Annotated in this window: 51 protein-coding genes, 1 tRNA gene and 1 pseudogene (1 of these 53 only partly in view); 26 read left to right on the top strand and 27 right to left on the bottom strand. The window is 66.3% G+C overall.

The features are described 5' to 3' along the window. On the top strand, positions 1-56 hold the 3' portion of the coding sequence (locus DU475_RS01940) for an NAD(P)-dependent oxidoreductase (protein ID WP_164630368.1). The gene continues 859 nt to the left of window position 1, outside the view; the window shows 56 of its 915 coding nt (coding positions 860-915); its start codon lies off the left edge, out of view; it ends in the stop codon at positions 54-56. A gap of 144 nt (positions 57-200) precedes the next feature. Beyond that, on the top strand, positions 201-1,046 hold the full coding sequence (locus DU475_RS01935) for a hypothetical protein (RefSeq protein WP_164630367.1): 846 nt from the start codon (positions 201-203) through the stop codon (positions 1,044-1,046). A 32-nt stretch (positions 1,047-1,078) separates the two neighbouring features. Here DU475_RS01935 and DU475_RS01930 read toward each other — a convergent pair whose 3' ends face one another. Continuing rightward, entirely contained in the window at positions 1,079-2,158 is a 1,080-nt protein-coding gene (locus tag DU475_RS01930) for a tartrate dehydrogenase (protein WP_164630365.1), read from the bottom strand. Positions 2,159-2,351: 193 nt separating this feature from the next. Between DU475_RS01930 and DU475_RS01925 the strand changes: the two genes are divergently transcribed. The 3 genes from DU475_RS01925 (at position 2,352) to DU475_RS01915 (ending at position 6,115) form a co-directional block, all read left to right on the top strand. After that, complete coding sequence (locus DU475_RS01925; RefSeq protein ID WP_013503467.1) at positions 2,352-3,602, top strand: ABC transporter substrate-binding protein; 1,251 nt, start codon at positions 2,352-2,354, stop codon at positions 3,600-3,602. A 162-nt stretch (positions 3,603-3,764) separates the two neighbouring features. Then, positions 3,765-4,544 (top strand): SDR family oxidoreductase, encoded by a 780-nt coding sequence (locus DU475_RS01920; protein ID WP_047307760.1) that lies wholly within the window; start codon positions 3,765-3,767, stop codon positions 4,542-4,544. Between the two features lie 194 nt (positions 4,545-4,738). Then, positions 4,739-6,115 (top strand): GH1 family beta-glucosidase, encoded by a 1,377-nt coding sequence (locus DU475_RS01915; RefSeq protein ID WP_013503469.1) that lies wholly within the window; start codon positions 4,739-4,741, stop codon positions 6,113-6,115. A 15-nt stretch (positions 6,116-6,130) separates the two neighbouring features. On the opposite strand, the gene DU475_RS01910 is transcribed toward DU475_RS01915, so the two are convergent. Continuing rightward, the gene (locus DU475_RS01910) at positions 6,131-7,243 is read right to left on the bottom strand and encodes an SbmA/BacA-like family transporter (RefSeq protein ID WP_013503470.1); all 1,113 of its coding nucleotides are present in this window, start codon (positions 7,241-7,243) and stop codon (positions 6,131-6,133) included. A gap of 138 nt (positions 7,244-7,381) precedes the next feature. Here DU475_RS01910 and DU475_RS01905 point away from each other — a divergent pair, with 138 nt between their 5' ends. The 3 genes from DU475_RS01905 to DU475_RS01895 all read left to right on the top strand — a co-directional run bounded on the left by DU475_RS01905 (position 7,382) and on the right by DU475_RS01895 (position 11,200). After that, on the top strand, positions 7,382-8,815 hold the full coding sequence (locus DU475_RS01905; protein WP_164630363.1) for an amidase: 1,434 nt from the start codon (positions 7,382-7,384) through the stop codon (positions 8,813-8,815). A gap of 147 nt (positions 8,816-8,962) precedes the next feature. After that, positions 8,963-10,186, top strand: a complete 1,224-nt coding sequence (locus DU475_RS01900; RefSeq protein WP_164630362.1) for a bifunctional alpha/beta hydrolase/OsmC family protein — start codon at positions 8,963-8,965, stop codon at positions 10,184-10,186. 51 nt (positions 10,187-10,237) lie between these two features. Beyond that, on the top strand, positions 10,238-11,200 hold the full coding sequence (locus DU475_RS01895; RefSeq protein ID WP_164630360.1) for a fatty acid desaturase family protein: 963 nt from the start codon (positions 10,238-10,240) through the stop codon (positions 11,198-11,200). A 451-nt stretch (positions 11,201-11,651) separates the two neighbouring features. Here the strand turns inward: DU475_RS01895 and DU475_RS01890 are convergent, their stop codons facing one another. Together DU475_RS01890 and paaZ are read right to left on the bottom strand one after the other, a co-directional pair. After that, the gene (locus DU475_RS01890) at positions 11,652-12,389 is read right to left on the bottom strand and encodes a hypothetical protein (RefSeq protein ID WP_164630358.1); all 738 of its coding nucleotides are present in this window, start codon (positions 12,387-12,389) and stop codon (positions 11,652-11,654) included. Between the two features lie 228 nt (positions 12,390-12,617). Further along, positions 12,618-14,657: a phenylacetic acid degradation bifunctional protein PaaZ gene (gene paaZ, locus DU475_RS01885; RefSeq protein WP_164630356.1), complete on the bottom strand. Its 2,040-nt coding sequence runs from the start codon at positions 14,655-14,657 to the stop codon at positions 12,618-12,620. A gap of 150 nt (positions 14,658-14,807) precedes the next feature. On the opposite strand from paaZ, the gene paaG reads away from it, so the two are divergent. The 3 genes from paaG to paaK are packed head-to-tail and all read left to right on the top strand — an operon-like array spanning position 14,808 to position 17,394. Beyond that, a complete protein-coding gene (gene paaG, locus DU475_RS01880) occupies positions 14,808-15,593 on the top strand; it encodes a 2-(1,2-epoxy-1,2-dihydrophenyl)acetyl-CoA isomerase PaaG (RefSeq protein WP_164630354.1) in 786 nt (261 codons plus the stop codon). 53 nt (positions 15,594-15,646) lie between these two features. Continuing rightward, entirely contained in the window at positions 15,647-16,048 is a 402-nt protein-coding gene (paaI, locus tag DU475_RS01875; RefSeq protein ID WP_205524178.1) for a hydroxyphenylacetyl-CoA thioesterase PaaI, read from the top strand. 14 nt (positions 16,049-16,062) lie between these two features. Next, positions 16,063-17,394: a phenylacetate--CoA ligase PaaK gene (gene paaK, locus DU475_RS01870; RefSeq protein WP_047307738.1), complete on the top strand. Its 1,332-nt coding sequence runs from the start codon at positions 16,063-16,065 to the stop codon at positions 17,392-17,394. 6 nt (positions 17,395-17,400) lie between these two features. On the opposite strand, the gene alkB is transcribed toward paaK, so the two are convergent. Next, entirely contained in the window at positions 17,401-18,051 is a 651-nt protein-coding gene (alkB, locus tag DU475_RS01865; RefSeq protein ID WP_205524173.1) for a DNA oxidative demethylase AlkB, read from the bottom strand. After that, positions 18,051-18,968: a LysR family transcriptional regulator gene (locus DU475_RS01860; protein WP_164630348.1), complete on the bottom strand. Its 918-nt coding sequence runs from the start codon at positions 18,966-18,968 to the stop codon at positions 18,051-18,053. Before DU475_RS01860 ends, alkB begins: the two co-directional genes overlap by 1 nt. Before the next feature lie 102 nt (positions 18,969-19,070). Here DU475_RS01860 and DU475_RS01855 point away from each other — a divergent pair, with 102 nt between their 5' ends. After that, positions 19,071-19,691, top strand: coding sequence for a pyridoxamine 5'-phosphate oxidase family protein (locus tag DU475_RS01855; RefSeq protein ID WP_047307736.1), 621 nt, complete (start codon positions 19,071-19,073; stop codon positions 19,689-19,691). Positions 19,692-19,760: 69 nt separating this feature from the next. Continuing rightward, positions 19,761-20,093, top strand: coding sequence for a YkgJ family cysteine cluster protein (locus DU475_RS01850; RefSeq protein WP_041807443.1), 333 nt, complete (start codon positions 19,761-19,763; stop codon positions 20,091-20,093). A gap of 4 nt (positions 20,094-20,097) precedes the next feature. On the opposite strand, the gene DU475_RS01845 is transcribed toward DU475_RS01850, so the two are convergent. Then, positions 20,098-20,505, bottom strand: a complete 408-nt coding sequence (locus DU475_RS01845) for a hypothetical protein (protein WP_013503482.1) — start codon at positions 20,503-20,505, stop codon at positions 20,098-20,100. Positions 20,506-20,745: 240 nt separating this feature from the next. Between DU475_RS01845 and DU475_RS01840 the strand changes: the two genes are divergently transcribed. Next, complete coding sequence (locus tag DU475_RS01840) at positions 20,746-21,132, top strand: hypothetical protein (protein WP_047307735.1); 387 nt, start codon at positions 20,746-20,748, stop codon at positions 21,130-21,132. Between the two features lie 202 nt (positions 21,133-21,334). Here the strand turns inward: DU475_RS01840 and DU475_RS01835 are convergent, their stop codons facing one another. The 4 genes from DU475_RS01835 to DU475_RS01820 all read right to left on the bottom strand — a co-directional run bounded on the left by DU475_RS01835 (position 21,335) and on the right by DU475_RS01820 (position 26,079). Next, a complete protein-coding gene (locus tag DU475_RS01835; RefSeq protein WP_164630346.1) occupies positions 21,335-23,560 on the bottom strand; it encodes a sensor domain-containing diguanylate cyclase in 2,226 nt (741 codons plus the stop codon). Between the two features lie 292 nt (positions 23,561-23,852). Beyond that, on the bottom strand, positions 23,853-24,257 hold the full coding sequence (locus DU475_RS01830; RefSeq protein WP_047307733.1) for a DUF3307 domain-containing protein: 405 nt from the start codon (positions 24,255-24,257) through the stop codon (positions 23,853-23,855). Positions 24,258-24,510: 253 nt separating this feature from the next. Further along, a complete protein-coding gene (locus DU475_RS01825) occupies positions 24,511-25,395 on the bottom strand; it encodes a DUF6537 domain-containing protein (protein WP_164630344.1) in 885 nt (294 codons plus the stop codon). A 9-nt stretch (positions 25,396-25,404) separates the two neighbouring features. Next, positions 25,405-26,079, bottom strand: coding sequence for a Crp/Fnr family transcriptional regulator (locus tag DU475_RS01820; RefSeq protein WP_013503487.1), 675 nt, complete (start codon positions 26,077-26,079; stop codon positions 25,405-25,407). 303 nt (positions 26,080-26,382) lie between these two features. On the opposite strand from DU475_RS01820, the gene DU475_RS01815 reads away from it, so the two are divergent. Both DU475_RS01815 and DU475_RS01810 read left to right on the top strand, forming a co-directional pair. Continuing rightward, complete coding sequence (locus DU475_RS01815; RefSeq protein WP_013503488.1) at positions 26,383-27,165, top strand: enoyl-CoA hydratase/isomerase family protein; 783 nt, start codon at positions 26,383-26,385, stop codon at positions 27,163-27,165. Positions 27,166-27,465: 300 nt separating this feature from the next. After that, positions 27,466-28,424, top strand: a pseudogene (locus tag DU475_RS01810) (IS110 family RNA-guided transposase). Positions 28,425-28,484: 60 nt separating this feature from the next. On the opposite strand, the gene DU475_RS01805 reads toward DU475_RS01810, so the two are convergent. The 8 genes from DU475_RS01805 to DU475_RS01770 form a co-directional block, all read right to left on the bottom strand. Continuing rightward, complete coding sequence (locus DU475_RS01805; protein WP_047307731.1) at positions 28,485-29,183, bottom strand: nitroreductase; 699 nt, start codon at positions 29,181-29,183, stop codon at positions 28,485-28,487. Positions 29,184-29,344: 161 nt separating this feature from the next. Further along, positions 29,345-30,589, bottom strand: coding sequence for an acyl-CoA dehydrogenase (locus tag DU475_RS01800; RefSeq protein ID WP_164630342.1), 1,245 nt, complete (start codon positions 30,587-30,589; stop codon positions 29,345-29,347). A gap of 147 nt (positions 30,590-30,736) precedes the next feature. Further along, the gene (locus DU475_RS01795) at positions 30,737-31,984 is read right to left on the bottom strand and encodes an acyl-CoA dehydrogenase (protein WP_164630340.1); all 1,248 of its coding nucleotides are present in this window, start codon (positions 31,982-31,984) and stop codon (positions 30,737-30,739) included. Positions 31,985-32,121: 137 nt separating this feature from the next. After that, entirely contained in the window at positions 32,122-33,249 is a 1,128-nt protein-coding gene (locus tag DU475_RS01790; protein WP_164630338.1) for an acyl-CoA dehydrogenase family protein, read from the bottom strand. 146 nt (positions 33,250-33,395) lie between these two features. After that, positions 33,396-35,270 carry an AMP-binding protein gene (locus DU475_RS01785; protein WP_164630336.1) on the bottom strand — a complete coding sequence of 625 codons (1,875 nt, stop codon included), beginning with the start codon at positions 35,268-35,270 and terminating at the stop codon, positions 33,396-33,398. Positions 35,271-35,320: 50 nt separating this feature from the next. Next, entirely contained in the window at positions 35,321-36,127 is an 807-nt protein-coding gene (locus DU475_RS01780; protein WP_047307148.1) for an enoyl-CoA hydratase/isomerase family protein, read from the bottom strand. Between the two features lie 223 nt (positions 36,128-36,350). After that, a complete protein-coding gene (locus DU475_RS01775) occupies positions 36,351-37,109 on the bottom strand; it encodes an SDR family NAD(P)-dependent oxidoreductase (RefSeq protein WP_164630334.1) in 759 nt (252 codons plus the stop codon). Between the two features lie 461 nt (positions 37,110-37,570). Continuing rightward, positions 37,571-38,248, bottom strand: a complete 678-nt coding sequence (locus DU475_RS01770) for a TetR family transcriptional regulator (RefSeq protein ID WP_047307160.1) — start codon at positions 38,246-38,248, stop codon at positions 37,571-37,573. A gap of 130 nt (positions 38,249-38,378) precedes the next feature. On the opposite strand from DU475_RS01770, the gene DU475_RS01765 reads away from it, so the two are divergent. The 4 genes from DU475_RS01765 (at position 38,379) to DU475_RS01750 (ending at position 44,196) form a co-directional block, all read left to right on the top strand. Continuing rightward, the gene (locus DU475_RS01765; protein ID WP_013503498.1) at positions 38,379-39,554 is read left to right on the top strand and encodes an acetyl-CoA C-acetyltransferase; all 1,176 of its coding nucleotides are present in this window, start codon (positions 38,379-38,381) and stop codon (positions 39,552-39,554) included. Positions 39,555-39,741: 187 nt separating this feature from the next. Next, positions 39,742-41,298 carry an acyl-CoA synthetase gene (locus DU475_RS01760; protein ID WP_164630332.1) on the top strand — a complete coding sequence of 519 codons (1,557 nt, stop codon included), beginning with the start codon at positions 39,742-39,744 and terminating at the stop codon, positions 41,296-41,298. Positions 41,299-41,408: 110 nt separating this feature from the next. Then, positions 41,409-42,269 (top strand): cell envelope integrity protein TolA, encoded by an 861-nt coding sequence (gene tolA / locus DU475_RS01755; protein WP_164630330.1) that lies wholly within the window; start codon positions 41,409-41,411, stop codon positions 42,267-42,269. Between the two features lie 454 nt (positions 42,270-42,723). Further along, positions 42,724-44,196, top strand: a complete 1,473-nt coding sequence (locus DU475_RS01750) for an amidase (RefSeq protein WP_164630328.1) — start codon at positions 42,724-42,726, stop codon at positions 44,194-44,196. A gap of 132 nt (positions 44,197-44,328) precedes the next feature. Here DU475_RS01750 and DU475_RS01745 read toward each other — a convergent pair whose 3' ends face one another. Then, complete coding sequence (locus DU475_RS01745) at positions 44,329-46,116, bottom strand: acyl-CoA dehydrogenase family protein (RefSeq protein ID WP_164630327.1); 1,788 nt, start codon at positions 46,114-46,116, stop codon at positions 44,329-44,331. 143 nt (positions 46,117-46,259) lie between these two features. Here DU475_RS01745 and DU475_RS01740 point away from each other — a divergent pair, with 143 nt between their 5' ends. Further along, the gene (locus DU475_RS01740) at positions 46,260-47,003 is read left to right on the top strand and encodes a sulfite exporter TauE/SafE family protein (protein ID WP_164630325.1); all 744 of its coding nucleotides are present in this window, start codon (positions 46,260-46,262) and stop codon (positions 47,001-47,003) included. Positions 47,004-47,056: 53 nt separating this feature from the next. Here the strand turns inward: DU475_RS01740 and DU475_RS24175 are convergent, their stop codons facing one another. After that, positions 47,057-47,212 (bottom strand): DUF1127 domain-containing protein, encoded by a 156-nt coding sequence (locus DU475_RS24175; RefSeq protein ID WP_234713221.1) that lies wholly within the window; start codon positions 47,210-47,212, stop codon positions 47,057-47,059. 301 nt (positions 47,213-47,513) lie between these two features. Between DU475_RS24175 and DU475_RS01730 the strand changes: the two genes are divergently transcribed. Then, the gene (locus tag DU475_RS01730; RefSeq protein ID WP_164630322.1) at positions 47,514-48,002 is read left to right on the top strand and encodes a CinA family protein; all 489 of its coding nucleotides are present in this window, start codon (positions 47,514-47,516) and stop codon (positions 48,000-48,002) included. Positions 48,003-48,097: 95 nt separating this feature from the next. Here the strand turns inward: DU475_RS01730 and DU475_RS01725 are convergent, their stop codons facing one another. Together DU475_RS01725 and DU475_RS01720 are read right to left on the bottom strand one after the other, a co-directional pair. Further along, the gene (locus tag DU475_RS01725; RefSeq protein WP_013503506.1) at positions 48,098-48,694 is read right to left on the bottom strand and encodes a superoxide dismutase; all 597 of its coding nucleotides are present in this window, start codon (positions 48,692-48,694) and stop codon (positions 48,098-48,100) included. Positions 48,695-48,894: 200 nt separating this feature from the next. Continuing rightward, on the bottom strand, positions 48,895-50,130 hold the full coding sequence (locus tag DU475_RS01720) for an MFS transporter (protein WP_047307155.1): 1,236 nt from the start codon (positions 50,128-50,130) through the stop codon (positions 48,895-48,897). 272 nt (positions 50,131-50,402) lie between these two features. On the opposite strand from DU475_RS01720, the gene DU475_RS01715 reads away from it, so the two are divergent. Together DU475_RS01715 and DU475_RS01710 are read left to right on the top strand one after the other, a co-directional pair. Further along, complete coding sequence (locus DU475_RS01715; protein WP_164630320.1) at positions 50,403-51,776, top strand: MATE family efflux transporter; 1,374 nt, start codon at positions 50,403-50,405, stop codon at positions 51,774-51,776. A 131-nt stretch (positions 51,777-51,907) separates the two neighbouring features. Further along, complete coding sequence (locus DU475_RS01710) at positions 51,908-52,351, top strand: DUF2147 domain-containing protein (protein WP_013503509.1); 444 nt, start codon at positions 51,908-51,910, stop codon at positions 52,349-52,351. Here DU475_RS01710 and DU475_RS01705 read toward each other — a convergent pair. From DU475_RS01705 to DU475_RS01695, 4 genes are all read right to left on the bottom strand, one after another. After that, on the bottom strand, positions 52,348-53,511 hold the full coding sequence (locus DU475_RS01705) for a DUF3095 domain-containing protein (RefSeq protein WP_142882233.1): 1,164 nt from the start codon (positions 53,509-53,511) through the stop codon (positions 52,348-52,350). The two genes, DU475_RS01710 and DU475_RS01705, sit on opposite strands and share 4 nt — an antisense overlap. A 71-nt stretch (positions 53,512-53,582) precedes the next feature. Beyond that, positions 53,583-53,717, bottom strand: a complete 135-nt coding sequence (locus DU475_RS24435; protein ID WP_013503510.1) for a hypothetical protein — start codon at positions 53,715-53,717, stop codon at positions 53,583-53,585. 110 nt (positions 53,718-53,827) lie between these two features. Further along, positions 53,828-54,097 (bottom strand): GNAT family N-acetyltransferase, encoded by a 270-nt coding sequence (locus DU475_RS01700; protein ID WP_234713222.1) that lies wholly within the window; start codon positions 54,095-54,097, stop codon positions 53,828-53,830. A 269-nt stretch (positions 54,098-54,366) separates the two neighbouring features. Beyond that, positions 54,367-54,443: transfer RNA gene (locus tag DU475_RS01695), tRNA-Met, on the bottom strand. Positions 54,444-54,731: 288 nt separating this feature from the next. On the opposite strand from DU475_RS01695, the gene DU475_RS01690 reads away from it, so the two are divergent. Both DU475_RS01690 and DU475_RS01685 read left to right on the top strand, forming a co-directional pair. After that, complete coding sequence (locus DU475_RS01690; RefSeq protein ID WP_013503511.1) at positions 54,732-56,165, top strand: coniferyl aldehyde dehydrogenase; 1,434 nt, start codon at positions 54,732-54,734, stop codon at positions 56,163-56,165. A gap of 127 nt (positions 56,166-56,292) precedes the next feature. Next, positions 56,293-57,120 (top strand): GMC family oxidoreductase (locus tag DU475_RS01685; RefSeq protein ID WP_164630319.1); only part of this gene is annotated, 828 nt, incomplete at its 3' end.

Raw genomic sequence — 57,120 nt, 5'->3', positions numbered from 1 at the left:
AGAACCTGATCGCGGCCGCCCGAGCACATTGCCGGCGGATCGCGGCCAACGGCTGATCCGCTCGCGGGCGGCAATTAATTACCATCGTTACCGGGCATCCGCCGCAATCATCGGACGCCCGACGACGCCGGCCTGATCCGAATCAACAGCGCGTGAACCAAGCCTGTGCGATACTTCGCGAATCGCACGGAGACATTCCCATGAAGGATTGGTATGCGGTCTTCGCCCTGGCGCTGGTGATCATTATCGGCTCTGCCGCCGGCCTCGCCGGCACGATCGCCTTCCTGCTGGCGTTCTTCGTCACGTGGTATCTGCTGTCGGCGCGTGAGGTCGGGTTCGCCCGTGCCGGCGCCGCCTTCGCGTTCCGGATCGATCCGCCGCTGTGGACGCGCAGCAACTGGCGCTGGCTGGAGCGGCTGTTCGACGACAGCGACAAGCTGCTGAAGGCGGCAGCGACCGCGATGATCGTGATGGCCGGCACGCTGATGATCGGCGCCCCGACCACCTTGCTCGTGGCCGTGCTGATCGCCGCCTACTACGCCTTCAGCATCCACCGGGATCGCACCGATCCGCCGCCGCGCGCCGTCCGGATCCACGATGCCGGTGCCGACGTCGCAGCGCACGCGGCCTCGAGCACCCCGGCTCCGCCGCCGAACAAGACGCCGCAGAGTTCGGCGGTGCTGGCGCCCACGCTGGCGCCCGTCCCGCCCGCAACCGAGGCTGCGCCTCTCCTGCTGCGGCCGGTCACCCGCATCGTGCCGCCCAAGCCGCGCGAGATCGCCAAGCCGCGGCGGTCGCAGAACCAGCGGCCGCTCGCCCGTGGCGCCGCCCGCAAGGTCGCCGGCAAGCGCGCGCCGCGCAAACCGGGCCGCATCCCGGCGCGGCCGCTTGCGCAGCTGCCGAGTCGGAAGCCCGGCTACGCGATCGCGCTCAAGCCGCGACGACCGCTGCGCCAGCCGCCGCCGCTGCGGCAACGGCGGCGGGTGCGCAAGCCGATGCCCCTGGTGATCCGCGCCAGCGCAGCGGACCTGTCACCGGTCCGCTGACATCTGGCGCGGCGCGATCCGCGGTCCGCCGCTTACTCGACCATCTCGGCCACGCCTTTGCCGCAGGCCGAGGTGTCGGCCTGACCACCGAGATCGCGGGTGCGGAGCGTGCGCTCCTCCAAGGTGCGTTCGATCGCCTTCACGATCGACTCCGCCGCCTGCTTCTCGCCGAGGTGCTCCAGCATCATCGCGCCCGACCAGATCATCCCGATCGGATTGGCGATGCCCTGGCCGGCGATGTCCGGCGCCGAGCCGTGCACCGGCTCGAACACGCTCGGGAAATCGCCTTCCGGATTGATGTTGCCCGATGGCGCGATGCCGATCGTGCCGGTGCAGGCCGGGCCGAGGTCCGACAGGATGTCGCCGAACAGATTGGAGCCGACCACGACGTCGAACCAGTCGGGATGCAGCACGAAATGCGCGGTCAGGATGTCGATGTGGTACTTGTCCCACTTCACGTCCGGATAGCTCTTCGCCATCGCTTCGACGCGCTCGTCCCAATACGGCATGGTGATCGAGATGCCGTTCGACTTGGTCGCCGAGGTGAGGTGCCGCTTCGGCCGCGACTGGGCGAGCTCGAACGCGAACTTCAGGATCCGATCGACCCCGGTCCGCGTCATCACCGTCTGCTGGGTGACGAATTCGCGCTCGGTGTCCGGGAACATACGGCCGCCGACCGACGAGTATTCGCCCTCGGTGTTCTCGCGCACCACCCAGAAATCGATGTCGCCGGGCTTGCGGCCGGCGAGCGGCGACGGCACGCCGGGCATCAGCCGCACGGGGCGCAGGTTGACGTACTGATCGAACTCGCGGCGAAACTTGATCAGCGAACCCCACAGCGAAATGTGATCCGGGATCTTGGCCGGCCAACCGACCGCGCCGAAGAAAATCGCGTCATGCCCGCCGATTTTCTCCTTCCAATCGTCCGGCATCATCTGACCGTGCTTCTCGTAATAGTCGTAGCTGGCAAAGTCGAAATGGTCGAACACCAGCTCGACCCGATGCTTCTTGGCCGCCGCTTCGAGAACGCGAAGCCCTTCCGGCATCACCTCTTTGCCAATGCCGTCTCCCGGAATCACTGCAATTCGATATTCGTCGTTCTTCTGGTTCAATTCGTCTCTCCGGTGTCCCGCATACGTCGTCGCGGCCTCATCTGAACCAAAACAGCGCCGTTGTTCAACGCTGCGCCGCACATAGCGGAGCCGCACCGACGCTTGCCTGCGGAAAATCCCGCGCTACACTTTCAACGGCCGATCAAACAGGCCGCCTGCCGACCATCGGACAACGGCAAAAAGAGGAAACGCCATGTCGCCAACCTCCTGGAGCGTTCGTTCGTGGCCGGTGCGTGCTGTGGTCGCGATTGCCGCGCTCGGCCTAGGTGCTCCGTCCGCACTCGCAGCGGGCCAGATCAAGATCGGCGTGATCGCCGAGGCACAGGCGATCGTCGGCGCTTCGATTCCGCAGGCCGCCCGGCTCGCCGCGGAGGAGATCAACGCCAACGGCGGAATCGACGGCCGCAAGATCGAGATCGTCGGCTACGACAACCACTCCTCTGCGGCCGACTCGGTGCGCGCCTTCCAGCGTGCGGTCAAAGACGACAAGGTCAAGGTGGTGATCGCCAGCTACAATTCGGAAGTGGTTCTGGCCTTGATGCCGTGGGCGTCTCGCTTGAAGACGCCGTTCGTCACCCCGGGCGCGTCGTCCAACGAGATCAGCAAGGCGGTACACAACGATTACGAAACCCACAAATACACTTTCCAAGGCTATCTCACCTCCGGCAAGCTCGCCCAGTCGGTATGCGATGCCGCCAAGGATCTGTTGGTCGACGCCCGAAAGATGAAGAGCGCGGTGATCATGAGCGAGGACGCCGCCTGGACCCAACCTCTCGACGTCGGTTACCAGGAGTGCCTGCCGAAAGTCGGCCTGCAGGTGCTGGATCACATTCGGTTCTCCCTCGACACCACCGATTTCGCCCCGATCTTCAGCAAGATCGAGGGATCGAAGCCTGACGTGATCATCACCGGGATTTCCCATGTCGGCGTGCAGCCGACGGTGCAGTGGAAAAACCAGCAGGTGCCGATTCCGATGTTCGGGATCGCGTCCCAGGCCACCAACGAGACGTTCGGCGGTGACACCGACAACGCGTCCGAAGGAGTGCTGTATCAAGGCGTGTCGGGCCCGGGCGTCGCCGTAACGCCGAAATCGGTACCGTTCGCCGAAAATTTCAAGAGGAAGTACGGCAACTATCCGTCCTTTGCCGGCTATACGGCCTACGACCAAGTCTACTACATCGCCGAAGCGGTCAAACGCGCGGGCTCCACCGATGCCGACAAGCTGATCGAAGCGCTGGAGGAAACCGATTACGAGGGCACGATCGGTCGCGTCCAGTTCTACGGCAAGGACGAGCCGTTCACCCATGGCCTCCGGTACGGCAAGGGCCTGCTCACCGGCCTGATGCTGCAGTGGCAGGGCGGCAAGCAGATCGCGGTGTGGCCGCCCGATGTGGCCAAGGCCGAGATCAAGTTCCCCGCCTTCATCAAGGCCGCGGCGAACTGAGCGCGTGCCGCGATTGCGAAACGCGACGCAGCGACCAACGCGCGGCGTTCACTTTCCGGCATCGTTCGGATAGACGCCCATCCCGCTTTGCCGCGGAGGCGAGCCAACGCTATCTCTAACCACGGTGTCCGGCCGAACCGGACCATGCCGAAGAGGCTCTCGATGGACCTGCATCTGCGCGGCAAGCGCGTCCTCATCACCGGCGCGTCGAAAGGCATCGGCGCCGCAGCAGCCGAAGCCTTCGCCGAGGAAGGCTGCCATCTGCGGCTCGCCGCCCGCAACCAGGATGCGCTGGAAGCCCTCGCCGCACGGCTGCGCGACCAGTACGGCGTCGGCGTCGCGGTGCATGCAACCGATCTCCGCGACAGAGCCGATCTGGCGCAGCTTGCCGCGCAGGCGGCCGACATCGACATTCTGATCAACAATGCCGGCGACATTCCGCGCGGCACGATCGACGCAATCGACGAAGCGGCCTGGCGCCACGCCTGGGATCTGAAAGTGTTCGGTTTCATCGATCTGACCCGGCTGGTGTATGCGCAGATGAAGACGCGCGGCGGCGGGGTCATCATCAACGACATCGGCGCGGCAGGCGAACGGCTCGACGCCGGATACATCTGCGGTTCCGCCGGCAACGCCGCGCTGATGGCCTTCACCCGCACGCTCGGCGGCCGCAGTCTGGCCGACAACATCCGCGTGGTCGGCATCAATCCCGGCCCGGTCGGCACCGACCGCTATCTCGGCCGCATGCGCGGCCGCGCCAAGGCCGAACTCGGCGACGAGAATCGCTACATCGAACTGCAGAAAAATCTCCCGCTCGGCCGCCCGGCCTCGCCGCGCGAGATCGCCGACATGATGGCCTATCTCGCATCCGACCGCTCCGGCTACACCACCGGCGCGATCTTCACGGTCGACGGCGGCCTCAGCGCCGGTTGGCCGGGCTGACATCCCGTTGCGCCGACACCGCGCCGGCCGCAACGCTGCCATGACGACGCCGTGCCGGTCCGCCACTTTCCGCCGGCCGGCACGGCAACACGCCGTCAACCGAACCGGCGCACAACGTCGCGGTTTGATTCAACGCAAGCGCCCCCCAAGGCAGCGCGGCGTATCAAACGACACCTGCAATCGGAGAATTCGCCATGGCCTCGTCGTCCATCCCTTCCGCCACCGAGCCGATGCCAGGCCTGCCGGCGCTGTCGAACGTCGGCCGGGACTTCGTCTGGGGCGTGTCGACGGCGAGCTTCCAGATCGAGGGCGCGGTCAACGAGGACGGCCGCGGCCAGAGCATCTGGGACGTGTACTGCCGCGCCGGTTATGTCGCCAACAACGACACCGGCGACGTGGCCTGCGATCACTATCATCGCTACCAGGAAGACGTCGCGCTGATGAAGACGCTCGGACTTCAGGCGTACCGTTTCTCGATCGCCTGGCCGCGGGTGTTTCCGCAAGGCACGGGCCCCGTCAACGAGCCCGGCCTCGCATTCTACGACCGATTGATCGACGCACTCGAGGCAGCGGGCATCGAGCCGTGGATCTGCCTTTATCACTGGGATCTGCCGCAGGCGCTGGAAGAGCGCGGCGGTTGGCTCAACCGCGACTGCGTCGAATGGTTCGCCGACTACGCCCGCGTGATCGGCAACCGCTACGGCAGCCGCGTGAAGCGCTTCGCCACCTTCAACGAACCCGGCATATTCAGCCTGTTCAGCCGCTCGTTCGGCGCGCGCGACCGCAGCGCCGACGACAAGCTGCATCGCTGGATTCATCACGTCAATCTCGCGCACGGCGCCGCCGTCGATGCGCTGCGCGAGACGGTGCCGGACGCACAGATCGGATTGGTCACCAACTATCAGCCGGTGTATCCGTCGAGCGACCGCCCCGAAGACGTCGCCGAAGCCAAGCTGATCGGCGACTACTGGAACCGCGCTTTCGCCGATCCGCAATATCGCGGCGAATATCCCGATCTGATCCGCGACGCCATCAAGCCGTACATCCTGCCCGGCGACATGGCACGCATCCACCGGCCGCTCGACTGGTTCGGGCTGAATCACTACAGCCCCGTCTATATCAACTCCGATCCGAAGGCGATCGTCGGGCTCGGCTGGGGTCCGAAGCCCGAGGGCATTGCGCGCTCACCGATCGACTGGACGATCGAACCCGATGCGTTCCGGGATACGTTGATCGAGGTCAGCCGCCGCTACGGCAAGCCGGTTTACGTGACCGAGAACGGCTACGGCAGCAACGTCGAGAAGCCGGACGACAACGGCGACGTGATCGATCCCGGCCGCATCGGCTTCCTGCGCGACTACATCACCGCGCTCGACCAGGCGATCGCCGCCGGTGCCGACGTGCGCGGCTACATGGTCTGGTCGCTGCTCGACAATTTCGAGTGGGAGCAAGGCTACAGGGTGCGCTTCGGCCTCGTCTATGTGGACTATCCGACGCTGCGCCGGATTCCGAAGGCGTCGTTCAAATGGTTCGCCGACGTGATCAGGCACGCCCGCGGCGTCACCGCCTGAAGCAACGAGTGGCGCTCAGGTCGGCGCCAATTCTCGGGACGAATCGGCCGGCTCCGCAGCATTGCGGTCCGGCATCTGGTCGATCGCCGCCAGCAGCGCGGCGACTCGGTTGGCGGACGAACGCCAATCCGCCAGCCGCTGATAATTGTCGACCAGCCAATTCACCGCACCCTGCACGGTGACGAACGCCGCGGCGCTCTGCGTCACCTCGCCGAGCGTCATCGCCCCGGACAGATACTTCGGAAAGCAGAGAAAATACGCCGCGACAGGCGCGAACAGGAAGTTGCTGTGCGACACCAGCGTCATGTCGACGAGCTGCCAGCACAGGTCGCGCCACGACCGCAGCACCGCCTGGAGCCGTAGCGCCAGCTTCATCATCCATGCCTGCTCGTCGGCTTCGCTGGCGGGACGTCCGCCGCGCATCACCTCGGCCGCGGCCCGGAATTCCGCCTCGTTCTGATTGCGCCGCTCGCTGATGCTGGTCATGCGCCGGCCGAACCACAGCATCAGCGCCGTCATGATGCTGGAATAGCCGATCACGCCGACCACCAGGTAACCGGGAATCTCGGCGTGGATACCGAGCACGTCCACATTGATGCTGCCGCCGACGCTCCACAGCACGCTGAAGAAGGTCAACGCCGTCAGCACCGAGGACAGGAACGCCAGGATCAGGTCGACCGGGGAGTCGGTGGCGATCCGGACGTCTTCGGCGAGGCGATATTCCGGATTCTCCGCGCCGTGATCTGTACCATCGATTGGGACATTGTGGTCCTTCCGCGACCAGCGCTCGAGGATTTCAAAGGTCATCGACTCGCGCCATTTGCGCTGACCGGTCATGCGCCCCCACACCGAGGTCGCAGCGACCACCACGCTGGTGGCGGCGAGCATCACGAACACGCCGGTCTGCGTCCACAGCGCGCCGGCATCACGGCGCTCGAGGGCATCGAAGAAATGTCGATTCCACAAATTGAGATAAAACTGAACCAGCAGTTGCGCCAGCACCACACCGATCAGCACCGCGATCAGGCCGGTGACCCGCGGCTTGCCGCTCAGCCAGAATCTGCGCGACAACAGCCAGAACCCGGACAGGTTGTGGCCGTTGGAGTCGTTATGTGAGAAGAGTCCCATGACGCGATATAAGGCCCGGACCGACTGGTTGTGAAGCGGTCCGGGGTACCCATTGCGTCTAGTCTTGGTATCCGGTCCAAAAGCGCAGACGGTGATGTACTGATACCGCCGGCGCGATCAACTCAGGGGAGTTACAGGGTGGCGGCAGATCAGGCGCTGGTAAAGGAAACCGCTTGTGCAGTGGTGGGCAAGCTCAAGTCCGGCGAGGTGACGCCGATCGAGGTGCTCGACGTGCTGGAAGCGCGGATCGCCGAAGTCGACGGCGCCGTCAACGCCCTGCCCACGCTGTGTTTCGACCGCGCCCGCGGCCACGCCGCCGAGTTGATGAAGAAGCCGCCGGCCGAGCGCGGCGTGCTGGCCGGGCTGCCGGTGCCGATCAAGGATCTCACCGCGGTCGCCGGCGTGCTCACCACCCAGGGCTCGCCGATCTTCAAGGACGTCGTCCCGGCCCGCTCCGACCTGATGGTCGAACATCTCGAAGCCAATGGCGGCGTGGTCTACGCCAAGTCGAACACGCCGGAGTTCGGCGCCGGCGCCAACACCTTCAACGAGGTGTTCGGAGCGACGCGCAACCCGTGGGACTTGTCGCGATCCGCGGCCGGCTCGTCCGGCGGCGCCGCGGCGGCGCTCGCGTCGGGCACCGCATGGCTGGCCCACGGCTCGGACATGGGAGGTTCGCTGCGCAATCCGGCGAGCTTCTGCGGCATCGTCGGCCTGCGGCCGAGCTTCGGCCGGGTCGCGCATACGCCGGTGGCGAAGATCGATCGTAATCTCGGGGTTCAGGGCCCGATGGCCCGCAACGTCGAGGACGTCGCGCTGCTGCTCGATGCGATGAGCGGCGAATACGCCGCCGACCCGCTGTCGATCCCCTCGCCCGCGACCTCGTTCCTCAGCGCGGCGCGGTCGCGGCGGAAGCCGCTGCGCGTCGCCTACTCGCCCGATCTCGGCATTACCCCGGTCGATCCGGAGGTCGCCGCGATCACCGCCAAGGCCGCCGAGCGCTTCGCCGAAGCCGGCGTGATCGTCGAACAGGCGCAGCCGGACCTGTCGGAGGCGCACGAGTGCTTCCAGGCGCTGCGCGCGTTCGATTTCGCGATCAGCAAGGCCGACCTGCTGCGCACCAAGCGCGACCTGCTCAAGCCGGAAGTGATCTGGAACATCGAGCAGGGCCTGAAGCTCAGCGTCGACGATCTCGCCAGGGCCGAAGCGCAGCGGGTGGCGATGACGGCGCGCACCCTCGCGTTCTTCCAGACCTACGACCTGTTGCTGTGCCCGGCGACGATCACCGCGGCGTTCCCAGTCGAGCAGCGCTACCTCGCCGAATGCAACGGCCACACTTTCGGCAACTACGTCGAATGGCTCGGCATCGCCTATGCGATCACGCTGGTGTGCTGCCCGGCGCTGTCGCTGCCGTGCGGCTTCACCTCCGCGGGGCTGCCGATCGGTCTGCAGATGGTGGCGAAGCCGCGCAACGAGGCCGGCCTGCTCGCCGGCGCCGCGCTGCTCGAGGACATTCTCGGCCTGAAGGGCACCACCCCGATCGACCCGCGTCCGGCGCCGGCGAGCCTGTAAAGACCGCCCGATCCCTGGGCATCGCCGCAGATCGGCCGCGAGCATCGGCTATTCGGCATTCGGAGCGACCGCGGGTCGTTGCGCGGGTCCGTCGGGCGCCGCGCAGCGAGTCCTGAACAATAACGTCCGAGCGAGGGGAGTCTGCCGATGCGCACCGAACGTTTCCAGTTTCCAGGCAGCGGCGGGCATCAGCTCGCGGCGGCGCTCGATCTGCCGGATGCGCAGCCGCTCGCCTATGCGCTGTTCGCGCATTGCTTCACCTGCAGCAAAGACAATCTCGCGGCGCGGCGGATTTCGGCGGCGCTGGCGGCGCGCGGCATCGCGGTGTTGCGGTTCGACTTCACCGGGCTCGGCGCCAGCGAGGGCGAATTCGCCAACGCGACGTTCTCGTCCAACGTCGCCGATCTGGTTCTGGCAGCCGATCATCTGCGCGCGGCGCATCGGGCGCCGTCGCTGCTGATCGGCCACAGCCTCGGCGGCGCCGCCGTGCTGGCGGCCGCGGCACAAATCCCTGAAGCGAGGGCGATCGCCACCATCGCGGCGCCGTCCGATCCGTCGCACGTCACCGGGTTGTTCGCCGATCGTGTCGCGGCGATCCGCAGCGAAGGCAGCGTCGAAGTTTCGCTCGCCGGACGCCCCTTCACCATCAAGCGCGCGTTTCGCGACGACATCGCGGAGCACAATCTGATGGCCGAGATCGGCAAGCTGCACAGAGCGCTGCTGATCCTGCACGCGCCGACCGACGACACCGTCGGCGTCGACAACGCCACCAAGATCTTCCTGGCGGCGAAGCATCCGAAGAGCTTCGTCTCGCTCGATCACGCCGACCATCTGTTGAGCGATCGCCGTGACGCGACCTATGCGGCGAGCGTGATCGCCGCCTGGGCGCAGCGCTACATCGATGCCGATCCGCCGGCCCCGACCGCGGGCGCGCCGGAAGTGCCGCGCCTCATCACCGTGCAGGAGACCGGCGACGGCAAGTTCCAGCAGCAGCTCAGCGTCGGACCGCATCGGCTGCTGGCCGATGAACCCGCCAGCGTCGGCGGTCGCGACAGCGGTCCGGGGCCCTATGACCTGCTGCTGTCCGCGCTTGGCGCCTGCACCTCGATGACGATGCGGCTCTATGCCGAACGCAAGGCGCTGCCGCTCGATCGCGTCACGGTGACGCTCAGCCACGCCAAGATCCACGCCGAGGATTGCGCCGAATGCGAGTCCAAGATCGGCCTGCTCGACCGCATCGAGCGGGTGATCGGCATCGAAGGTGACCTCTCCGCCGAGCAGCGCGCCAAGCTGATCGAGATCGCCGACAAATGCCCGGTGCATCGCACCCTCACCTCCGAAGTCAGCATCGTCACGCGCAGCGCCGATTGACGCTGCCGGCCGCTTCCCCGACACTGCCGAAAACAAATCAGGGAGGCGGCGATGCCGGCAGTGGCGCGGATCGATCCGAAGACCATCTTCACGGCCGACGAATGGGCGCGGCTGACGCATCGTAGCTCGGCGCGCGGCCTGTGGCTGGTGGCGCATGCATGGGGAACGATCGCTCTCGCCGTCGCGCTGGTGACGATCTGGCCGAACCCGCTGACCTGGCTGATAGCGGTGATGATCGTCGGCACGCGGCAGCTCGGCCTCGCCATCCTGATGCACGAGGCGGCGCATGGCGGGCTGCATCGCAATCCGAAGCTCAACGAGGCGATCGGGCAATGGCTGTGCGCGGTGCCGGTCGGCGCCGATCTGCCGGCGTATCGGCGCTATCATCTGCAGCATCACAAATACACCCAGCAGCCCGAAGATCCCGACCTGGTGCTGTCGGCGCCGTTCCCGATCAGCAAGGACAGCTTCGCCCGCAAGGCGATCCGCGATCTTACCGGACAGACCTTCGTCAAACAGCGGCTGCCGGCGCTGAAGGCGCTGTTCGCGCCGGCGGACAGCGGCGCGCCGAAGCACGACAGTTTCGTTGCCAGCGGCAAGGCGCGCACCCAGCGCTTCCTCGCCGCCAATGCTGTGCTGCTGGCGCTGTTCTGGCTGGCAGGCGCAGGCATCTGGTTCGTCGGCGTCTGGCTGGTGGCGATGGCGACTTGGCTGCCACTGGTGACGCGGGTGCGCAACATCGCCGAACACGCCTGCACCTCGACAGGCACTGATCCGTTCAGCCAGGCCCGCACCACGCTGGCCAATCCCCTGGAGCGGGCGCTGATCGCGCCATATTGGGTCAACTACCACGCCGAACATCATCTGTTCATGTACCTGCCCTGCTACAATCTTCCCGAAGCGCACCGGCTGCTGCGCGACAAGGGCCTGATCGACCGCGTCACCGTGGCGCCGTCTTATCCCGACGTGCTGAAGCTGGCGACAACGCGGCCGCGCGCGGTGGCGGCGGAGTAGCTGGCGCGGCGGTGCGGCTCACGGCATCGGCAGGCGCCGCAGATAAGCCTGCGTGTAGCACCGCTCAACCGTCATCCTGATGTACGCGCCGCAGGCGCGCCTCGAAGGATGCGGACACACTCGCGGCCCATGCTTCGAGGCTCGCGGCGGTCGCTCCTCAGCATGAGGCTGGGCGTATCGATCGCGATGTCAAACAGCTATGCTATCGCGGTCTCGCGGCGCCGACGGCGTCCGAGTTGTACGCCCGTCGCTATCCCAGCGAGAGGCTGGGGCGCGCTGCGCGGCGCAAACTTGGTGGTTGAGCGCCGAAGCAACTAGGGGCTCCGGGTTCGCGAGCTGGCGCTCGCGCCCCGGAGCGACAACTACGTCGTGACTTGCGACGTGGCAACGCTGCTGGTTGGGACCGATCATCTCTCGGTCGCGCGACGAGGCGGCGCCGGTGGCCGGCGCGTCAGCGCAGGCGGAGGCCGATGGTGTAGGACGGCCGCTGCGCGGCTTCGCGCTGGCTTCGGATCAGGCGCAGATCGTCGTCGAGGTAGATATTCTCCATCATCGGCTTGGCCTGGAACGACTTCGCCAGCCGCTTCGCCGACGCTGCGTCGAGGCCGCTGAGGTCGGGAGTGCCGAGGGGGGCGTTCGCGGTGTCGGAGCGATCGATTTTCTGTGCCAGCACCGCATCGAACCAGGCCTCGGCGTCGTCGATGCTGAGGCCCTTGTCGCGCCGGCCGCGCGCCACCTCGATGCCGATATTCTCGATCAGCCACCGCCCGCCTGTGACCTCGAACCGCTGCACCAGCATCAAATTGCAGGCGAGGCCGAGCGGCGTCAGCCGGTGCAGCAGCGCGTTCTGATGCCCCGGCGCATGGTGCGCGACGTTGGCGTAGAAACCCCGGTCACGGAATATCTGATAGGATTGCGAGGGAATCCGGCCCGGCAGCGCATGATGAAACGGGATGGTCGACCACACCGGCGTCCACACCCCGATCACCGCCGCGACCTGATCCTCGGCGCGCGGATAGGGATTGCGCCGCGTCAGCTCGTCGATACAGGGCGCGAGCGTGCCGTCCAGCAGGGCCAGCTTTTCGCTCAGCCGCTTGTCGTCCTGGCCTTCGACCAGTTGCAGCAGCCGGGTCTTGAGCGCCTGCGTACTCAGCATCGAGAGATCGGCGCCGCTCACCTTGTCCAGCATCGGCAGGTTCTCCGGTGGTGATCGAACCTCGCGCCTCCCCTTCGGATTGAGCTATCTATCCGAGGCCTGCCGCCGCGGCGGCCGAGAACACCAAGGCCGCCGTGCTACCAATCGTCGTTCGATCATGGCGACTGGCGCCACCTCAACCGCCGCCGCCGCCGCAAGGTTCCTGTTTTGAAACCGGTATAATAAGCGGGCCTGTGCCGGACACGATACAGTACGGCGATGCTACGCCGCCGGCCGCGCGCTCATCGTCAAGAGATCGTAGCGCGCCACCGGCTCGTTGTTCTGGTTGACGACCTCGACGTCCCAGCGCACCTCGCCGTATTCCGGCCGCCGCGCCGGCGATTTCTGCTTCACCGTCAGCTTCACCTTGATGATATCGTCGGGCGAGACGGGTTTCAGGAAGCGCAGATTGTCGAGGCCGTAATTCGCCAGCAGCGGGCCCGGCGCCGGATCGACGAACAGGCCGGCGGCGAACGCCAGGATCAGATAGCCGTGGGCGACGCGGCCGGGGAAGAACGGGTTCGCCTTCGCCGCCGCTTCGTCCATGTGGGCGTAGAAGGTGTCGCCGGTGAAGTGCGCGAAGTGCTCGATGTCGTCCAGCGTGATCGGCCGGCTCGCGGTCTCGATGCTCTGGCCGATTTCGAGCTCGTTGAAATTCAGCTTGAACGGATGCACCTCGGCGGCCGGCGCCGGCGCGCCGCGGCTCCAGGTGCCGGTGAGTGCCGCCAGCCGCCGCGGCGACGCCTGGATCGCGGTGCGCTGCATGTAGTGATACACGCTACGCAGGCCGCCGAGTTCTTCGCCGCCACCGGCGCGGCCCGGACCGCCGTGCAGCAGCGCCGGCAGCGGCGTGCCGTGGCCGGTGGATTCCGCGGCATCGTCGCGATCGACGATCAAGAGCCGGCCGTGGAACGGCGCCAGACCGAGGATCATCTGCTCGGCGACCGCGTCGTCATAAGTAAACAGCGACGCCACCAGGCTGCCCTCGGCGCGGCGGACCAACTCGATCGCCTGGTCGACATCGTCATAGGCCAGCACGGTGGCGACCGGGCCGAACGCCTCGGTGGCGTGAACGTGCTTGGCTTGCATCGGATCGCGCGCGCGGAGCAGCACCGGCGCGATGTACGCGCCGGCCTCGACATCGATGCCGTCGCCGGCGCAGGCGTTGGGATCGCCGAACATGATCTCGGCTTCGCCCTGCAGCGTCGCGATCGCAGCGCGCACCGCCTCGCGCTGGCCGCGACTGACCAAGGGGCCCATGGCCTTGTCGTCGCTGCGCGGATCGCCGAGCCTGACCTCGGCGAGCTTGGCTTTCAGCGCCTCGATCACCGCAGCCTCCAGCGCGCGTGGCACCAGCACGCGGCGGATCGCGGTGCATTTCTGCCCGGCCTTGGCGGTCATCTCGCGCACGATCTCACGGACGAACAAATCGAACTCCGGCGCGTCCGGCGTGACGTCCGGTCCGAGGATCGCGGCGTTGAGCGAGTCGCGTTCGGCGATGAAGCGGATGGCGTGGCGGGCGACGTTGGGATGCGCCTGCAGCTTCTCGGAGGTTTCCAGCGAGCCGGTGAAAGCGATCACGTCCTGACCGCTCAGGTGATCGAACAGATCGCCGGTGCCGCCGCAGATCAGTTGCAGCGCGCCTTGCGGCAGCAGCTTGGACTCGTCGATCAGCTTCACCAGCGCTTCGGCGACGTAGGCGGTCGCGGTCGCCGGCTTGGCGATCACCGGCACCCCGGCCAGCAGTGCCGGCGCCAGCTTTTCCAGGAGGCCCCAACACGGGAAGTTGAAGGCGTTGATGTGCACCGCGACGCCGCGGCGCGGCGTGAGGATGTGCTGGCCGACGAAACTGCCGCGCTTGCTCAGCCCCTCGACTTCGCCCTCGGTGATGAACGGCGTGTCCGGCAGTTCGCGGCGGCCACGCGAGGCGAACGCCGCCAGCGTCACCAGGCCGCCGTCGATATCGATGGCGTTGTCGCGGCGGTTGGCGCCGGTGTCGGCGGCGAGCGCGTAAAGCTGCTCCTTGCGCTCGGTCAGGTAAGCACCGAGCGCTTTCAACATGTCGGCGCGCTGGTGAAACGACTGCTTGCGCAGGTTCGGCCCGCCGACGTTGCGGGCGTGATCGACCATCGCCTTGACGTCCAGCCCCGCACTGGAGGTGCGCGCCACCGCGCGGCCGTCGATCGCGCTGGCGATCTCGACCAGGCCGCTCTCCGGCGTCACCCAGCGGTCGCAGGCGAGGCTTTGCAGGGTGATGGTCATGGCGTCCTCCCGATGGCGGCCCGCGGTTCGCGGCGCGGTTTGACGTCCACGCCGGCCGTTGACACGATGTTGGCTTGGGCTAATAATTGACTGACCGATCGTTCAATTCAAGAGGCTTTTGAAAAGCCCGATACGGTGAGGGAGAGAGACGTGGACGAGGTCCTGATCGACGATCGGGGAGCGTGGCGCGTGATCACGCTGAACCGGCCGGACCGGCTGAATTCGTTCAACGCGGCGATGCACGGCGCGCTGGCTACAGCGCTCGACGCGGCGTGCGATCCGGCCTGCCGCGCGGTGCTGCTGACCGGCGCCGGGCGCGGCTTCTGCGCCGGGCAGGATCTCGCCGACGTCGCGGTGACGGACGGCGCTGCGCCCGATCTCGGCGTCACCATCGACGAGTTCTACAATCCGCTGGTGCGGCGCATCCGCGCGCTGGACAAGCCGGTGGTGTGCGCGGTCAACGGCATCGCGGCCGGCGCCGGCGCCAATATCGCGCTTAGCTGCGACATCGTGCTGGCGGCGCGCTCGACCAAGTTCATCCAGTCGTTCGCCAAAATCGGGCTGGTGCCGGATTCCGGCGGCACCTGGTTTCTGCCGCGGCTGATCGGCGACGCCCGCGCCCGGGCTCTGGCGATGCTGGCCGAACCGATCGGCGCCGAGACCGCCGCGGACTGGGGCTTGATCTGGCGGGCGGTCGACGACGATCAGCTCCGCACCGAAGCCGAAAAGCTCACCGCGCATCTCGCCACCCAGCCGACGCAGGGGCTGGCGCTGATCAAGCAGGCGCTCGCGGCGGCGGCCACCAACACGCTCGACGCCCAGCTCGATCTCGAACGCGACCTGCAACGGAAGGCCGGCCGCACGCCGGACTATGCCGAAGGCGTCGACGCCTTCATCGCCAAGCGCGCACCGAACTTCACCGGGAGGGCGTCGTGACCGTGCAGGACGAGCTGTCTCCCGACGAACTGGCGCGGGCCTGCGCCGACGCGATGTGGGCCAACGATCACGCCAGCAAGGGGCTCGGCATGGAGATCGTCGAGATCGGCGCCGGCTTCGCCACGCTGGCGATGACGGTGACCACCGAGATGGTCAACGGCCACGGCATCGCCCATGGCGGCTTCATCTTCACGCTGGCGGACAGCGCCTTCGCCTATGCCTGCAATTCCTACAACGACTCGACCGTCGCGGCGCAGGGCGCGATCAGCTTCATCCGCCCCGGCAAGCTCGGCGCCCGGCTGGTGGCGAGCGCGCGCGAAGTCTCACGATCCGGCCGCAGCGGCATCTACGACGTCCGCGTTACTTCGGGATCGATGGTGATCGCCGAATTCCGCGGCCATTCGCGCGCGATCGGCGGCGAGCTGGTGCCGCCGCAACAACCAGAGCAACGTTGAGGGAGGAGACGGCGATGGCCGCGACCGTGCACCAGATCAAGCCCGGCACTTACAATCCCGAACTCGACGACGCCGAGCGCGCCTCGCGCGACGAAATCGTCGCGCTGCAGACCAAGCGGCTGGCGTGGTCGCTGAAGCACGCCTACGACAACGTCGCGCATTACAAGGCCGCGTTCGACGCCAAGGGCGTGCATCCGTCGGACTTCCGCCAGCTCTCCGATCTGTCGAAGTTTCCGTTCACGGTGAAGACCGATCTCCGCGACAACTACCCGTTCGCAATGTTAGCGGTGCCGCGCGAACATCTTGTGCGGGTCCACGCCTCGTCCGGCACCACCGGCAAGCCGATCGTGGTCGGCTACACCGCGAACGACATCGACACCTGGGCGACCGTGATGGCGCGGTCGCTGCGCGCCGCCGGGGCGCGGCGCGGCATGATCATCCATAATTCCTACGGTTACGGCCTGTTCACCGGCGGGCTCGGCGCGCATTACGGCGGCGAGAAGCTCGGCTGCACCGTAGTCCCGGTCTCCGGTGGCATGACCGAGCGGCAGGTGCAGCTGATCAACGACTTCCGGCCCGATATCATCACCGTGACGCCGAGCTACATGCTGGCGATCCTCGACGAGTTCAAGCGCCAGGGCCTCGACCCGCGGGCGTCCTCGCTGAAATACGGCGTGTTCGGCGCCGAGCCCTGGACCAACGCGATGCGCGCCGAGATCGAGCAGGCGTTCGACATGGACGCCACCGACATCTACGGCCTGTCGGAAGTGATCGGCCCCGGCGTCGCTCAGGAATGCGTCGAGACCAAGGACGGCCTGCACATCTGGGAGGATCATTTCTATCCGGAAGTGATCGATCCGGAGACCGGCGAGGTGCTGCCCGACGGCGAGAAGGGCGAACTGGTGTTCACCTCGCTCACCAAGGAAGCCTTCCCGGTCGTCCGCTATCGCACCCGCGACCTGACGCGCCTGCTGCCCGGCACCGCGCGGCCGGGGATGCGGCGGATGGAGAAGATCACCGGCCGCTCCGACGACATGATCATCCTGCGCGGCGTCAACGTGTTTCCGACCCAGATCGAGGAAGTGCTGCTCGCCACCGACTGGTGCGGCGGGCACTTCATCATCGAGCTGACCCGCGAGGGCCGGATGGACGAGATGACGGTGCTGGCCGAGGCGCGGCCCGAGAGCTGGGACGGCGCCGGGTTGGTACCGCACGCCGAACGCGTCGCCGCCTACATCAAGAACACCATAGGGATTTCGACCACGATCAAAGTCGTGCCGCCCGACACGCTGGAGCGCTCGCTCGGCAAGGCCCGGCGGGTGTTCGACAAGCGGCCGAAGGGTTGAGCGCGCTTACAGCGCCTTGCGGAAAGTGAGATTGATCCTCTGCCGGCCGAGCAGCGGATGCTCACCGTCCTTCAGCGTCAGCACGCCATGATACACCAGCCGCGACGGCCCGCCCCACACCAGCACGTCCCCGTGCCGCAATTGGTAGTTCCTCGGCTTGTCGCGGCGGTTCATTGCGCCGAACTGGAAGGTCGCCGGCAGGCCGAGCGACACCGACACGATCGGTGCCGAGAAGTCGGCCTCGTCCTTGTCCTGGTGCAGCGCCATCCTGGCGCCGGGGACATAGCGGTTGATCAGGCAGGCGTCGGGATCGAAGCCGGCAAAGCCGGCCTCGGCGGCGGCGCGCTGCGCCAGATCGCGCAGCACCGCGGGCATCTCCGGCCACGGCGCCGCGCTGTCCGGATCGGTCGGCGAATAGCGATAGCCGCGGCGGTCGGTGACCCAGCCGGCACTGCCGCAGCTCGTCATTGCCACGCTCATGGTGTGGCCGCCCGGCGTCATCATGTGGCGGAACGGCGCGCGGGTGACGACGCCGTCGATCGCCGCGAGCAAGTCATGCTCGGTCTCGCGGGCAAAGCCGCGCAGCAGCGCAGCGCCGAGCGCGATGTCCTCGCGGCGCGGCAGCGGCAGATCGAGACTGTCGAACAGATCCGCCATCACGCGCTGCTCCCCTTCACATTGCCGCCGAACTGCCAGTCCGCCGTCTCCACCGCAAGATCGATGAAGGCGCGCACCTTGGCGGAGAGCAGCCGTGCGGTCGGATACACCATCGCGATCGGCAGCGGCGGCACCTCGTAGTCGGCGAGCACGATCTGCAGCCTCCCCGCCGCGATCGCGTCGGCGGCCTGATAGGCCAGTACGCGCGCGAGGCCGCCGCCGCGCTCGGCATGCAGAATCGCGACATCGGCGACGTTGCTGACGAGGCGCGGCGCGCACGGCACCCGGACGTCACGGCCCTCGACGATGAAGCGCCAATCCACCGGCGCGCCGCTCTGGCCGAAATGCACGACGTCGTGGGCCGCGATCTCGGCCGGGGTCGCTGGCACGCCGCGCGCCGCCAGATAGTCCGGCGACGCCACCACGATCCGCCGCATCGCGCCGAGTTGCCGCGCCACCAGACTGGAATCCGACAGATGCCCGATCCGGACCGCGCAATCGACGCCGTCCTCGACCAGATTGATCATCAGGTCCGACAGCCGCAACTCGCCGGTCACCTCCGGATAGCGCCACAGATAATCCGACAGCAGCGGCGCCACATAGCGCCGGCCGAAGCCGACCGGCGCCGACACCACCAGCCGGCCGGACGGCGTGACCCGCGCGGCCGCAGCCGACGCGTCGGCCTCTTCGAGATCGGCGAGAATCCGCCGCACCCGCTCCAGATAGCGCGCGCCGGTGTCGGTGAGAGCCACCGAGCGCGTGGTTCGCTGCAGCAGCCGGGTGCCGAGCCGTTGTTCCAGCGTCGCGACCAGCCGGGTCACCGCCGACGGCGACATCCCGAGCTTGCGCGCCGCGGGCGCAAAACCCTGCAGCTCGGCGACGGCGACGAAGGCGCTCATGGTGTCGAGACGATCCATAGCACTATTTCAAATCACGCAACAATGAAGTGTCAAATCAACTGATTGTTCTGCACGGAGGAAGGGACGATCTGTCGGGAAGCCATCGAGCAGGAGGGTCTCATGACCGAAGCCCAGCAGGTTTCCAGCGACATCGCCTTCACCCCCGCCGTCAAGGCGATCCAAGCGCGCAAGGGATCGCGCGAGTCCTACGCCCGCGTCGAACGCAACGGCGGCTGGGCAACCACGATCGACGACAACCTCGCCGCTTTCCTCGGCGCCCAGACCAGCGTGCTGCTCGCCACCGCGAGCGCCGACGGGCAGCCCTATATCCAGCATCGCGGCGGCCCGGCGGGCTTCCTCCATGTGCTCGACGCCCACACCCTCGGGTTCGCCGACTTCAAGGGCAATCAGCAGTTCATCACCCAGGGCAATCTGGCCGAGAATCCGAAGGCCTATCTGTTCGTGATCGACTATGCGCACCGCCGCCGCATCAAGATCTGGGGCCGCGCCCACGTGATCGAAGACGATCCGGAGCTGATCGCCCGGCTGATGCCGAAGGGCTACAAGGCGCGGCCCGAACAGGCGATTCTGTTCGAAGTGGCGGCGTGGGACAGCAACTGCCCGCAGCACATCCCGCAGAAATTCGATGCCGCCGACGTCGCCGCGGCGATCACGACGCGCGACATCCGGATCGCCGAACTGGAGGCACTGCTCGCCGCGGCCACGAAGGCGCGGGAATAACCGGAGAATTCGCGCGTCGACGCGCGTCGGCCGGTTTCGCCGGCGGCCGCTTCAGGATACAGAGAGCCGATGATCGCTCTCGCCCCGATCGACGCCGCCAACCCGTGCCAGAGCTGCGGCGCGTGCTGCGGCTATTCGGAGAACTGGCCGCGCTTCACGATCGAGGACGACGCCGCGCTGGATGCGATTCCGGCGGCGTTAGTCAATGCGCGGCTGTCGGGAATGCGCTGCGACAACGACCGCTGCGGAGCGCTCGCTGGGACGATCGGCCAGACGACGGCCTGCACGATCTATGCGCTGCGCCCCGAAGTATGCCGCGACTGCCAGCCTGGCGATCCGGAATGCCTGATGGCGCGGCGCAAGTTCCGCCTAGCGCCGCTTCCGGGTTCGCAGACGACCTGACCGATCAGTTGGTGGTGTCGGGCGCCGGCTCGTCGTCGAGTTCCTGCTCGGACTCCTGATCGAGCGGCGCGAAGCTGGCCAGCGGCGCGGTCGACAGCGTGATCGCCTTGCGCTGGGAATAGCTGCTGACGCTCGGCGCCCGCCGCTCGTGGGCCAGCGCGTACAGCACGGAACCGGCGCGGCCTCCGGCCACGACCAGATCCCGCTCGTCGCAGCTCGCCGCTACGGCGAGCGCCAGTGGTTGCAAATGCGCGCGGCGATAACAGAACAGCGCCAGCATCGCCCGGACATCGCCCGACACGCTGTCGACTAGCTGCGACAATCCGTTCTCGTTGGCGCGATACATCTGACCCAGCAGTTCCTCGCGGACCGGGCAAGCGTCGTTCTCGAAAGCTTCACGGCTGGACCACATCGGCGTTCTCCCGAACAGGTTGCGGATCACTAGGATGCGTCCGAGTTTGTTAATGAGCTCTTAACTACACAACCTGATACCACTACTGGCCATTGCGTGCGGCGCATGGAACTCTTCGGCGATCACGAATTGCGACGGCGATCGTTTTCGTCGTGACGCCGACGCACAATCGGTCAAGTATGCGTCGCTGCTCAGCAGAACGCTGTTCAGTAAGTTCATCTTGCAAGATGGAGAGTACGCATGACTGATCCGGTCACGTTGTTCCCCAATCTGTTGCAGCCCGCAGCCAAGACTTACGCACCGGTGGGGATCAAGTTCTGGGAGAGCGAGGCGACCGTCCTCGACAACATGAAGGAATTCGCAGACGGCTGGTTCGAGCGCCGGCGAATTGGAACTCGCGCCGCGCTGGAGACGGCCCGGCGGATGGGCGAAGCAGCGACGCCGCTCGATGCGTTCCGCGAATACCAGGATTGGCTCGGCGGCGCGATGGCGCGGGTGCTGGAAGACGGCATGGCCTGGCAGCAGCAATTCATGAAAACCAATGCCCGGCTGGCGCCCCATCTGAACCGCCAGGAGCAGCCACCAGAAAGTCCGGCGACCGAGCCGGACACGCGGCTGAGCGCCTGAGGCCGGCCGCTTCCGCCACCGAGAGGCGCCCATCGCACGAGCCGTCGCGCGACCTCAGATCGACACGGCGATGCCGACGGCAAGCGCGCGCGCCGTCGGTATGCGGCCGTTGTCGACGTAGCTCGTCGGCGCACACCGGCTTCTGACAGCAGGCTTTTATCGGGCACGTGGCAAGGCTGCTGTATGTCGTGGCATGTCGCCGCTATGTCGTCGGCGACAGTTCCGCGGCTTCAATCGTCGGCAGACTGATCTCGACCCGGTTCCGGCCGTTGAGTTTGGCGCGATACAGCGCGTTGTCGGCACGGGCCAGGAGGGTTTCGGCGTTGTCACCCGGCATGAACTGAGCGACTCCGAAGCTCGCCGTAATGCTGCCGACCTGCTCGAAGATGGTGTGCGCGACCAGCAGCCGCAGCTTCTTGGCAGTTTCGGCCGCCGCCGCCGCATCGGTGTCGGCGAGCAGCACCGCGAATTCCTCACCACCCCAGCGCGCCAGCAGATCGGCGCGGCGGACACTCGCCGCCACCGTCTGCGACAACCGGATCAGCACCTGATCGCCCATCGGGTGACCATAGACGTCGTTGACTTCCTTGAAGTAATCGATGTCGAAGATAATCAGCGAGAACGGCCGGCCGGTTCGCTGCGAGCGCGCCAGTTCCTCGTCCAGCCGCATGTTGAACTTCGAGCGGTTGTGCAGCCCGGTCAGAGCATCGGTCGTGGCCTGGCGCGCCAGATCTCTGGTTCGGTCCTGCAGTTCCTCCCGAAGCTGACGCTGCACGCGGTCCCGCGCCCCGCGATCCAGGCCGAAGAAATAGAACAGCGCGGCGATCACCACCTGCAAGGTGATGACGATACCGAGCAGCCTGCTCGCGAAGATGTCCTTTACCGGAAGCGCCAGCACCAGCGATACGCCGGAGCTGCCGATCGGCTGGCGGACCACGTAACTGCGCCGGCCGCCAAACTCCGCCCAGCCTTGGCCGAAAACCTCGCGTTTCAACATCTGCGGCCGCGCCGGCGCGCCGAGCTGTTCGGCGAGTTGCAGCCGCGGCATATCCGGCCTGGGCCACAAAGTCCTCAGCCATTCGTCCGGTCGGTTGGTGATGATCACCAGCCCGCGGGGATCGACGACGAAGAACGCCCGATTGAACCGGCTCATCACTGCGGCCAGGCTTTCAAGCGAAATCTCCAGCGCCGCAACGCCCTGAATAGTGCCATCGGCGCCGCGGACGGGCGCGGCCGTCAGATACGTCCTGAGCCGCTGCGGGGGATCGACGCGAAACTCGCGAACCGGCCGGCCGGCGATCGCCTTCTCGAACCAATCGACCGCCTGCAGGTTCGGCTGCCCCAGCCAGTTCCGATCGGACGGATCAGACGATCCGACGATCTGCCCGCCACGATCGACCACGAGGCTGCGGATCGCATCGACCACACCAGCTTCGAGCTGCAGCACCGATCGGGCGGTGCCGAGGCTGGCGGCGTCGCTGCCGCCGAGCAGCGGCAGTATCGTCGGCGACGTGGCGAGTTCCCTCACCACCGCATCGGCCATCGCGATCTCGCGTTCGAAGCCGCTCACCAGCAGCGCCGCGTCGCCGTTACCTTCGGCCTCGGCGCCTTCGCGGTAGATCTCGCCGAGCCGGTTGGTCAGCGCCCAGCCCAGCAGCAGAATCACCAGCAGTATCGTCACCACCCCGAGAAACTGCCGCTTCAGGTGGACGGAATAGTCCGGATAGGCAAACCGCTCCATCACCCGGCGGCCCCACGCCGCCCAGGTCAGCACCGCCAAGATCGCCGCGATCAGTCCGCGCACGAGCTGGATCGGAACTCCGGTGAGCTGCTGGAACGCGTCCTGGTTGACGACGTCGGCGGGCCAGAACGGCGCCGGCTCGACGATCACGCCCGCCGCCACTGCGTAGCAGCCGAATCCGGCCGCCACCGCGATGATCAGCGGCCGTATCGCTTCCGCGTAGTCGGTCCGGCGGGCAAACAGGGTGAATCCGACCAGCACCGCACCGGGAGCAGCCAGTAGATAGCGCGCCATCGCGTCGGCCGAGGGCACTCCGTCGACCGCACCGATCACGCCGATCACCAGCACGATCGCGCCGAAGATCCACGGCCCGGGCATCGGAATGCCGCGCGACAATCCGCCCTGTCGGCCCGCCTCCGCCAGCAACACGAACGACAGTGTCGACACCGCGGCGCGCGCAATGGCGAATTCCGCCGAGTCCCCGACGATCAGCGCGATCATGTCGAGCCATTCGCTCGCCCCGTGGACGCAGCCGAACAGCCCTGTCAGACGGGTCAGACGGACGACCGCCCGGTGCTCCTGCTCGCGTCGGCTAGCGATCGCGAGACACAATACGCCGAGCAGGATGAACGCCAGCCCGTAGAAAAAGTAGATGAAATCGAGCTGAGATTCGAGATGACGCAGCATGATACTCGGACTCGGTGTTTCCTCCGCCACGGTTTCCGCGCGGTCAGCAGCGTGCTGCTGATCGCCACAATGCTAATCGATCGCAAGTCATGCAGCGGTTAATGCCGCGCCACGTAGAACTACGTGGCTCGGGCTCCGAGCGGCGCCGAAGTGCCGACGTCGTCACTATTTCGTGCCCGGCGCTGCGAAAAACAGAACTAATTATACCACAGGTTCCAGCAGCGACCGAGACGCCGCGCCGCCTGCTTCGACGCGAAACCACGCGCCCCGGTGGCCCGTCGGCTGCAGCGCCCTATGCGTTGGTGGCCAGGATGATCGCCAGACCGAAGCCGGTCAGATGGTGCAACGCCTGATCGGTACCGATCAGCCACCAGAACCAGCGGTCCTGATTGGTGACGTCGTAAGTGGCGACGATGAAGCCCTTGGCGCGATCGATCGCCAGATGGATCGCGAAGTCGATCGGGCCGATGTACCAGAACCGCGGTGCCAGGATCAGCATCAGCAGCGTCGTCATCACCAGATGCACGCTGCAATGCGCGAGCAGCGGCAGCGCCCAGCCGGTCTTGGCATCCTTGCCCGCCGCCATCCACTTGTTCTGGAAGATGAAGTCCGCGAACACGTGTTTGACGGTGAGCAGCAGCATCCAATAGATCAGCGCTCCGACTGCAATCGACGACGACAAATCGGGAAGGATCAAGCTCGCACCTTCGCTTGGGCTCGCCGCAGGCCGACGGCGGCGACGGCCGGTTTACGGCCGTTCGATCGTCCGCCGTCCCGCACGGAGGCTTCGCATCGCAGCCGGCCGGGATCGGCCAGCGCCGTTTTATGACACTTCTGATTGAGGAATGCACGTGGCGGCCGCCGGACGTTGCCGGGCCTGTGCGATTTCCGTGGCCCCGCAGCGGGCGCAGGCAGTCGCCGGCTCGCACGATCGAAAAGACGGACGATCATCACGACGCGGCGGCTCGCATCGGGACGGTACAGCACCGCGCCCGGATCGATTCGATCGCGCCCCTCAGACTGGTCTGCTTGCGCTCCGGCAGCGCCGCAGCACGCGCCTCCGCGATCGCCTGCGACAGATCTGGCAGCGGCAAGGTGCCGTTCACCGCCGGCTTGATCAGGGCGTCGACGAGCAGTGTCCAGTCCGCCATGCCGAAGCGATAGCCATCGCCATAACCGCGCACCATGGTGGCGGTTTCCACCACCGCCCCGACCGCTTCCGGACGGATCGCGAGGCTGCGGTCGATCATGTGCAGCCAGCGCTCGACCCACTTCCGTTCGCTGGCGTAGCGAATCGAAAGCAAACGCCAGCGCCGCAACCAGGCGATGATCCGCAGCTTGCGGATGCCGAGCCATCCACTGCCGTTGAAGCGCATCTTCACCGGCATGTGCAGCCAGCCGAGATAGTTCAGCATTTTTAGCGTCGGATCGGCCACCACCACGGGCAACGCCGCCACCACTTCGTCGATCCGGAATCGGCATCTGCGCTCGATGCGCTGCGCCGTCCGTCCGGCCGGCGCGCTCGCCGCTTCCTGCAGCGTGAGCTGCGCGATCCGGATCGGATCTTCGTACGACATCCGCACCGCCAGCAGCTCGGCGATCCGCAGCAGCAGCGCGTCATCGATCTCGCGGCGCCCGACGAATCGGCTGATCCGATCGAGATACAGCCGCGCGTAGCGGCGGCCCTGGTAGATCACCAGCCGCTCCGCCGCCTCCTCAAGGGTCCGCGCCACCTGCGGCGAAGCGGCGGCTGGCGCATTCAGCACCACCACGCGATCGTTCTCGCCGAGCACTTCGGCGAGCGTCGAGCGCAGTGCGTCGATGTAGCCGGCCATGTGGCTGCCTTATGCCGTGCCGCCGACAGCGTCGGGCCGCGGCGGCTGCGCGGTGGCGGCGAGCCGGGCCTGCAGCGACTCGATGTTCTCGAACAACCGGGCGCTGGCGAGCCGCAGGAAATAGAAGCCGAATTCCGGATTCTGTACGTACAGCTCCTCGACCTGGCGATAGCTGACGCCGAGCACCGTGCCGGCCTCGACGCATTCCAGCGTCTGCGTCCTAGTGTGGGTCGGCGACAGCATGCCGAGCTCGCCGACGATCGCACCGACCGGCAGCTCGATCCCGGATTCGACCAGGCGAAACCGGCCGCTGACGATGTAGAACATCTCCTCGGCCTTTTCGTCCTTGTAGAACAGCTCCTCGCCGGCCGCGCATTTGCGCTCGGTCATGAACGGCTTGAGCCAATCCATCGACAGGTCGCTGTTCACCGATTTCTTCACGTCCCGCACGAGCTGGAGCATCTGGTGCAGCCGCCAAGCGTTGAGCGGCAGCAGCACGGCATGCAGCGCCAGCGTCGGATAGTTGTGTGTCGGAATCGACACCGCGATGAGCAGCAGGTTGGTCAGGATTCCGAACACCCGCAGTGGAATCATCGTCCGCATCGTGGCGGTGGCGAGCACGAAGATCGTCGCGAACACGCTGCTCGCCATGCCGGCATTCTGGGCGATGAGAGACATATCCATGTAGGACCACCGTTGTCTTGCAATCGAAGGCGCCGAAGCCGGCGGAAGCGATCTGGGAGAGCGTCGCAGGCCGTCCGGCCGCAACTCTCCCCTACACGCTGGTGCGGACGGAATTATAAACCAGCCGGCGCAGATTGCGCGAGCGGCGCCCGAATCCCGCCCGCCGCCCGGCTGGTTGACGGACGACCGGCCGGCGGGCAGTTTGCCCGGCCTATTTTCCAATCCCCGCGGCTCCGTCCGCGATTCTTGCAGGGCCAGGCGCCGTTCCGGCAGCCGCCCACTTCCCATCAGGAGACCAGACCGATGTCCGACAGCGACACTGCCAGCGCGCCGGTGCTGACCATCGACGGCCCGCGCGCCACCATCCGGCTGAACCGTCCCAAGCACCTCAACCGGCTGCAGCCGGACGATCTCGCCGTCCTGCTCGATCAGTTCGCACGAATCGACGCCGACGCCGCGATCCGGGTGCTGGTGCTGACCGGGACCGGGCGGGCGTTCTCGGCTGGGTTCGATCTCGGTGAGGTGGCGGAGCGCGCCACCGCCGAGCTCGAGGCCGAATCCCCGGGCTCGGCGTTCGAAGTCGTGGTCAACCGGCTCGAGGATCTGCGGGTGCCGACGATCTGCCGGCTCAACGGCGGGGTCTATGGCGGCTCGACCGATCTGGCACTGGCCTGCGATTTCCGCATCGGCGTCGACACCGCCGAGATGTTCATGCCGGCGGCGCGGCTCGGGCTGCATTACTATCCGGGCGGCATCAAGCGCTACGTCTCCCGGCTCGGCATCGACAACGCCAAGCGCCTGTTCCTGACCGCGCAGCGGATCGATGCCGCCGAGATGCTGCGGATCGGATATCTGACGCAAATGGTGGCGATGGACCGGCTCGACCGCGAGGTCGACGCGCTGGCGACCACGCTCGCCGGCAACGCGCCGAACGCTGTCGCCGGCATGAAGCGCGCCATCAACGAATTCGCCCGCGCCGCCTTCGACGAACAGGCCGCCGACGCCCGCGCCCGCGCCTCGATGCGCAGCGACGAAATCAAGGAGGGCATCGCGGCGTTCGCGGAAAAACGCGCGCCGCGGTTTTGAGGGCTCGACCGAAGCCCTCTTCAACGAGCAATTCCGGGGCGCGAAGCCGCAATGCCTATCCGCCAGTCATTCCGGGGCGCCGCGAAGCGGCGAACCCGAAATCTCAGGCGCAGTGCATAAATCAGATTCCTGTATCTGCGAGGTGCTGGTGCATAGTCAGCGCGACGGAGGCCGCTCGGTAGATTCCCGGCCGATCATCTCGCCGTAACCCGGTGCGGGCGCCTCTGTCGGTGTTGCTTGATCGAACAGTCGCACGGGCGTTGCCGTTGCGGTGATCGCCCGCATACAGGACCGATCCCCATGACGATTGCACTGCCGCTTACGGTTGCGGCCGGCGTCGATGCCGGCCAACGTTTCCTCGATGTCGCGCTGGCTCCGTCGGGCCAGACCTTCCGGATGCCTAATCTGGCCGAGGGCATCGCCGAGATCATCGCCCGCCTCGAACGCTCCGGCGTCAGGCGGGTGGTGCTGGAGGCGATCGGTCCCTATGCCGAACCGCTGATCAAAGCGCTTTCGGTCGCCGGCTTCGAAGTCGGCATCGTCAATCCGCGCCGGATCAAGGCGTTTCGCGAGGCCGAAGGCGGCCGCGCCAAGACCGACAGGCTGGACGCGCGGCTGATTGCGCGCTTCGCTCTCACTATGCCCGAGACCCTGCGCCCCCTGCCCACCGACACCCAACTCGAGCTGAAGGCGTTGTCGCTGCGACGCCGCCAGCTCACCGAGATGATCGCGATGGAGAAGACCCGGATGAAGCAGGTCTGCGGCACACTCCTGCTCGATAGTCATCGGGCCGCGATCGCCGCGTTGTCGGCGCAGTGCCAAGCCATCGAGGCCGAACTCGCCAGGCGCATCGGCGACGACGCCGAACTCCGCCGAGTCCTTCACATCCTCAAATCAATCCCCGGCATCGGCGAACGGGTGGCTACGCTCCTGATCACCGACCTCCCCGAACTCGGCCAGCGCGATCGCAAGGCCATCGCCAGCCTCGCAGGGCTCGCGCCCACGTCAGCCAATCCGGCGCAGCGCCGCCTCGCGCCGCCATCGCCGGCGGACGTCCCTGCGTTCGCGCCGCGCTCTACATGGCCGCCCTGGTCGCCGCCCGCCACCACCCCAAGCTCCGCGACGACTACAACGCCCTTCGCCTGCAAGGAAAACCCGGAAAGGTCGCGCTCATCGCAATCGCACGAAAACTGCTCGTCACAGCCAACGCACTCGTCAAAGCCGACACGCCATATCAAAGTAAGACCCTTGACACATAAGACAGTCGCCGGGTTCGCTCGCTAAACGCGAGCGCCCCGGAATGACTCGTTGAGAGGCCGTTACTTGTCTACGAACGTCGCGACCTCACCCAACGCGGCGCGGTTGGTGCGATACGAGTTCGCTTTGTGGTCCGGGTCGGCATAGCCGAACGAGATGCCGCAGACGACGCGGCGGTCGTCGCCAAGGCCGAAATGCTGGCGCACCACGCCGGCGTGAAACGCCAACGCCGCCTGCGGCACGGTGGCGACGCCGAGCGCCTGCGCGGCCAGCATGAACGAGGTGACGTAACCGCCGCAATCGACCGCGCCGTAGACGCCGAGCGCTTCATCGGTGGTGATGATCGCAGCGTGCGGCGCGCCGAACAGGTTGAAATTCTGCAGCGCCTGCTGGGCGGCGGCGGCCTTGTCGCCGCGGGCGATGCCGACCGCGTTGTAGAGCTGGAAGCCGCTCTCGCGGCGGCGGTCGAGATAGACGCCGCGATACTCGCGTGGGAACTCGAAATCGCCCGACATCGGCGCACCGCTGGCGGCCGCAGAATAGATCACGTCGCGAAACCTCGTCGTCGCCTCGCCCGAGGTGATCACCACCTGCCACGGCTGGCTGTTGCACCACGACGCCGTCTTCTGCGCCGCACCGAGGATACGCTCGATCACCTCGCGGGGCACCGGATCGGGCTTGAACGCCCGGCACGAGAACCGGGCGGCCATCAGGTCTTCGAGGACGTCGATCGGGGCGGTGGTCGCGGCAGCGTCGGTCATGATGGCCTCATTGCTCGATGGTCGTCATTCCGGGGCGCTCACGACAGTGAGCGAACCCGGAATCTGAACGCGCTTTGGCGCCGGCAATCGACCAACTTCGGGATTCCGGGTTCGCGAGCTTTGCTCGCGCCCCGGAATGACAGCCGTGGTTCATGATTGCTTCACCGCCCCTTGGTCGGAATCTTGTTGAACGGCACGTCCTTGTCGACCCGGATGTCGCCGGGCAGGCCGAGCACGCGTTCGGCGATGATGTTGCGCAGGATCTCGTCGGTGCCCCCCGCAATGCGCATCGACGGCGAACCCAGCAGCATCGCCTGGAAGCTGCCGCCGGCTTCGGCATCGGCCGAATCGGTGAACACGCCCGCGGCGCCTTCCAGATCCATCGCAAAGGCAGCGATGTCCTGCAGCATCGGACCGGCGACCAGCTTGCCGATCGAATTCTCCGGCCCGGGTCGCTCGCCTTTCGACAGCGCCGAGATCGAGCGATACGACGTGTACTTCAGGCCGCTGGCCTTGACTGCCCAGTTCGCCAGCTTGCTGCGCACCGCCGGATCATTAATCGCGGGGCCGTTGTCGGTGGCCAGATCGTTGCAGAACGCAAAGATCTCCGGGAAGCCGGTCGCGAGCCGCGCGCCGATCGACATCCGCTCGTTCATCAGCGTGGTCAGCGAGACGTTCCAGCCGTCGCCGACGGCGCCGAGGCGCTGGCTGTCCGGAATTCGCACGTTGGTGAAGAACACCTCGTTGAATTCCTGCATGCCGTTGGCCTGCTTGATCGGCTTCACCTCGACGCCGGGGCTCTTCATGTCCAGGAAGAACATGGTGAGGCCCTTGTGCTTGGGCACATTCGGGTCGGTGCGGGTGATCAGCAGGCCGTAATCGGAGTAGTGCGCGCCCGATGTCCAGATCTTCTGGCCGTTGATGATCCAGTCGTCGCCATCCTTCTCGGCGCGGGTGCGCAGACCCGCGACGTCGGAGCCGCCGGCCGGCTCGGAGAACAACTGGCACCAGATGTTCTCGCCCGACGCCAGTTTCGGCAAGTACTTGCGTTTGTCGTCCTCGCTGCCATAGGCCATCACGGTCGGGCCGCACATGCCCTCGCCGATCTGGAACGGCTGGGTGAGCTTGCCGTAAACGCCCTCTTCCTGCTGCCAGATCACCTTCTCGATCGGCGTGGCGCCGCGGCCGCCATATTCGCTCGGCCAGGTCAGACAGGCCCAGCCCCCTTCGGCCTTCTTCTTCTGCCACGCCTTGCCGACCTCGACGATGTCGGCGTTCTTCAGGCTGATGCGGCCGAGACCTGACTTCGTCAGTTCCTGTTCGTACTGCTTCGGCGCGTTGGCATCGATCCACGCGCGAGCGTGAGCGCGAAACTCGGCTTCCTGCGGGGTATCGTCGAAATTCATGGTCTAGTCCTCTCAATCGGCACTACCCTCGTGGTGAGGAGCGCGCATCGCGCGCGTCTCGAACCATGAGTTGTTCATCTTCATCTCATCCTTCGAGACGCCCGGCTGCGCCGGGCTCCTCAGGATGAGGTTCGTGCGTGAGGCGGACTAAGCCCGCCCCCGCGTCGGGATCTGGTTGAACGGCACGTCCTTGTCGACGCGGATGTCACCGGGCAGGCCGAGCACGCGTTCGGCGATGATGTTGCGCAGGATCTCGTCGGTGCCGCCTTCGACGCGGGTCGCCGGCGAACGCAGCAGCATCGCCTGGAAACGGCCGGCGACTTCGGCGTCCTCCGGCCCGCTCAGCACGCCGGCGGCGCCCTGCAGATCGAGCGCGTACATCGCGACTTCCTGGATCATGCTGCCGGCGACCAGCTTGCCGATCGAGTTCTCCGGCCCCGGGCGCTGGCCTTTCGACAGCGCCGAGATCGAGCGGAACGAGGTGTAGCGCAGGCCGCTGGCCTTCACCGCCCAGTTCGCGAGCTTGCTGCGCACCGCGCGATCGTCGAGCGCCGGCGCACCGTCGAGCGTCAGCGACGAGCAATAGTCGAACAGCTCCGGGAAGCCGGTCGCGACGTTGGCGCCGATCGACATCCGCTCGTTCATCAGCGTCGTCAGCGATACGTTCCAGCCGTCGCCGACCGCGCCGAGGCGCTGGCTGTCCGGAATCCGCACGTTGGTGAAGTACACCTCGTTGAAGTCGGAATTGCCGTTGGCCTGCTTGATCGGCCGCACCTCGACGCCGGGGCTCTTCATGTCGAGGAAGAACATCGTCAGACCCTTGTGCTTGGGCACGGTCGGGTCGGTGCGGGTGATCAGGATGCCGTAGTCCGAGTAGTGCGCGCCGGAGGTCCAGATCTTCTGGCCGTTGATGATCCAGTCGTCGCCATCCTTCTCGGCGCGCGTGCGGAGACCCGCGACGTCGGAGCCGCCGGCCGGTTCGGAGAACAACTGGCACCAGACCTTCTCGCCGGAGCCGAGCGGCGGCAGGTAGTGCCGCTTCTGTTCTTCCGAGGCGTAGGCCATCATGGTCGGGCCGCACATGCCCTGGCCGATGATGAACATCGCCGTCAGCTTGCCGAACACGCCTTCTTCCTGCTGCCAGATCACGCGCTCGATCGGCGACGCGCCGCGGCCGCCATATTCCTTCGGCCAATGCGGAACGGCCCAGCCGGCATCGGCCTTCTTCTTCTGCCAGGCCTTGGCGACCTCGAGAATATTGGCGCCCTTCAGCACGACACGGCCGAGCGACGCCTTGCGCAGCTCGTCCTCGTATTGCTTCGGCGCGTTGGCGTCGATCCAGGCACGCGCCTTGGCGCGGAATTCGGCTTCCTGCGGGGTATCGTCGAAGTTCATGGCACACCTGCTATCGATGCATTCAATTTCTCCGTCATTGCGAGGAGCGAAGCGACGAAGCAATCCAGCTCAGTGCACGGAGCCTCTGGATTGCTTCGCTGCGCTCGCAATGACGGTTGGGCATTCACCGTCGCGCGTTACGCCGCGTTCTTCTGGCGCATCCGGTCAATCAGCTGATCTTCCCAATACGATTGGCTGCCGAGGCTGAGCGCCAGCGCGTTGGCGCGGCGATAGTACAGATGGCAGTCGAACTCCCAGGTGAAGCCCATGCCGCCGTGCACCTGGATGTTCTGCTTGGCGCAGTGCTGGAACGCCTGGGTGGCGCTGATCCGCGCCGAGGCCGCAGCCTCCGACAGCTCGGCCGCATCGGTCGAGAGCGCCCACGCACCGTAGTACGAGTTCGAACGCGCCAGCGTCGCCGAGACGTACATGTCGGCGAGAATGTGCTTGATCGCCTGGAACGAGCCGATCTGCCGGCCGAAGGCGATGCGGTCGAGCGCGTAGTCGCGGCCCATCTCCAGCGCGCGGTCGGCGCCGCCGACCTGCTCGAACGCGACCAGCACCGCGGCGCGGTCCATCACGCGCGACAGGATGCTCCAGCCTTCATTGGCCGCACCGAGCGGCTCGGCCTTGGCGCCGGCAAACGTCAGCTCGGCCTGCTGCCGCGACGGATCGACGTTCTGCAATGCCTTGGCGGTGACGCCGCCGGCCTTCAGATCGACCAGAAACAGCGAGACGTCGGTGTCGCGGCCGCTGTTGCCGGTACGCGCCGCGACGATCGCGAAGTCGGCGATCGCGCCATCGGCGACGGGCTTCTTGGTGCCGCTGAGCGTGCCGTTCGACACCGCGAGCTTGACGGCGGCCGGTGACGGATTGCCGGTGCCTTCGAACAGCGCCAGCGTGCCGATCGCCTCGCCCGACGAGATCTTCGGCAGCCACTTCTGCTTCTGCTCTTCCGAACCCGCCAGCAGCAGCGCCTCAGCGGCGAGATACACGGTCGAGGAGAACGGCACCGGCGCCAGGGCGCGGCCGAGCTCCTCGGCGATCACGCAGAGCTCGAGATGGCCCGCACCGGTCCCGCCGTATTCCTCGGGAATCGCGACGCCGAGAAAGCCCATCTCGGCGAGGCCCTTCCATAGCTCGCGGTCATAGTCGGCCTTGCCTTCGAGCACGGCACGCACCGCCTTCGGCGAGCACTTCTCGGCAAGAAACCGCCGCGCCTGATCGCGCAGTTGCTTCTGGTCGTCGGAGAAATCGAAATTCATGGACCCGTCTCGTTGTTGTTAGGTGTTGGTCTTGAATGACTTCACCGTCATTCCGGGGCTCGCCGGCAGGCGAGAACCCGGAATCTCGAGATTCCGGGTTCGCGCTGCGCGCGCCCCGGAATGACGGAGAGTTAAGTTCGCATCGCTCACTGCAGCACCATCACATCCGAATCCGGATGCTCGGCGTACAGCCGCTCGACCAGGGCGGCGCGGCGTTCGAGGCCGGCGCGCTGGTTGATGTAGCCCTTGTCGGTGAGTTCGTTGCCGTCGATCGACGGCGGCTCGACCATCAGCATCGCGCGCGCGATCCGCATCGAACTGGCACCCTCGACTTCCCGGTTGTGCTTCTGCAGCCCGGCACGAAGCGCCGCGAGCACGTCGGGATGCTTCACGACGTCCTCGAAGCTCGCATTCGGATCACCGATCATCACCCGGCAGGCGTTGAGGTTCGGCCAGGCCAAGAGGCCGATATAGGCGCGATCCTGCCCCGCCACGAGTGCGTCCTGGATCACCGGGCTCGCCGCGGCGATCGCGTCGGTGCGCACGGTGCTGACGTGGACGAAGGTTCCGGTCATCAGCTTGAAGTCTTCGGCGACACGGCCGGCGAAGATGATGCCCTTCACCGGATCGTTCGGATCGACGAACACGCCGGCGTCGCCGATCTTGTAGAAGCCCTCTTCGTCGAACGCCTTCTCGGTGAGATCCGGCTGGCCGTGATAGCCGGGCATCACGTTGACGCCGCGCAGCCGCAATTCGTACTTGTCGCCGACCGGCAGCATCTTCAGTTCGACGCCGGGGAACGGCAGCCCGATCAGGCCGACGCGCTCGGTGTCCCAATAGGTGCCGGTCGAAGTCGGCGAAGTCTCGGTCGAACCCCAGCCGGTGTAGAACACCAGCCGGTGCCCGGTGGCGCGCACCGCAAGCGCCTGCATCCGCTCGTACAGATCGTCCGGCAGCCGGGCGCCGCCATAGGCCATCAGCTGCATGTCCTTGAAGAACGACCGGCACAGCGCGTCGTCCTTCTCCATCGCGCTCGCCAACGCCGCGTAGCCGGCCGGCACGTTGGCGTAGTAGGTCGGCGAGATTTCGCGCAGGTTGCGCAGCGTCTCTTCGATCTGGCCCGGCACCGGGCGACCGTCGTCGATGTACAGCGTGCCGCCTTCGATCAACAGCGGATTGAACGCCGCGTTGCCGCCCATGGTGTGATTCCACGGCATCCAGTCGAGCTGCACCGGCGGCGGACCATTCGGATCGCGCGTCCGCACCTGCATCATCATCGCAGCATTGGCGCACATCATCCGCTGGGTGTTGATCACCGCCTTCGGCATTCCGGTCGAGCCGGACGTGAACAGGAACTTGGCGACGGTGTCGGGCGTGATCTGCGCGACCGACTGCGCTACCTGATCGGTCACCGGCGTCGCCGCCATGTCGTCGAACGCGATGCTGGCGATGCCGTCCGCCGGATCGGCGACGTGGATCACCTGGACGTCCTTCAGGTCGAGCGCGTGCAGTGCCTTTGTGAATGGCGCGCCGTTCTGCACCATCACGGCCGCCGGCTTCACCAGATCGAACAGGTACTTCAGCTTGAGGTGATCGTGGCTCATCAGCGAATAGGCCGGCGACACCGGCGCGGTCGGAATCCGCGCCTGCATCGCCGCCATCATGATCAGCGCGTGCTCGATCGAGTTGCCCGACAGCACCGTCAGCGGCCGGCCTTCCGGCAGCTTCAGGTCGAGCAACGCCTGGGTCAGCGAATCGACGATGCGCTTCGCCTCGGCGTAGCTGACCTTGCGCCACTGCCGCGCCTCGCCCTTGCGCTGCGCCAGCCAGATATGATCCGGCCGCTGCTTGGCCCACTTCGCCAGCGCCATCGGCAGGTTGGGATCGTGATCCATCAGCGGGAAGCGCGACTTCATCACGATGACGCCGCCGTCGCGACGATCGACGTCGATCTCGCGCGGCAGCCAGTTCACTTTGCGGAATGGAGGCTTGGTCAGCACTGCGGCTGCGCTGGCGGTCATCTGGTGTTCTCCCGTTTTCTCGGCCTCTTGCCGGGCCAACGTTGATTGGGTCAGCGGTTGCCGTAGACCGGCTTGCGCTTCTCGAGGAACGCGGCGACGCCTTCCTTGAAATCCTCCGAGCGCGAACACAGCACCTGGTTGCGATCTTCCATTGCGATCACCTGCTCGATCGAGCCGGCATCCACCGCCATGTTGAGGCACTCCTTCGACAGCCGCAAACCGACCGGCGATGCCGCCATCATCGCATCGACGAACGGCTGCGCCGCGGCTTCGAGTTGATCGTCTTCCACCAGTTCGGACACGAGCCCGGTCATCAGCGCGCGTTCGGCGCCGATGAAGCGGCCGGTCAGGATCAGCTCCGACGCCACCGAGACGCCGACGAGGCGCGGCAAAAAGTAGCTGGTACCGATGTCGCAACCGCCGAGGCCGAGTTTGATGAAGGCACAGTTCATCCGCGCGCTGCGCCCCGCGATGCGGACGTCGGAAGCCAGCGCCAGCGCAAAGCCGCCGCCGGCCGCGGCGCCGCGGATCAGCGAGATGATCGGCTGCGGGCAGCGGCGCATCAGCATCACGATGTCGGCAATCCGACGCTGCGAATCCAGCGACTCGGTGACGCCGGGCGTTGCGTTCTCACCGGCGCGGCGCGCCATCGCATGTTTGAGATCGAGGCCGGCGCAGAAATTCGCGCCCGCGCCTTTCAGCACCACGACGCGAGTCTTGCGGTCACGCTGCAGGCGGCCAAAATAGTCGTTGAGTGCGTCGATTAGGCCGGGATCGAGAGCATTGAGGCTGTCCGGCCGATTGAGCGTGACCCAATCGACACCGTCACGATGATCGACCAGCAAGGCCTCGGTCACGCCATCACTCCCGTCAGTTGTTGTTCTTATACGCCGCTGCTGCGACGTTTAATCGGATCGCCGTTCTGGCGATAGTCGCTCCCCTCCCAAATACAGGGAAAGAAACAGTCCTGCGTGCTTCGAATTCCGCCGCGCGAGAGATCGAAGGTCTATCGCGAACTACACGCGGCGGAGATCGAAGATCTCACCCTCTCCCGAAACGGAAAGGGTGAGAAGTGCGCGTTTAGCGCGGCGCCATGCGGATGGCGCCGTCGAGACGGATGGTCTCGCCGTTCAGCATCGGGTTCTCGACGATCTGCACCGCGAGCGACGCATATTCCGACGGATCGCCGAGGCGGGCCGGATGCGGCACCTGGGCGCCGAGGCTCTTGCGGGCGTCTTCCGACAGGCCCATCAGCAGCGGGGTGAGGAACAAGCCCGGCGCGATGGTCATGACGCGAATGTTCATCGACGCGAGGTCGCGCGCCACCGGCAGGGTCATGCCGACAATGCCGCCCTTCGAGGCGGAGTAAGCAGCCTGGCCGATCTGACCGTCGAACGCCGCCACCGAGGCGGTGTTGATGCAGACGCCGCGCTCTTCGCCGATGGTCGGCGCACTCTGCATGCGCTCGGCGACGAGCCGGATGCAGTTGAAGCTGCCGATCAGGTTGACGTTGATGATGCGCGAGAAGTGGTCGAGCGGATAGGCGCCGCTCTTGCTGACGGTCTTCACCGCGCCGCCGATGCCGGCGCAGTTCACCAGCACGCGGACGATGCCGTGCGCGGCTTCAGCCTTGGCGATCGCCTCCTTGACCGGGGCTTCCTGCGACACGTCGCCGACGCAGGCGACGCCACCAATCTCGGCCGCGACCTTCTCGGCGTTGTCCTTGTTCATGTCGAGCACGGCGACCTTGGCGCCCTTGGCGGCCATCGCCCGCGCGGTCGCGGCGCCGAGCCCCGAACCACCGCCGGTGATGAGAACGGAGACGTCTTTCAACTGCATTGGATATCCCTTTCCTTGGGCGCTTTCTTGAAGCTTGGTCTCGGACGACACCGCTCGCCGCCTTTTAAGAGCGGTCGGGCCGACGCGTCCCGCGTGGTTATTGCGCTGTTGGTCCGGGCCTTCAACAGCCCCTTGGGCGTTTCCCCGATCGTTGAGGCCGGCAAAAGGTCGCGACTTGGTCCGCTACCGATCCGGCTCGAGGTCTCTCCTTGGGTGGCGTCTCGTTGAGCTCGCGTTCCGACAGATTGCTTGGGCGTTTCCTGGCGTTTTCTTCTTTATAGAGACACGAACAATGTCCCGGGGGTGCCTGAAGCTCCATTCCGCCTGCCTTCTTGCCGGGCAGGTTCCGTGAACTGGTTCCTTGGGCGTTATTGTTGTTTGTTCGGATTTTCCTTGGCTTGTCCCGGGTCTGAATTGAAGGTCTCTGAAGTTGGGTGGGGTCGTTTCTTCTTTTTGTTAGCTCAGGATCCTGCGGCGGAAGGCTGACGTGCTCTGTTCGTCAGCAAACCACCGAGGACGATCTTTTCGATATGCGCCACATAGGAGCGACAGACCTCGTCCGTCACCGGCCCGACGCCGGCAGCGCGCATCATGGTCTGCCGACCGAAGAACAGGTGATCGCAGGCGCCGATCAGCGTGGTGTAGAACAGCACCGGATCGACCTCGCGGAAATCGCCGCTGGCGACACCCTCGGCGAGCAGCCGGCGATGGAAGTCGAGCAGCGGCCCGACGAAGAACTTGGTGACCTCGTCGGCGGTGTCGCGGTTGAGCCCGTGCAGCAGATAGTGAATCAGCCGGTTGAGATACGGAAACTGATGATACGCCTTGATGATGCCGGCGATGTGCAGCTTCATCTTGGTGGTCGGCGACAGCGGCTGCGCCAGCAGGAAATCGAGATGCGTCATCTCGTTGGCGGCGTCGCGCTCGAGCAACGCCAGCAGCAGGCCATCCTTGTTGCCGAAGTGATACTTCACCAGCGCGGCATTGACGCCGGACTTCTGCGCGATGTCGGCCAGCGAGATCTCGACCGAGTTGCGCTCGATCATCAACTCGCCCGCAGCGACCAACAGCTTCTCGGCGGTCGAATTTTTCGCCGCCGGCGCCTTGGTAGCCATCGAATGGTTCAGGTGCGCTGCCATCGTCATCGCACTTACAGCATCGTTTGACACGGCTCAAGCGTTAATTGATCGATTGACTAAATCCTTCCCCACCACTTAAATCGCCGCGGTCCAATACCCATACCCAACAACCATTACAGGGAGAGAACACATGGCCGAGGCCTATATCGTCGCCGCTGCCCGCACCGCCGGCGGCCGCAAGGGAGGTCGTCTGGCCGGCTGGCATCCGGTCGATCTCGCCGCCTCGGTCATCAACGCGCTGGTCGACCGCTCGGGCGCCGCGCCGGATCAGATCGAAGACGTGATCATGGGCTGCGTCGGCCAAGGCGGCGAGCAGGCCGTCAATATCGGCCGCAACGCGGTGCTGGCCTCGAAGCTGCCGGAAAGCGTGCCGGGCACGTCGGTCGACCGGCAGTGCGGCTCGTCGCAGCAGGCGCTGCATTTCGCCGCACAGGCGGTGATGGCCGGCACCATGGATATCGTGATCGCTGCCGGCGTCGAGTCGATGACCCGCGTACCGATGGGCTCGCCGAGCATACTCGCCGCCAAGGCCGGGCTCGGTAACTACAAGAGCCCGAAGATGGAAGAGCGCTACCCGAACATCCAGTTCAGCCAGTTCGTCGGCGCCGAAATGGTGGCGAACAAGTACAACCTGTCGAAGGACGAACTCGACGAATTCGCGTTCAACAGCCACCAGCGCGCGATCGCCGCGACGCAAGGAGGCAAGTTCAAGGACGAGATCATCCCGCTCGAGATCACCCGCGCCGACGGCTCGACCGACATCCACCATATCGACGAAGGCATCCGCTTCGACGCCACACTCGACGGCATCAAGGGCGTCAAGCTGATCAACGAGAACGGCGGCAAGCTGACCGCGGCGACCGCCAGCCAGATCTGCGACGGTGCCTCCGGCGTGGTGGTAGTCAACGAGAAGGGCCTGAAGCAGCTCGGCGTGCAGCCGCTCGCCCGCGTTCATCACATGACGATGCGCGGCGGCGATCCGGTGATCATGCTGGAAGCCCCGCTGCCCGCCACCGAATACGCGCTGAAGAAGGCCGGGATGAAGATCGACGACATCGATCTGTTCGAGGTCAACGAAGCCTTCGCCTCGATCCCGGCCGCGTGGCTGAAGGCGACCGGCGCCGATCCGGCCCGGCTCAACGTCAACGGCGGCGCGATCGCGCTCGGCCATCCGCTCGGCGGCTCCGGCACCAAGCTCATGACCACCCTGATCCACGCGCTGAAGCAGAACAACAAGCGCTACGGCCTGCAGACGATGTGCGAGGGCGGCGGCATGGCCAACGTCACCATCGTCGAGCGGCTGTAAAGACAACATGCCGCAAGACCTCATCCTGAGGAGCCCGGCACGGCCCGAAGGGCTGAGCCGGGCGTCTAGAAGGATGTGCCCTATACCCTCATGGTTCGAGACGCGCGCCTAACGGCGCGCTCCTCATCATGAGGTTCAGTGCCAGACAGAGCGGAATCAATCCGCCGCATCACCGAGAGGAAATCCCATGACGCATCCGTCGATTCACGCCAAGACCACCCCCGACAAAGTCGCCTACCGGATGGCCTCGACCGGCCAGGCTCTGACTTATCGACAGCTCGACGAGCGCTCCAACCAGGGCGCGCATCTGTTCCGGTCGCTGGGGCTGAAGGCCGGCGATCACATCGCGCTGTTGATGGAGAACCGGCTGGCGTTCATGGAGATCTGCTGGGCGGCGCAGCGCGCCGGCCTGTATTACACCGCGATCAGTCGCTATTTGACCAAGGACGAGATCGGCTACATCGTTCAGGACTGCGGCGCCAAGGTGGTGATCACCTCCGCTCAGGGCAGCGAGACGATGAAGGCGCTGCTGTCGGACGCACCGGGCGCGCCGCTCTACTACATGGTCGACCAGCCGGTCGCCGGCTTCCGTTCGTGGGAGCAGGAAACCGCCGCGCAGCCGACTACGCCGATCGCCGACGAGGTCGCCGGATACGACATGCTGTATTCCTCCGGCACCACCGGTCGGCCGAAGGGCATCAAGCGCGAATTCGAAGGTAACGCCATCGACGTGCCGAGCCCGTTCCTGCGCCTGTTGTGCGAGAAGATGTGCGGCATGAACGACGGCAGCATCTATCTGTCGCCGGCGCCGCTGTATCACGCGGCTCCGCTGCGCTTCAACATGATGGCGACCACGCTCGGCGGCACCTCGATCATCATGGAGCATTTCGACGCCGAGCAGTTCCTAGCGCTGGTCGAGAAGTACAAGGTGACGCAGTCGCAGCTCGTGCCGACGATGTTCGTGCGGATGCTGAAGCTCCCCGACGCGATCCGCAGCCGCTACGACGTGTCGTCCCTGAAGGGCGCAATCCACGCCGCCGCACCCTGCCCGGTCGACGTAAAGGCCAAGATGATCGAGTGGTGGGGCCCGATCCTGATCGAGTACTACGCCGGCTCCGAAGGCAACGGCGTCACGGTCTCGACCTCGCAGCAATGGCTCACGCATCGCGGCACGGTCGGCAAGGCGGTGGTCGGCACCATCAAGATCCTCGATGACGACGGCGACGAACTGCCTGTCGGCGAAATCGGCACCGTGTACTTCGCCGATGCGCCGTCGTTCAGCTATCACAACGATCCGGACAAGACCAAGAAGGCCTACAATGAAAAGGGCTGGTCGACGCTGGGCGACGTCGGCTATCTCGACGACGAGGGGTTTTTGTATCTCACCGACCGCAAGAGCTACATGATCATCTCCGGCGGCGTGAACATCTACCCGCAGGAGACCGAGGACGTGCTGCTGACCCATCCCGACGTCGCCGACGTCGCGGTGTTCGGCGTGCCGAACCCCGAGATGGGCGAAGAGGTCAAGGCGGTGGTGCAGCTTCGCGACGGCGCCGCGCCCAGCGCCGAGCGGGCGGCCGAGCTGATCGCGTTCTGCCGCGAGCGGCTGTCGCCGATCAAGTGCCCGCGCTCGGTCGACTTCGAGGCCGAGCTGCCGCGCACCCCGACCGGCAAGCTGGTCAAGCGCCACCTCAAGGACCGCTACTGGCCGCAAGCGCAGAACAAGGTCGCCGCGACCGCCTGAGCGATCCGATCCTGCCGTGCCCTCGCCGCCGAACGGCGAGGGCACGATCGCGGCTCCAAAGCCAAGAACGACTCCGCTCCGCCGCCGGGCTACGCTATGCTGGGGCGGTGATGCGGCTCCGCCTTGTTCCGATAGCTTCGCCGACCTCCGACCGCGCTGGTGCTGCGGTGTCGGTGCTGGCGCATGTCGTGCTGGTCGGCGCGGTGCTGCTGCTCGCCGAGGTGCATCCCTTCGCCGAAGTGCCGGAACAGCGGATCGAGGTCGAAGTGGTGACTGCCGACGAAGCGCCGCCGCCGGTGCCGGAGAAAGAGCCGGATCAGAAGCCGGACGAGCAACAGGCGCCGAGTTTCGAGGTGCCGCAGACGCCAGCCGAGCAGCCCAAGCCGCAGCAGCAGGCCCCCGCCGCCCAGCAGCAGCCGGCCGAGACCAAGCCGCCACCGCCCGCTCCACAGCCTCCGCCGCAGCAGAACGCGCAGGCCCCGGCGCCTCCGCCGCAACAACAGCCGGCACCGCAGCAGCAGCCTCAACCGGCCAAACCGGCAGCAGCGCCGATGCCCTTCCCACCCGCGATCCCGCAGGAGCCGGACATCACCGTGAAATACTCGGTGGCGCTCGGCCTGCCGGCCGAGGGCGGCGGGTTCGACGCGCCGGCCGAAACCGTCGCCAACATCAGCGCGGAGGCGGTGGCGGCGCTGCGCAAGCGATTGAGATCCTGCGCCGCCCTGCCGGCAGGGCTGTCGCCGGCCGACAACGTCAAGATCGTGATCCGGGTCGGGCTGACGCCGGACGGTCGGCTCGCCCAGGAGCCGTTTCTGATCGAAGCCAGCGCCTCGGCCAAGGGCCCGGCGCTGATGAGAGGCGCGATCGCCGCACTGGAAGCGTGCCAGCCCTATACGATGTTGCCGGCCGATAAATATCGCGAATGGCGGGTGCTCGACATCGGCTTTACGCCGCAGGATTTCCGCGGCTGAACCCGCTGCTCAGCCACGCGTCCCTCCGAAAGCCGTGTGGAAGGACCAGAAACTTCAGGGCCGGAAATAAAGAAGCTCCGGAAACCGCCGGAGCTTTAAGTCAAGGGAGACTCGATGCACCCACTCCGCGTCTGGCGGATGGTGCGAATTCCTCATGCGGCACCTGTATCGCCTCGCAGGCAACTACGTCGCCTCGCGCCCTGCCCCCGCTCGTTGCGCTGCCCGCTGGCGCCATGCTGCCGCCGAACGGCAATTTCTACCCAGGCGAGTATGCAATAGAACATTCGTGGAATGATCCTTGACCTAAGTCAAGAATATCTCGCTTGGCGGAAATAATCGCGAGCCCCCTGGAACTGATCGGATCAGCTCCCGCGGCAAGCCACTACCGCAGGCCCAAGAACCGACTAAGCTCCGGCCCAGCTCGTCCCCCGCCTCGAACCCGGAGAAAGCCATCTTGCCCGTCTCGTCCTGGAGCTTCGCGACTGTCACCGACCTTGCACAAGCCTTGAAGACCAAACAGGTCTCCGCCGTCGAACTCACTCAGGACGCGATCGGACGAATCGAGCGCCACGACGACAAGATCAACGCGATCTGCGTCCGCGACTTCGACCGCGCGCTGCAGAGCGCCCGAGCGGCCGATCTGGCGCTGTCACGCGGCGGACGCGAGCCGCTGCTCGGCATCCCGATGACGGTGAAGGAGAGCTTCAACGTCGCCGGCCTGCCGACCACCTGGGGCTTCGTCGAGCAGAAGAACTTCGTGGCGCAACAGGACGCGCTGGCGATCCAGAGGGTCAAGGCCGCCGGCGGCGTGATCCTCGGCAAAACCAACGTGCCGGTCGCGCTCGGCGACTGGCAGAGCTACAACGACGTGTACGGCACCACCGGCAACCCCTTCGATCTGTCTCGCACGCCCGGCGGCTCGTCCGGCGGCTCGTCGGCCGCGCTCGCCGCCGGCTATGGCGCGCTGTCGCTCGGCTCCGACATCGGCGGCTCGTTGCGGGTGCCGGCGCATTACTGCGGCGTCTATGCCCACAAGCCGACCTTCGGGCTGTGCCCGGCGCGCGGCCATACCCCGCCGCCGTTTCCGCCGCTGCCATCCAACCGCGACCTGTCGGTGATCGGCCCGATGGCGCGCTCGGCCGCCGATCTGGCGCTGCTGCTCGACGTCATCGCCGGCACCGATCCGGTGTTCGACGGCATTGCGTACCAACTCGATCTGCCGGCAGCGCGGCACACCACACTGAAGGATTTCCGCGTGCTGCTGCTGGATACCCATCCGCTGCTGCCGACCGGCGCGGCGGTGCGCGGCGCGCTGCAAACGCTGGCGGCCGGGCTGACCAGGGCCGGCGTCCGCGTCGAGCGGCAGTCGCCGCTGCTGCCGGATCTCGCCGAGACCTCGCGGGTGTATATGCGGATGCTGCTGTCGTTCCTCGCCGCCGGCTTCCCGCCCGAGCTGTACGCCGGCGCGCAGGAGATGGCGGCCCGGCTCGACGCCAAGGACGACAGCCTCGCCGCCGAGCGGCTGCGCGGCATCGTGCTCAGCCATCGCGACTGGGTCGCCGCCGACAGCCGCCGCACCGGCCTGCGAGCGCAATGGCACGAACTGTTCAAATCGTTCGACGCGGTGATCTGCCCGGTGATGCCGACGCCGGCCTACACCCAGGATCACTCCGAGCCGCAGGAAGACCGCCGCATCGAGATCGACGGCAAGCCCTATCCCTACGTCGATCAACTGGTGTGGCCCGGCATCGCCACCCTGCCCGGCCTGCCGTCGACCGCGATCCCGGTGGGAATGTCGGACGACGGCCTGCCCGTCGGCGTGCAGATCGTCGGCCCGTGGCTGGAAGACCGCACCCCTCTGAAGCTCGCCGAACTGATCGAACGCGAATTCGGCGGCTTCACGCCGCCGAGGGCGCTGGTCGATTAGTCAGCGACGAACGCCACCACAATCCGTCGTCATTGCGAGCGAAGCAAAGCAATCGAGAGCTCCGAGCACAGCGCCGGATTGCTTCGTCGCTTCGCTCCTCGCAATGGCGGGAAGAGATTTCAGACTCGCACCCTACGCCGCCAGCAACGGCGCGATCTCCTCCATGGTGGCGGCGCGGTCGCCGAGCAGGTGATCGGCAGTCGCGAGTTCGAGCTTGCCGTCTTGATGGGCGAACGGATCGGGCTGGTACAGCCGATGCTCGACGACCAGCCGCGACAGCAGCACGCGGCGGGCGTCGCCGCGCATCGCTTCGATCCTGTCACCTTCCCAGGCGAGCGCCACCGCGCTGGCGACGTGATACAGCGCCGAAGTTGCGCGGCGGGCGTCGGCCTCGCTGTCGGAGTTCCGAGCGACCTCACGCGCAAAGCCGATCGACTTGTCGATCAGCCCGCGCAGCCGGTCGCGCCACGCCTGCGGCACGCGTGCCGCGTCGTCGAGCCGGGCGTGCAGATCGGCGGCGAGCGCCGACTCCGCACCATGCCGGCCGATCGCACGCTTGAGCGCATCGATCGCCACGATGTTGCCGGTGCCCTCCCAGATCGAGCCGAGATGCGCGTCGCGCAGCAGGCGCGCGGTGGCGAACTCTTCGACATAGCCGATGCCGCCGCGCATCTCGAGCGCATCACCGCAGACTTTGCGCGCGTCGCGGGTCGCACGGAATTTCAGCGTCGGGGTGAGGATGCGCAGCAGCGCCGCGGCGTCCTGGCTGCCGCCCTCGGCGCGGTCCAGCGCGTCGGCGGTGAGGAAGCTGATCGACATCCCCTGCTCGGTCGGCAGCAGGATCTTCATCAATTGCCGCCGCGCCAGCGGCAGGTCGATGATACGGCTGCCGAACACCACACGGTTCTTCGCCACCGTGATCGCATCGTGCCAGGCGCGGCGCATCAAGGCGGTCGACTTCACGCCGTTCGACAGCCGCGATGAGTTCACCATCTCGGCCATCTGCACGAAGCCGCGGTCGAGCTTGCCGACCGCGTAGGCGATCGCGCCTTCGAGCTTGATCTCGCCCGACGCCATCGAGCGGGTGCCGAGCTTATCCTTCAGACGGACGATCCGGTAGTGATTGGGCGTGCCGTCGTCGAGCACGCGCGGCATCAGAAACAGACCGACGCCGCGGGTACCGGGGCCGGCGCCTTCGGGCCGCGCCAGCAGCATCACCACCTTGGCGTCGGCGTTGGAGCAGAACCACTTCTCGCCATACAGCCGCCAGTGATCGCCGTCCGGCACCGCCACCGAGGTCAGCGTGCCGACGTCGGAGCCGCCCTCCTTCTCGGTCATGAACTGGCCGCCTTGCGTCAGCTTGCTCATGTCGGTCTGGGTCAAACCGTCGAGATACTTCGCCTTCAATTCGTCGCTGCCGAATTTCGACAGCAGCTTGGCGCAGCCGTCGGTGACGTTGATCGGGCAGCCCATGCCGAATTCGGTCTCGTTGAACAGCAGCGTGAAGGCGTGCTTGGCGGTCACCGGATAAGTCTCCGGCCAGCCCATGATGCCCTTGCGGTGCGACAGCGCGTGAATGCCGAAGGTGCCGAATGCGGCGTTCTCGAGCTCGCGATACGCCGGGTGATACTCGACATATTGGGCGTCACAGCCGAACCGGTCGCGCTGATGTAGGATCGGCGTGTGGCGGTCGGCGAGCCGCGCACACTCGTCGAGCCGGCCGCCGGCCAAGGCGCCGAGCGCATCGAGATGCGGCTCGATGTGATCGACCAGCGCTTTCGGCAGATGGATGCGGAGCAGATCAGCGAGCGACGGATCGGCGCGATAAAAATTCAGTCCGGTGGTGTCGGGCGCGATCAGGTTCGCGGCGTTACCGGGCTTGGCCGCGGGCGCGGCGGCTTGTTTGTTTCCTGCCGACATGTGCAACTCTTATTTTGCTCTTCGGGGGCTGTCAGATGCTATAAGCCCGAACCACAGCCTGCACAAAGCTGCCCGCAACCACAATCATCCAAGGATGCGCGACGGGTTCCGCCCGGCGGAATTGCGCAGCCGCATCGACGCCGATGGAACTAACTACCCTCATTGTCCTGATCGCCGGCGCGCTGTGCGGCGGCTTCGTCTCCGGCCTGTCGGGCTTCGGCATGGCGCTGGTGTCGCTCGGGTTCTGGCTGTACGTCTTCCCGCCGACGCTGTCGGTGCCGCTGGTGCTGCTGTGCTCGATGGCCTCGCAGGCCTCGACGATGCGGATGGTGTGGCAGCACATCGACTTCAAACTGGTGACGCCGTTCCTGATCGGGGGGCTCGCCGGGGTGATCCCGGGCAGCATGCTGGTGGCGTATGCCGACCCGTGGGGCTTCAAACTGTTCGTCGGCCTGTTTCTTCTGATCTTCCCGCCTGCGCTGTATTTCACTCCGCCGATGGCGCTGACCTTCGGCGGGCGCTGGATGGATGGCGTGATCGGCTGGGTCGGCGGAGTAATGGGCGGCTTTGCCGGACTGTCGGGCCCGCCGCCGATCCTGTGGGCGAGCATCCGCGGCTGGGACAAGCATCAGCGCCGCGGCGTGTTTCAGGCGTTCAACTCCACCGTGCTGATCGCGGCGCTGATCCTGCAGACCGCGCACGGGCTGGTAACGCCGCAGGTGTTGCACGCGGCGCTGTTCGCGCTGCCCGCGATCCTGATCGGCGCCTGGCTCGGCGCCCGGACCTATCACGCGCTGAGCGACCGCTCGTTCCGCAACGTGGTGCTGGCGCTGCTGTTTTTATCCGGAGCCAGCCTGGTGTGGAGCAGCTTCGCCGTGGCGCGCTGAGCCGCGGCTCGGGCAAGCACCATGACCGAAACTCCGCTGTGCCGCGCCGCCGATCAGGCGCGCCAGAACGGCTTTGCCGCTTCGTGGATCATGTCGCCGCGGGACAGGCCGAGATCGCGCAGTTCGCGCGCCGAGAACCTGGCGAGGTCGGTGCGCCCGCTCCGCCGCCGGCGCCACAGCGCAAGCGTCGCGCCGAGCCGAGCCCACACCCTTCTGCTCCGGCGCCGATCGATCGTCGCGCAGTCTGAGCATGTCGACATCGCAGCCTTCCCGGACATGTCGTCCCGGTGCGAAGTATCCGCCCTGGCGCGGTCCGGCGGCAAACGAGGTTCTCGCCACGTTTCCTGAGATATTCTCATGCCCCGCATCGGGAGGCGGCGACGGCGCAAGATCAGCTTGCCGGAGGCGCGACGGTTCTGTCTCGTAAGCGCGAGGCGAGCGCCGATTCGCCGATGATGCGAACGGTCGCGCACAGGCTGCCGGCGACCGCCAATACGGGGCGATGCAATGATGAACGAGCTGCTGCCGCTGGCGGAAAAGGTCGCGATCCGGCTGATCGCGCAGAAGCAGACGATCGCGGTGGCCGAGTCGTCGACCGGCGGATTGATCGCCGCGGCGCTGCTCGCGGTGCCCGGCGCCTCGGCGTACTTCCTCGGCTCGGCGGTGGTCTACACCCGGCAGGCGCGGCGGGTGCTGATGGACATTCCCGATGCCGACATGAAGGTGGAGGGCATGCGCTCGTCGTCGGAGCCGTATGCCGAGCTTCTGGCGAAACAGATCCGCTCCCGGCTCGGCGCCGACTGGGCGCTGTCGGAGACCGGCGCCGCAGGCCCTTCGGGCAATCGCTACGGCGATGCCGCCGGCCACACCTGCATCGCCGTGGCCGGGCCGAAGCAGGCGGTGATGACGCTGGAGACGGCGAGCGCCGACCGCGTCGACAACATGCAGGTGTTCGCCGCGACCGCGCTGACCTTCCTGCTGCACACGATGTCGGGGTAGCTACGGCCGCAATCCGCGCTGCCGGTGCGCGCTGCCAAAGCGAAACGGCGGCCGCACCGCGACCGCCGCTTCCGATCTGCGCGCTCGGCGCGTGATCAGGCCTTCGCGTACATCTCCTCGACGTACTCCCAGTTGATCAGGTTCTCGATGAAAGCCTTCAGGTAGTCCGGACGCTTGTTGCGATAGTCGATGTAGTAGGAGTGCTCCCAGACGTCGACGCCGAGAATCGGGGTGGCGCCGTGCACCAGCGGATTCTCGCCGTTCGAGGTCTTGGAGATCTCCAGCTTGCCGTCCTTGACCGCGAGCCAGGCCCAGCCCGAGCCGAACTGGCCGGCGCCGGCAGCGGCGAAATCGGTCTTGAACTTCTCGAAGCCGCCGAGGTCTTCGTCGATCTTCTTGGCCAGCGCACCGGGCAGCTTGGTCCCGCCGCCGTTCGGCTTCATCCACTTCCAGAAGTGGATGTGGTTGTAGTGCTGGGCTGCGTTGTTGAACAGCGGGGCGTTCTTATTGAACGAGCCCTTGACCACCTCCTCGAGCGACTTGCCCTCGAATTCGGTGCCCTTCAGCAGGTTGTTGCCGTTGGTGACATACGCCTGATGATGCTTGTCGTGGTGATATTCGAGCGTCTCCTTAGACATGTACGGCTGCAGCGCGTCGTAGGCATACGGCAATTCGGGAAGCGTGAAGGTCATGATTCATTTCCACGATGGGTGGGGGACGTCGTCTTAACGGGAACCCTTATAAAAGGTTCCCGGCTCGGACCCAATATCTATTCTAACTTGCAACAGCGTGTCACAGTGTCCGGGCTGCCGACAATACCGCTGTTTCGTGAAGGGCTTACCGTCAGGGAGCGAAACGTACCACAGTACGCCCGCGCCCCACCGCTGACGGCTCAGGCCGTCGCGGGCACCACCAGTTCCTCACGCTTGCGCGGCGGCCGGACGTTCATCAGCATCTGGGCGCAGCCGGCGATCAGACCGATCAGCACCGCGGCCTGCCAGGCGCGGTCGTAATTGCCGAGGTGGTCGTAGATCACCCCGCCGCCCCAGGCGCCGAGGAACGAGCCTACCTGATGGCTGAGGAAGGCGATGCCGGTCAGCGTCGCCATGTAGCGCAGCCCGAACAGTTGCGCGACCAGGCCGTTCACCAGCGGAATCACCCCGAGCCACAGCGAGCCCATGATCGCAGCGAACACGATGGTCGAGGTCGGCGACGCCGGGAAATAGAAATACGCCGCGACCGCCAGCGATCGCACGATGTAGATTCCGCCGAGCAGATATTGCTTGGGATAGCGCCCCCCGAGCCAGCCGAAGGCGTAGGAGCCGAACACGTTGAACAGGCCGATCACCGCCAGCGCCGAGGCGCCGAGCGACGGATCGAGACCACAGATCGCCAGATAGTTCGGCAGATGCGTGGTGATGAACACGAGCTGCAGACCGCAGACGAAGAACGCGATCGCCATCACCATGAAGCCGGAATGGCCGAGCGCGGCCTGCACCACTTCGCCGGCCGACTGCTTGACGTCGTCGGCCTTGTCGATTTCCAGCTTGTCGGCGCGGCCGGCGAACAGCGCCGACGGCAGCATCGCGGCGGCGAGGCCGAGGAAGCCGATCAGCGCCATCTGCCAGCCGGCGGTCGAGATCAGCGTCTGCGCCAGCGGCGAGGCCAGCACCAGGCCGAGCGAGCCGGCAGCCGAGACCGCACCCATCGCGACGCTGCGCTTGGCCGGCGATACCGTGCGCGAGGTCACCGTCATGGTCATGCTGGAGGCGGTGCACGACAGCGCAATGCCGACACACACGCCGCATCCAAGTGTGAACATCAAGGCCGAGTCAGCGACCATCATGAGGACGAGACCAGCCGCATAGACCACGACGCCGCCGGCCATCACCCAGCGGGTGCCGTAGCGGTCAGCGATCAATCCCACCATCGGCTGCGTGACGCCCCAGATGATGTTCTGCAATGCTGTCGCGAAGGAGAAGTCGGCGCTGGTGATGCCGACGTCGCGGATCACCGAGGGCTGAAACAGCCCAAAGCTCTGCCGCATGCCCATGGCGAGGCTGAGCAGCACCGACGCGCCGATCAGGATCGACCAGCGCTGAAACGCGCTGAGCTGAGCTGCCTTCATGGGCGGATTCCTCTCCCGGAGAATATTTGTCTTTCTTCATGCCCTGGTTTGGGAGATTTGACCATCCGTCCCGGCGGTATTCGGGTTCTGCGCCGAATGCAGGGGTGCCGCTGCGAGGCCGGCGTCCCGGAGCTCTGCACGAAACGCCGTCGCGCCCGCGTGTCCTGCAATGCCCCGCCGCTTGTGCCGGACACGGCCCTGTGGTTGTTGTATGTTAATCATCATACAAAAGACCGCCGCAGATCGCGAGGCGGCATCCGGGGAGCGACCGCATGACCATCGAGGCCCCCGCCGATACGCCGCTGACCGCTCCGCCGCCGAACCGGCTGCTGACCGCGCCGATCCTGCCGACTCTGCTGCGACTGGCAGTCCCGAACACGATCGCGATGCTCGGCACCGCCCTAGTGGCGGTCGCCGAGACCTTGTACATTGGCCTTCTCGGCACCGAGCCGCTGGCGGCGATCGCGCTGGTTTTTCCGTTCGCGATGCTGACGCAGATGATGTCGGCCGGCGCGATGGGCGGCGGCGTCTCATCGGCGATCAGCCGCGCCCTCGGCGCAGGTGATACACACCGGGCAGGTGTTCTGGCGCTGCACGCGATCCTGATCGGGATCGGCGGCGGCTTAGTGTTCTCGCTAGTGATGCTGACGTTCGGCCGCTCGCTGTTCGCACTGCTCGGTGGCCGCGGCGAAGTGCTGGAACAAGCCAGCAGCTATTCGGTCGTGCTGTTCTCGGCTGCGGTGTCGATCTGGCTGGTGAACACGCTGGCTTCGATTCTGCGCGGCACCGGCGACATGATCCTGCCGTCAGCGGTGCTGCTCGGCGTCGCAGCTCTGCAGGTCGTGATCGGCGGCGCGTTCGGACTCGGCCTGTTCGGCATACCGCGGCTCGGCATGCCCGGCGTCGCCTCGGGCCAGGCGGTCGCCTTCACGCTCGGTGCGCTGTTTCTGCTGCTCTATCTCATCAGCGGCCGCAGCAGGCTGCGGCTGCAACTGCGCTCGTTCAGCCTGCAGCGGCCGATCTTCATCGATATCCTCAAGGTCGGCGCTCTCGCCTGCCTTGCTCCGCTGCAGTCGGTGCTGACGATCCTGATCTTCACCAAGGTGCTGGCGAGCTACGGCACCACGACCCTCGCCGGCTACGGCATCGGCTCGCGCCTGGAATTCCTGCTGATCCCGATCGCGTTCGCGGTGGGCGTCGCCTCGATCCCGATGGTCGGGATGGCGATCGGCGCCGGTGATATCGCCCGCGCGCGGCGGGTGGCCTGGACCGCCGGCGCAGTGTCCGCACTGATCGTCGGAGCGGTCGGCGCGGTGCTGGCGATCCGGCCATCGCTATGGGTGTCGCTGTTCACCGCCGATCCTGCCGTCACCGCGGCCGCGCATGCGTACTTCCACCTCGCCGGCCCCAGCTTCGGATTTTTCGGCCTCGGCGTGACGCTTTATTTCGCCAGCCAGGGCGCCGCCAAGGTCGGCGGCCCAGTGCTGGCCGCGACCGCGAGGCTGGTGCTGGTGGCCGTTGGTGGCTCGGCGTTGGTTACCTTCGGGGCGCCGGCGTCGGCGATGTTCGCGATGGTGGGCGTGGCGATGGCGGTCTACGGCCTCGGCACCGCCGGGGCGATTCACCTGACACGCTGGGTCAAGTGAATCGCATTTATCCCCAGCGCCCGGCGGGGGTCACACGATTGCACGAATCGGGCGCTCTGTTATCCAACCGCCCGCCGCACTGCTTCTGAATGCTGTTCGCGGCTCCCGCGCGTATCGTTTGGAGGTATGGAATGGCCGTTCGGTCCGGTTTCGTCGTTGCCGCTTTGGTTGCCCTGGTGTCGCTGTCATCCGCAGCGGCGGTGGCCCAATCGGCCGGCCCGCAGGGTACCTGGCTGACCCAGGCCGGCGACGCCAAGGTCCGGATCAAGGGCTGCGGCAACGCGCTGTGCGGCACCATCGTTTGGCTGAAGCAGCCGACCGACCCCAACACCGGCAAGCCGCAGGTCGACGATAAGAACGCCGATCCGCAGCTCGCGTCGCGCCCGATCATCGGCCTGCAGATTTTCGGCGACATGCGCCCGGTGTCGCAGGGCAAATGGAGCGGCCACATCTATAATGCCGACGATGGCAAGACCTACCAGAGCAGCATCTCGCACACCGGCCCGACCACCTTGCTGGTCGAAGGCTGCGTCGGGACGCTGTGCGGCGGCGAGACCTGGACGCTGACGCGCTAAGCAACCGCCCTATCGGGCATCGCCTTCAAAGCCAGGGCGGCGGACGCATAGCCCCCGCCTGCCCCGTCGATGAAGTGGACGTGATCGCTGCGCGCCACCGACGGTGTAAAACACGTCACCATCGCCGACTGCTGCCGCGACACGCCGTAGCGCGCGACGCCCGCGTCCGCCGCCGTGGCCAGCTTCTGCTCCAGTGCGTCGGCGAGCTCCGGCGCGCAGTCGACCACCATGCGTAGTCCGTCGTCGTATTTGCGGAAGTCTGAGTTCTCGACCAGCTCGGTCAAGTAAGTCCGCGGCACGAAGCCGCGCACGGTGATGCCCAGCCGCATGATCAGATAGCTGAACAGCGTCTGAACCAAGAGCGCCGCTCGGCGCATCGTCAACGGTCTGCCCTGCCCGGCGCGCGCTTCGAGGTCGAAGCCCTGCGGCGGCCAACGCAATGCCGGGCCCTCGCCCGGCACCGGCCTGCCCGCCTCGGGGCTGCGCTCGATCAGCGACACGATGTCCTCGATCAGAGTGCGGAACGCCGCGGGATCGGCCTGCGCGGTCGGCATGATCAGCACCGACAGAATCACCCCGCGCCGCGCCGGCATTTCCTCGAACCGGCACGACAGGCCGGAAAGATCCGGCGCAGTCCCGGGCGGCGCCGGCGGAATCGAAAACTCGCCACGCTTCATCGCGGCTTCGGCCCAGCCGAGGCCGCCACCGGCGAACATCGCATAGCTGACGTGCGGCGAAGGCGCGAACCGGGCGACGCGAACCTCCAGCCCCTTGGCGCGGATCGCCGCGACCGGCACCAGCGCGATCCGCATCGTCAGACCGAGCTCATCGCGCACCCAGGCCGCGGTCGCCGCCAGCGCTTCACGGGCCGCAACAAGATCGGCCGGCGCCACCGCAAAGCCGGCGCCGTCGCCGCCGAACACGAACGGGAATTCGCGGCCTTGAAGCGCGTTGGTCACCGCCGCGATCACCGCCGCCCCGGCCATGTTGACCGACTTGTAGCGCTGCTCGGCGATCGCGCGGGTGGAATCGACAATGTCGGCGACGCCGACGGTCCAATCGTCCGGCAGCGGCGCGTAGAGGGCAGGATCCATCAGGCTGCGGAAGCCGCGAAACACCGCAACGCCCTCGTAAAAGCCGCCGCTGTCGCCTGCGCTCATGCCGCCCGGCCCTCCTCGATTGATGCCGATGAGTTACGTCCGCAAACCCGATCGGTTGCGAACGGCCGAGGTCAGTCGCTGCCCGAGCACAGGCCGAGCGCAGCCGTGATCGTCCCGCGCGCGCAGCGCGTCAGCGTGATGTCCGAATACAGCCCGTAGGCGAACACGGCCAGGGCCAGCAGGAAGATGATGCCGAGCGATTTCACGTCAGATGTCCGGTTCACCACCAGCGGTGCAAGCGCAGCGCCCGCTGGCGGCCGAGGTCGTGTCCGTTAGATCAGATCGGGCGCGGGAGGATCAACCCGGAAGGCGACGCTCATCCGATCGCGATACCGAAATGTTGTTTCAGTTCAGACATCCGAATGATCATCGCACGCCGAGGATCAAACGGCAGATCCCTGAAGCCCCAACTCGCATAGAACCCACGGACACCGTCGTCGAGCGGATGGGTGACCACGCCGCCACATCCCACGATCTCGGCGGCGCGCAGTGCCGACTTCAACGCGAACTGCAGTAATGAAGCGGCGTGCCCCTGACCTTGACAGGCTTTATCCACCGCGAGCTGGCCCAGCAGCAAAACCGGCACTGGATCCGGCTGGTCCGATCCGCGGCGGGCGGTGCCGCCCCTTGGCCGATCCTGAATTCAGATAATATATTGATACGAATTATAAAAATTCGATCTTCGAGCGACTTTGGCCGATCTCTTGGCCGATCTTCAGTTTAGCTGTCGCGCAGGCTGCAAGATCGTCACGTGCCGCAGGCGCCACCCAATCCGTCTCGCCCGATCGCCTCAGCTACAAGACATGAAAAAGCCCGCACGCGGCGGGCTTTTTCACTGATCTGACGATCGAGATTTGGTTGCGGGGATAGGATTTGAACCTATGACCTTCAGGTTATGAGCCTGACGAGCTACCGGGCTGCTCCACCCCGCGTTAAACCTTGCGCGGCTTTCAGAAAACCGATGACCATCAACGCCCAAAAGCGCTGATCGATCCTCCCGGAGGCTTCCTGAGAAGGTGCCCGGGGCGAATGCCCGGGGCGCGAGGGGTGTCTACCAACCCTGCGGGGATTTGCAAAGCCCCAAGGGAGGATTTGGGCGAAGTTTTTCAAGATTATATGACGGACGGAACCGGGTGTGGTTGCCGGAACGCGCTTCCCCTGCGAGACTTCGGCAAAATCAGCCCATTCTCCAACCAAACGGGCATCGCAGGGAGCGGAAGATGGACCAGCCGGTCGGCGGTTTCGGGGGCAATGCGCTCCACGACAGCTTTCATCGCATGTTCGAGATCTCGCGGGCCGAACCGCCGCCGACGCTGGAGCAGCGCCTGGACCGGCTCGCCCGGCTGCGCGCCCTGATCAAGGACAACGAGAAACGATTCGAACAGGCGATCTCCGCCGATTTTGGTCACCGCAGCACCACCGAGACGCTGATCGCCGAGACGCTCAGCCTGCTCGGCGACATCAAGCACACCTCGCGGCATCTGAAGCGCTGGATGGCGCCGCGCAAGGTGTCGACCCAGCTCCAGTTCCTGCCCGGCAAGAACCGGCTGCTGCCGCAGCCGCTCGGCGTGGTCGGGGTGATTGCGCCGTGGAATTATCCGCTGCAGCTCACGATCGCTCCGGCGATCGGCGCTATCGCCGCCGGCAACCGGGTGATGATCAAGCCGAGCGAATTGTCGCCGCACTTCACCGCGCTGCTGCAGGAGACCGTCGCAGCCAAGTTCGACGCCAGCGAGATGGTGGTGACGGGAATCGAACCCGGCGTCGCCGAGGCGTTCGCCCGCCTCCCGTTCGATCATCTGATGTTCACCGGCTCGACCCGGGTCGGCCGCATCGTCGCCGCGGAAGCGGGCAAGAACCTCACCCCGGTCACGCTCGAACTCGGCGGCAAGTCGCCGACGATCGTCGACCGCTCGGCCGATCTCGACGAGGTGGCACCGCGGATCGCCTACGCCAAGCTGATGAACGCCGGCCAGACCTGCATCGCGCCCGACTACGTGCTGGCGCCGCAGGACCGGGTCGAAGCCCTCGCCGGAAAGATCTGGGGCGCGATGCAGCAGATGTGGGGCACCGATCCGGCGAATCCGGACTACACCTCGATCATCGCCGAGCATCACTACGCGCGGCTGAAAGGCCTGGTCGACGACGCCGTCGCGCACGGCGCGCGGCTGCTGCAGCCGGCCTCCGCGGGCGAGGCCGCCTGGGCGGGCCAGCGCAAATTCCCGCCGACCATCGTGCTCGGCGTCACCCCCGAGATGAAGATCATGCAGGAGGAGATCTTCGGCCCGCTGCTGCCGATCCTCGGCTATCGCGAGCCGACCGAGCCGATCGCCTTCGTCAACGGCCGCGACCGGCCGCTGGCGCTGTACTGGTTCGGTACCGACGACGCCGCCCGCGATGAGGTGCTGACACGGACCGTCTCGGGCGGCGTCACCATCAACGATTGCCTGGTGCATTTCGCCCAGGTGAACCAGCCGATGGGCGGCGTCGGCGCTTCGGGCACCGGCGCGTATCACGGCGAATGGGGCTTCAATACCTTCACCAAGATGAAGCCGATCTTCTACCGCTCGCCCTACAACCGCTTCGCCGATCTGTATCCGCCCTACGGCGGCAAGATCGCGCGGCTCTCGAAGCTGCTGCGCCTGATGTCTTAGCTGGTTCGACGCGTTTTCGTCACGCGAACCGGCGGCCACTTCGCGCGAAAACGCTCCGACGAGAAGACCCGCACGGCCGAAGAAGCCGGCGGCAACCAATAAAACAACGTCGCGGAGGGAAACGCTCGTGAGCGAAACAGTGGATTTCGTCGTGGTCGGCGGCGGCTCCGGCGGCTGCGCCGTTGCCGGCCGGCTGTCGGAGGATGCCGGCACCTCGGTGGTCCTGCTCGAAGCCGGCGGCACCGCCGACAATTGGGTGGTGAAGACGCCCTACGCGCTGTCGCTGATGGTGCCGAGCAAGCTCAACAACTGGCACTTCGAGACGGTGCCGCAGCCCGGCCTCAATGGCCGGATCGGCTATCAGCCGCGCGGCAAGGGCCTCGGCGGCTCGTCGGCGATCAACGCCATGGTCTATATCCGCGGCCACAAATGGGACTACGACCATTGGGCCGAACTCGGCAATGCCGGCTGGTCCTATGCCGACGTGCTGCCCTATTTCAAGCGCTCGGAGAACAACACCGAGTTCAACGGTGCCTATCACGGCCAGAGCGGGCCGCTGCATGTCGACCGGCTGCGCACCGACAATCCGGTGCACGAGATCTTCCTGCAGGCGGCGCGCGAGGCGCAGTTCCGGATTCGCGACGACTTCAACGGCGAGGAACAGGAAGGGCTCGGTCCGTATCAGCTCACACAGCACAACGGCGAGCGCTGGAGCGCGGCGCGTGCTTACGTCCATCCGCACATCGCCACGCGCCGCAATCTGCGGGTCGAGACCGAGGCGCAGGCGACGCGGATTCTGGTCGAAGGCGGCCGCGCGGTCGGCGTCGCCTATCGGCAGAACGATCAGATCCGCGAGATCCGCGCCCGCCGCGAAGTGATCCTCGCCTCCGGGGCGTTTCAATCGCCGCAGTTGTTGATGCTGTCCGGCATCGGCGACGCCGCCGCGCTGCAGGCC

Origin of the sequence: Rhodopseudomonas sp. WA056, from assembly GCF_010906995.1 — a bacterium.
Lineage (GTDB): Bacteria > Pseudomonadota > Alphaproteobacteria > Rhizobiales > Xanthobacteraceae > Rhodopseudomonas > Rhodopseudomonas palustris_G.
This window is presented reverse-complemented; position numbering and strand designations above follow the sequence as displayed.

Excerpts from the sequence above, each read along its gene's own strand:
- DU475_RS01935 (WP_164630367.1), top strand. The coding sequence starts at position 201 with ATGAAGGATTGGTATGCGGTCTTCGCCCTGGCGCTGGTGATCATTATC.
- DU475_RS01925 (WP_013503467.1), top strand. The coding sequence starts at position 2,352 with ATGTCGCCAACCTCCTGGAGCGTTCGTTCGTGGCCGGTGCGTGCTGTG.
- DU475_RS01920 (WP_047307760.1), top strand. The coding sequence starts at position 3,765 with ATGGACCTGCATCTGCGCGGCAAGCGCGTCCTCATCACCGGCGCGTCG.
- DU475_RS01915 (WP_013503469.1), top strand. The coding sequence starts at position 4,739 with ATGGCCTCGTCGTCCATCCCTTCCGCCACCGAGCCGATGCCAGGCCTG.
- DU475_RS01910 (WP_013503470.1), bottom strand. The coding sequence starts at position 7,243 with ATGGGACTCTTCTCACATAACGACTCCAACGGCCACAACCTGTCCGGG.
- DU475_RS01900 (WP_164630362.1), top strand. The coding sequence starts at position 8,963 with ATGCGCACCGAACGTTTCCAGTTTCCAGGCAGCGGCGGGCATCAGCTC.
- DU475_RS01895 (WP_164630360.1), top strand. The coding sequence starts at position 10,238 with ATGCCGGCAGTGGCGCGGATCGATCCGAAGACCATCTTCACGGCCGAC.
- DU475_RS01890 (WP_164630358.1), bottom strand. The coding sequence starts at position 12,389 with ATGCTGGACAAGGTGAGCGGCGCCGATCTCTCGATGCTGAGTACGCAG.
- paaZ (WP_164630356.1), bottom strand. The coding sequence starts at position 14,657 with ATGACCATCACCCTGCAAAGCCTCGCCTGCGACCGCTGGGTGACGCCG.
- paaI (WP_205524178.1), top strand. The coding sequence starts at position 15,647 with ATGTGGGCCAACGATCACGCCAGCAAGGGGCTCGGCATGGAGATCGTC.
- paaK (WP_047307738.1), top strand. The coding sequence starts at position 16,063 with ATGGCCGCGACCGTGCACCAGATCAAGCCCGGCACTTACAATCCCGAA.
- alkB (WP_205524173.1), bottom strand. The coding sequence starts at position 18,051 with ATGGCGGATCTGTTCGACAGTCTCGATCTGCCGCTGCCGCGCCGCGAG.
- DU475_RS01860 (WP_164630348.1), bottom strand. The coding sequence starts at position 18,968 with ATGGATCGTCTCGACACCATGAGCGCCTTCGTCGCCGTCGCCGAGCTG.
- DU475_RS01855 (WP_047307736.1), top strand. The coding sequence starts at position 19,071 with ATGACCGAAGCCCAGCAGGTTTCCAGCGACATCGCCTTCACCCCCGCC.
- DU475_RS01850 (WP_041807443.1), top strand. The coding sequence starts at position 19,761 with ATGATCGCTCTCGCCCCGATCGACGCCGCCAACCCGTGCCAGAGCTGC.
- DU475_RS01845 (WP_013503482.1), bottom strand. The coding sequence starts at position 20,505 with ATGTGGTCCAGCCGTGAAGCTTTCGAGAACGACGCTTGCCCGGTCCGC.
- DU475_RS01840 (WP_047307735.1), top strand. The coding sequence starts at position 20,746 with ATGACTGATCCGGTCACGTTGTTCCCCAATCTGTTGCAGCCCGCAGCC.
- DU475_RS01835 (WP_164630346.1), bottom strand. The coding sequence starts at position 23,560 with ATGCTGCGTCATCTCGAATCTCAGCTCGATTTCATCTACTTTTTCTAC.
- DU475_RS01825 (WP_164630344.1), bottom strand. The coding sequence starts at position 25,395 with ATGGCCGGCTACATCGACGCACTGCGCTCGACGCTCGCCGAAGTGCTC.
- DU475_RS01820 (WP_013503487.1), bottom strand. The coding sequence starts at position 26,079 with ATGGATATGTCTCTCATCGCCCAGAATGCCGGCATGGCGAGCAGCGTG.
- DU475_RS01815 (WP_013503488.1), top strand. The coding sequence starts at position 26,383 with ATGTCCGACAGCGACACTGCCAGCGCGCCGGTGCTGACCATCGACGGC.
- DU475_RS01805 (WP_047307731.1), bottom strand. The coding sequence starts at position 29,183 with ATGACCGACGCTGCCGCGACCACCGCCCCGATCGACGTCCTCGAAGAC.
- DU475_RS01800 (WP_164630342.1), bottom strand. The coding sequence starts at position 30,589 with ATGAATTTCGACGATACCCCGCAGGAAGCCGAGTTTCGCGCTCACGCT.
- DU475_RS01795 (WP_164630340.1), bottom strand. The coding sequence starts at position 31,984 with ATGAACTTCGACGATACCCCGCAGGAAGCCGAATTCCGCGCCAAGGCG.
- DU475_RS01790 (WP_164630338.1), bottom strand. The coding sequence starts at position 33,249 with ATGAATTTCGATTTCTCCGACGACCAGAAGCAACTGCGCGATCAGGCG.
- DU475_RS01785 (WP_164630336.1), bottom strand. The coding sequence starts at position 35,270 with ATGACCGCCAGCGCAGCCGCAGTGCTGACCAAGCCTCCATTCCGCAAA.
- DU475_RS01775 (WP_164630334.1), bottom strand. The coding sequence starts at position 37,109 with ATGCAGTTGAAAGACGTCTCCGTTCTCATCACCGGCGGTGGTTCGGGG.
- DU475_RS01770 (WP_047307160.1), bottom strand. The coding sequence starts at position 38,248 with ATGGCAGCGCACCTGAACCATTCGATGGCTACCAAGGCGCCGGCGGCG.
- DU475_RS01765 (WP_013503498.1), top strand. The coding sequence starts at position 38,379 with ATGGCCGAGGCCTATATCGTCGCCGCTGCCCGCACCGCCGGCGGCCGC.
- DU475_RS01760 (WP_164630332.1), top strand. The coding sequence starts at position 39,742 with ATGACGCATCCGTCGATTCACGCCAAGACCACCCCCGACAAAGTCGCC.
- tolA (WP_164630330.1), top strand. The coding sequence starts at position 41,409 with ATGCGGCTCCGCCTTGTTCCGATAGCTTCGCCGACCTCCGACCGCGCT.
- DU475_RS01745 (WP_164630327.1), bottom strand. The coding sequence starts at position 46,116 with ATGTCGGCAGGAAACAAACAAGCCGCCGCGCCCGCGGCCAAGCCCGGT.
- DU475_RS01740 (WP_164630325.1), top strand. The coding sequence starts at position 46,260 with ATGGAACTAACTACCCTCATTGTCCTGATCGCCGGCGCGCTGTGCGGC.
- DU475_RS01730 (WP_164630322.1), top strand. The coding sequence starts at position 47,514 with ATGAACGAGCTGCTGCCGCTGGCGGAAAAGGTCGCGATCCGGCTGATC.
- DU475_RS01725 (WP_013503506.1), bottom strand. The coding sequence starts at position 48,694 with ATGACCTTCACGCTTCCCGAATTGCCGTATGCCTACGACGCGCTGCAG.
- DU475_RS01720 (WP_047307155.1), bottom strand. The coding sequence starts at position 50,130 with ATGAAGGCAGCTCAGCTCAGCGCGTTTCAGCGCTGGTCGATCCTGATC.
- DU475_RS01715 (WP_164630320.1), top strand. The coding sequence starts at position 50,403 with ATGACCATCGAGGCCCCCGCCGATACGCCGCTGACCGCTCCGCCGCCG.
- DU475_RS01710 (WP_013503509.1), top strand. The coding sequence starts at position 51,908 with ATGGCCGTTCGGTCCGGTTTCGTCGTTGCCGCTTTGGTTGCCCTGGTG.
- DU475_RS01705 (WP_142882233.1), bottom strand. The coding sequence starts at position 53,511 with ATGAGCGCAGGCGACAGCGGCGGCTTTTACGAGGGCGTTGCGGTGTTT.
- DU475_RS01690 (WP_013503511.1), top strand. The coding sequence starts at position 54,732 with ATGGACCAGCCGGTCGGCGGTTTCGGGGGCAATGCGCTCCACGACAGC.